Source organism: Veillonella sp., from assembly GCF_032470285.1.
GTDB lineage: Bacteria > Bacillota > Negativicutes > Veillonellales > Veillonellaceae > Veillonella.
Genome location: NZ_JAWEKP010000006.1, coordinates 1 through 57671, shown reverse-complemented (window position 1 = coordinate 57671; position 57671 = coordinate 1). Strand labels below are relative to the sequence as shown.

Here is a 57671-nt window from a genome sequence, read left to right as displayed (position 1 = left end):
GTTGGCAGAGGTAGAACGAGAAGCTTGCCCATTAGGTTTAGCACCTACTACAAGTACTACTGTTGCCCTAGCACTAGGTGATGCGTTAGCAGTATGTTTATTGGAACGCCATCATTTTACTCCAGAAAACTTTGCTGTATTCCATCCAGGTGGTTCCTTAGGCCGCAAATTATTGTTGACTGTAGAAAATATCATGCATGGTGGCGAGGATAATCCAACAGTATTTAGAGGGGCTACCGTTCGTGATGCACTCTTTGTAATGACAGAAAAAGGGTTAGGTGCTACAAATGTTATTGATGAAGAAGGACATTTGTTAGGTCTAGTGACTGATGGTGATGTGCGTCGTGGACTTGATTCTGGCAGCAATTTTTTAGAATGGCCCGTAGAGGATATGATGACGTCTATGCCGCGTACGATTACAAAGGATAAATTGGCCGCAGAAGCGCTTCATTTGATGGAGAAAAATCAACCTCGCCCTATCACCGTATTACCTGTGGTTGATACTAATAATGTATGTCTTGGCATTGTTCACATTACGGATTTATTGCGTAGAGGCATTGTATAATGAATATTCAATGGATTGTTCTCGATGTTGATGGAGTTTTATCAGATGGCACTCTAATTTATACATCGACTGGAGAAGAGCTCAAAGCCTTTTCTGTAAAAGATGGTTTAGGCTTGACTGCGGCTCGTAAATCAGGGATAAAGTTAGCAATTATTACGGCTCGTGTATCTCCTATGGTAGAGCGCCGTGCAAAGGAGTTGCATTTTGATGAACTTCTTATGGGGCATGCTAATAAAACTGAAGCATTAAGAGCTCTTTGTAAAAAACATCAAATCGACTTAGCTTCGGTTGCTTACATGGGTGATGATCTTAATGATTTAGGAGCTCTTCAACTCGTAGGTTTGCCGATGGCACCAAATAATGCGGTATTAGAGGTTAAATCAATAGCTAAATTTATTTCTACCGTCAATGGTGGACATGGTGCTGTTAGAGAGGCTGTAGAATATATCCTGAAGAATCAAGGTTTATGGGATTCTGTTGTTGCAGATTATGCGCGAGAGGCCCATGCTCATGGACAATAAAGGAGGTGGGCAGAATGAATAACGAATGGCAATACCATTTAGTTAAAGGCATTAGTTGGCTTGTTTGTCGACTACCATACAAGCTCATTTTGCTCATAGGCGCTTGTTTAGGTCCTGTATATGGGCTAATAGCGAAGAAGCAAAAGCTTAGAGGCATAAATAATATTAAAATTGGCATGAATATGAACGATCAAGAGGCGGAACAATTAATTAATAAGTTGTTCAAAAATCTTGGTCGCAGTGTTATGGAAGTATTATACATGCCAAACCTGACGAAATCCTTTATCAATAAACACATAGAGATGCGTGGTGTTGAACATTTAGAAAAGGCCATTGCTGAAGATAAGGGAGTTATCGTTCTTACCGGCCATGTAGGCAACTGGGAATGGATGGGGGCTGCTATGGCGGCTCATGGATATCCTTCCACTACAATTGTTAAGAAACAACCTAATGCTCAATTCACACGCCTTATGAATGAATATCGTGAGATGGTGGGGCTTGACGTATTTGCTAGTGGTGGCAACGAAATCGTTTCTGCTGCTAAGGCTTTAAAAAAGAAAAAACTTCTTGGATTCTTAGCTGACCAAGATGGATATATAAATGGTTTACCAGTTCCGTTTTTGGGACAAGATTCATCAGCTGTTATGGGACCAGCAACATTTGCAAAGAAATTTGGCTCTCCTGTAGTACCTATTTTTGCATCTCGTAAGCCTGAAGGAGGACATATCGTTCATATCTTGCCGGCATTACATTATGAGGAAACTGGCGATGAAGATGTTGATATGTATCGTCTAACTGAAGCCTGTGTACGTGTTACGGAAGAATTTATTCGTGAACATCCAGATGAGTGGCTTTGGTTCCAACATCGTTGGATGACTAAGATGGATCAAATTATTGATTACGATAAGAAGATAGCTATACGGGAGAGAGCGCATGAAAAACAATAAAAAGTTAATTGCCATTGTGGTCGCTATAGTATTAGCTCTAATCGGTCTTATTGTATTTATTATGAAAGACTCTAATGAGGCTAATTCCACTCAAAATCAAAGTGGACAACTCGTTAATTTCCAAGGTGCGGACTTGCAAGAGGAAAAGGATGGCAAGTTAGTATGGGCATTATCGGCTGAGAAGATTGAATATGACCCGCGTACAAAAGCTATCGTTCTGACCAATTTGAAAGGTCTGTTCTATCAAGATGATGTGACTACTACGATTACAGCTCCTCATGCTGTACTGACGGGGGATCGAAACTCTCTTGATATTGATCAAGGCGTTACTGCTACTAATACGGAGGGTGCAGAATTTAAAACTGAGGCCCTTCATTTTGATAACAAAACGAAAACATTGACATCTAAAACGGCTTTCACTTATAACAGCAAGGATGTAACCCTTACAGGTGACAAACTTGAGGGCAATATGTCCTTAAAAATTATTAAAGCCATTGGACATGCGAAATTAACAAAGAAGTAATTGAGAGGAAATATGATGAATAAGAAAAAACAGATTGGTATGGCTATATTAGCTGTACTCATGACCGCATCTGTTACAGTTTGGGCAGCAAATGATCCGTTGACTATCAGTGCTGATACATTGTCTTATGATGGCAATTCAGGTCGTGCAGATGCAACAGGTAATGTTGTTATTACCCAAGCGGATAAAACTATGACTGGTGCCAAGGGTTGGTACAATACAAAAACTCAAGAAGCAAATCTTGATGGTGGTGTATCTATGATTGGTTCTGATATGGCCATGTCTGCTCAAACGGTTCACAGTTACAATAATAATAAATTCACTGCTAATGGTAGCGTTCATTTACAACGTGCTGATCGCCAAATCTTTGGTGACAGTGTTGAGTATAGTACTGACTCTGAATACGGTCTTGTAACAGGTAATGCCCGTTTGATTGCTGAAGGGACAACCTTGACCGGTGATAAGGTAGAAGGCTGGATGAAGGAAGTTCGTGCTGTAGCGCAAGGTAATGTTACTTTCTCTAATCCTGAACGAAACGTATCTGGTTCTGCTGACCGAGCTACATATACGCAAACACCAAACCAAAATGATGGGGTTGTACTCTTATCTGGTTCTGCGCATGCCGTTCAAAATGGTAATGTACTGAATGCACCGGAACTGAAAATTCGTTTAGCTGATGATTCTGCTGAAACATTAGGTGGACGTAGCACACTTGTCATTGTTCCGAATAAATAAGGATAATATATGTATATTGAAACCAAAAACTTAGTTAAAACCTTTAGCGGACGCAATGTAGTAGATGGGGTGAGTCTTCGCGTTGATAAAGGCCAAGTTGTAGGTCTATTGGGTCCTAATGGGGCTGGTAAAACTACGTCATTTTATATGATTGTAGGCATTGAAAGACCGAGCTCTGGCATCATTACCGTTGATGGCAAGGATATTACAAATATTCCTATGTATAAACGGGCTGCTGAAGGGATTGGATACCTACCACAAGAGGCATCAATCTTTCGTTCCATGTCTGTAGAAGATAACATTCGTGCCATGCTACAGATTACGGCAAAAAAGCCTGATGAGATTGAAGCTATCGTTGAATCATTGATTGAAGAATTTCATATTGGACATGTCCGTGACCGTATGGGGATGCAATTATCTGGTGGTGAACGACGTCGAGTAGAAATTGCGCGTTGCCTCGCCTTAGAGCCTAATTTCATCCTTCTTGATGAACCTTTTGCAGGTGTCGATCCAATTGCGGTTGCTGACATTCAACAAATTATCTTGCACGTCAAGAATCGAGGTATTGGTATCTTGATTACAGACCATAATGTTCGTGAAACATTGGGGATTGTAGATAAGGCTTATATTTTGAGTAGTGGTAAAATCCTCCTAGAGGGTACCCCTGATGAAATTGCGAATGATCCAATCGCTCGTGAACATTATTTAGGGGATAACTTTAAATTATAGGAGGGGCTATGCGATTATTAGATAAATATATTTTAAAAGCCTTTGTAGGCCCATTCCTATTTGGGGTTTTTGCTTTTACTAGTATTTTTATTGGTACAGGCACATTGTTTAGGATTGCTCAATATATTACTGAATATGGAGCGCCATTGTTGCTTGTTATGCAAGCATTTGTCTTGGCTTTACCAAGTATTGTTATCTTGACATTCCCAATGTCGGTTTTGTTGGCTTCTCTTATGACTTTTAGTCGTTTGAGTAGCACTAGTGAAATCGTTGTTATGCGTGCTGGAGGTCTAAGCTTTTTACGCTTGGCCATGCCCGTATATATCATTGCACTCATCATTTCCATTGGGGCTGTAGCATTTAATGAATTTGTTGTGCCTCGTACAAATCATATGTATCAAACGATTGTGCGCGAACAAATTATGAAAAATGCATCACCTCAAACACAAAATCATATTGTATTAAAAACGATGAATGGTGATGAGCTAGGCACATTGATGTATGCTAAGAGCTATGATGCTGAAACCAAACAGTTGTCCATGATTACGGTTCAACAATTTGGGGAGGGTGGCAAGTTACAACAAGTTGAAAATGCAGATACAGCTATCTGGAATGGTCAATATTGGGTGATGCAAAATGGTATCATTTACGATTTATCAGCTGGTAATGGTGTTGAACGTACCATGAAATTTAAGGAGCAATCCTTACCGATTAAGTCTGCCCCAAAAGATATTCAACAAGATCAACGTAAACCTGAGGAATTGACGATTAAGGAATTACGTCACCAAATCAGAGCTTATAAGGCTGCTTATACTAATGCTAATAAACTTGAAATGGAAATGTACCAACGCTTCACAATTCCATTGGCAAGCTTTGTGTTTGCTCTCGTAGGTGCACCTTTAGGCCTTCAAAAACAACGCTCTAGTTCATCTATCGGCTTTGGTATTAGTATTCTCATCATCTTTATTTATTATGGGGTGATGACCTTTGCTGGTGCATTAGGGAAAGGTGGAGCATTGCCAACCATATTGGCTGCATTAATACCGGATACATTAGGTATTATTGCAGGATTGTATTTGAATTGGCGCGTATCGAAATAACAGATTGTATTCTTAGGAGAAAGGAGGGACATGATGTTAGTAGGTGTCAAAATCTTAATAATTATCGCTCTTATGGGTGGTCTCATTGCTTACATGGGGGATAAGCTGGGCACTAAAATTGGTAAACGTCGTATGTCCCTCTTTGGATTACGACCTAAGCACACATCTATTATAGTCACTATTGTGACAGGCCTTTTAGTTGCAGCAGCTACGGTTGGAGTATTAACCTTTACGTCTCAAAGTGTAAGAACCGCATTGTTCGGTATGGATCAGTTGCGAGCTGATATGAAGCAGTTGAATAATGAGGTCGCTGCAAAGACGCAAGAACTGATTCGTGGACAGGCTTTGTTAGAACAAAATAAACAAGAGCTTGAAGAGCGGATGGCCGAGATTGAACAAATTCGCCGTGAAGTAGAGGCTACAAAAACCGAATTGGCGAGTGCACAAGCTGCTAAAGACGCAACAGAAGCCGAATTGGCATCTTTACAAGCCTCTTATGCTGAGGTGTCTCAAAAGGTAGCTGAGCTTGAAGCAACACGTGCTAAGATGGAAGCGCATATTAAGAATCTACAAAATACACAAGAACAATTGCAGAATGGCATCATTCATTTACGGGAAGGAACCATTCTCTTCCAAGTAGATCAGTTATTAGCACAAGCTGTTGTACGACCTGGTTTAAGTGAAGAAGATAGTAATAATGCTATTAAACATATTATCGATGATACAAATAAACTTGTTTTACGTCGCTTAGGTATAGAAGATAATGGTCAATCCGTTGTGTATGTAGATCGTCAGAATATTGAGGTAGCTACACAAAAGCTTAATAGAGCAAAGACTCCAATGGTGGTTCAAGTGGTTGCTGCTGGAAATATTATTGCTGGTGAACCAGCGGTAGCAGTTATCCAAGTTTACCCACAACAATTTATTTATAAAAATGGAGAAGTAATCCATTCTGCTATAATGGATGGTGACCCTAACGCTCAATCTGCTATGCTTCAATTCTTAAAGCAAGTAAATGAAAAGGCAAGAGAGAAAGGGATTATTCCGGATTCCTTATCTGGTGATATCGGAACGATACCAGGGGATGATTTGTTTACTGCTATTCGTCGTATTGCTACAATGCATGGCAAGGTTCATGTGGAAGCGTATGTTGATGGTGATACATATTCATCTGGTCCTGTGCATCTTAAGTTACGTATTACTCAAATGCCTGTTTTTAATGATAAGGCTAAAATGCCAGCTTATTAAATTGAATAGTATTTTGGTTTATATACTTTAAACGAAGGTCTTATGTAAATTTTTACATAAGACCTTCGTTTTGTGTTAAAATATAAATGCTGTATTAGAAATGAGGATAGTAATATGACTGATACTACGTACATTTTGGCTGTAGATCCAGGCAATGAAAAAACAGGTGTAGCAATTGTGACACCTTCTGGTACTATGGTATGTCGTAAAATTATTATGACAAAACAGTTCAATGGTGAAATTGAACGTATATTAACTGAATATTATGGTATTGTTCATATGGTATGTGGAAATGGTACAAATCATAAATATTTATATCCATCTCTCCAACAAATTGGACGAAATCACAGAATTACTACTAGTTTAATTGATGAATCGCATAGTACTGAGGAGGCTCGAAAATTATATTGGCAATATAATTCACCTACAGGGTGGCGTAAGATTATCCCTACGTCTATGCAATTTCCACCAGAGCCTGTAGATGATTTAACTGCTTTTATTATTGGTTTACGTTATACAAAACAGTTAAACCAAACTGCTAATGATATACAAAGTAATATGATGGACTCTGGTGAGTTAGAAGAAAAGAGACTACATGCTATGGAGCAGTTGTACGGTAAAGGAGAAGTGCATGAAAAATGAAGCTTCAACGCATAAGTGGTCAAATTTTATTATGCGTTGCTTAATGATGATCTTAGGGGCTCTAATTTATACTATAGGCTTAGATTTATTTTTAGTACCGAATAATATCATCGATGGTGGTGTAGTTGGTATTTCCTTGATGGCTGCAGAGCTTTCCGGAATTTCTTTTAGTATTTTCGTCGTACTCTTTAACTTGCCTTTCTTATATATTGGCTATAGAGCTAATGGCAAAAACTTTACTTTCTCTACACTATTTTCTATCGTATGGATGGCAATTTTCTCTACCTTTGCTCATAATTTTACACCTATTACGACAGATCCATTTTTAGGATCTATCTTTGGTGGTATCATTTTAGGTATTGGGGTAGGCCTCATTATACGTAATGGTGGTTCTTTAGATGGCTCTGAAATTGTGGCAATCATCTTTGATAGACGTTCCACTTTCTCCGTTGGTGAAATCGTAATGGCTATGAATCTCATTATTCTTGGTGCCGCAGGTTTTGTATATAGTTGGAATAGTGCTATGTATTCCTTAATTGCTTATTTCATTGCTTATAAGATGATCGATATTACAATTACAGGCCTTGATGAATCTAAAGGGGTAATGATTATTACAGATGCAGAGAACTCTAAGAATCTTGCAGATGCATTAAATGCGAACCTTAATCGTGGTGTTACAATTATGTATGGTGAAGGGGGCTATTTAAAGCAACCTAAGCATGTTTTATATTCTGTAGTAACAAGACTTGAAATTATGAGGTTAAAAAATACTGTTTATGAAGTAGATCCATCGGCATTTATTACGATTCAAGATGTACATGATGTATTTGGTGGTAGATTTACAAAGAACGGTCATTAAGGGGTTAATATGAGTAATAAAATAGTAAAAGAAATATTAGATTGGATTTATGCCATTGTATTGGCATTAATTATTGCCATGGTAATTCATATTTTCTTGATTCAACCAACACGTGTATCTGGTGAATCAATGGAGGATACATTACACAATGGTCAATATTTAATTGTAACGAAATGGCATCATATTATGAATGAAATGCCAAATTATGGTCAAATTGTAATCATTGATAGTCGTGTTAATCGCGCACGTACTTGGGTAGATGATGTAGAAGAACCATTGATGAACTATGCATCAGTCTTTAATAAAGCTGCTCAAACAAATGATGTATGGGTTAAGCGCGTTATCGGTCGTCCTGGTGATGTATTAGAGTTTAAAGATGGTTATGTATGGCGTAATGGTGAACAATTACAAGAACCATATACAAAAGATACAAAAATGAATTATACCCGGTCTACACCTGTAACAGTTCCTGAAGGTCATGTATTTGTAATGGGGGATAATCGCAATCACTCTAGTGATAGTCGTTTTATCGGCCCAGTTCCTGTTGATCATATTCTAGGATTTGTTTCTTACGCAATTTAATAATCGTGAAAGCCTATCTACGATAAATTTCATCGTAGATAGGCTTTTTATAAGTTAAGAAGGATTAAGTTATGTTGTATCTTGTGAAATGTATACTAAATAAAATTTAGCAAGACGGCTAGGTCGAATCTAAATATATCACTTATCAATCTTATAGAAAATAAATAATTCAAACAAATGAATTAATATAAATTATAAGTATATCTAAATTTAATAAGTGATAATTATTAAAATTGTGGTTATAGATAATAAAATTATCTATTTTTTTAGACTATAAAATGAAATTTTGTAAAATTAAATTTTTAAAAATGCAGTAATAATCTATGTTTTTGGTATAATTTTTATTCATGAAAGAAATTTCATAAAATTTAGTTGTGTAAAATGCTTTACAAAGTTTTGGGGTGGTGGTATATTCACATCAACAGAAAGGCTACGCTACAAAGAAGTGGAGCTAAGATAGATAATTTAGTTGAGGAAACATGGACACTCCTAATACATCTTTCATAGTGATACTACTTATGTAGTGAATGTCTTCTGCAAATATAAATTCTTATTTATAAGAAAGAAGGAATTCATTATGAAAAAACAATTCGCAACAATGTTAGCAGCAACAGCAGTGTTAGGTGTAACAACAGCATTTGCTGCAAATCCATTCTCCGATGTAACTCCAGATAGTTGGGCATACCAAGCAGTATCCCAATTAGCACAAGCTGGTATCGTTAATGGTTATCCAGATGGCACTTTCAAAGGCCAAAACAATATCACTCGTTATGAAATGGCTCAAATGGTAGCTAAAGCTATGGCTAACCAAGATCGTGCTAACGCTGAACAACAAGCTATGATTAACCGCTTGGCAGATGAGTTCTCTAACGAGTTGAACAACCTCGGCGTTCGAGTATCTCGCTTAGAAGACCGTGTAGGTAATGTAAAGGTAACTGGTGATGCCCGTATCCGTTACCAAGGTTCTGAAGACAAAGGTGTTTACAAAGCTAATAGTAAATCTTTAACTGACGGCCGTGCACGTGTACAATTCAATGCTAATGTAAATGATAAAACACAAGCAGTTGTTCGTGTAAAAGGTAATTACGAATTTGGTGACTCTACTAAAGGTTCTCAAGCAACAATCGATCGTGCATACGTAGATCACAAATTTGGTAGCAACGTATCTGCTAAAGCTGGTCGTTTCCAACAAACAATTGGTGGCGGTTTGATGTACGATGATACATTTGATGGTGCACAATTGAACGTAGGTAATGATAAAGTTCAAGTACAGGGTGCATATGGTTATATGATTGATGGTGCTGCTGATGGCAACTCCAAATCTGATAACCCATCTGTATCCTATGTAGGCTTAAAAGGTAAAGTTGGTAAAGAATCCTCCGTTGGTGGTTTCTATTCCAGATTATCTAGCGGCAACTTGAACCACAATGGTGTAACAGTTAATTCCGATAAACAAGATGTTTACGGTTTCAATGCGGACTTCCGTAAAAATAAATTGTGGGCTGGCGGTGAATGGTTGAAAGCTTCCAATGTAGATAATTCTCAAGCTTGGACAGCAGGTCTTGGTTATGGTAACTACGACATCGCTAAAAAAGGTACATGGGATGTGAAAGGTCAATACTTCAACCAAAAAGCTAATGCACCAATCGTAAGTTCCACTTGGGATCAAGCATATGATTTAACAAATACATCTAATGGTTACAAAGGTTACATGGCTAGCGTAGACTACGCAGTACAAGATAACGTAGGTTTATCCGCAGGTTATGGTTTCAACTCTAAAGACCAAAGCGGTAATGATCTTTCCGATTTCTATCGTGCAGAATTAAATTACAAATTCTAATTCCCTCACAAACAAAAAAAGACTTCTTCGGAAGTCTTTTTTTTGTTGCATAAAAGTATTATGAATTATTTTATATATAATAGTATATATATAGTAAAATGTTTTATAAATACATAATATTAAAAGTAATCGAATGATTTAGTGGTTATCAAGAATTATATCCATTATATTGTAGGATATATTTATAAAATCTTTCTGTATAGAAAGATAAATTTCTTATTAATTATATATATATTAATAAGTTTAACTTAATGAAAAATATAATAAAAATTCTCAATTAATAGAAAGGGATATAAAATTAAATTTTTTTATGAAAAAAGTTATACCTTATAAAACTAGATAAAATCTAATCTTGAAGATATTTTAAGTTATAAAAATAAGATGTTGAGAATACAATTGAGAAAAAAGGGTTTACATGAAAAAATGGTTGTGCTAATATCACCGTACAAGAAGTAGCAAACATATGAAACGAAGAACTTCGATGAAGAATGTGGCGAGGAAACGTGGACACTCCCAAAGATTCTTAATCTGAAGAACTGAGTAGAATGTGAATGTTATGACTTGAACATTTTATTTTCTATTTTTTTCAGAAAGAAGGAATTCAACTATGAAAAAACAATTCGCAGCAATCTTTGCAGCAACAGCAGTTTTGGGTGTAACTACTGCATTCGCAGCTAACCCATTCTCCGATGTAACTCCAGATTCTTGGGCATACCAAGCAGTTTCTCAATTGGCTAACGCTGGTGTTATCAATGGTTACCCAGATGGTACTTTCAAAGGCCAAAACAACATCACTCGTTACGAAATGGCTCAAATGGTAGCTAAAGCTATGGCTAACCAAGACCGCGCTAACGCAGAACAACAAGCTATGATCAACCGTTTGGCTGATGAATTCTCTAACGAATTGAACAACTTGGGCGTTCGTGTAGCTCGTTTGGAAGACCGCGTTGGTAACGTAAAAGTTACTGGTGATGCTCGTCTTCGTTATAAAGATGCTGAACATGCTAAATCCAAATTCGACGCTCGTGCACGTGTACAATTCAACGCAAAAGTAAACGATCGCACTGATGCAGTTGTTCGTATGACTTCCGGTAGCTTCGAATTGGGCAACTCTGAAAATGAAGATAAAGCAGATGCTACAATTGATCGCGCTTATGTAAACCATAAATTCGGCGAACATGTATCCGCTAAAGCTGGTCGTTTTAACCAAGTTCTTGGTGGCGGTTTAGCATTCGATGGTACATTCGATGGTGCACAATTCAACGCTGGTAACGATAAAGTAAACTTACAAGCAGCTTATGGTTACATGGTATCTGGTAATATCGGCTTGCTTACTGGTACTCCAAAACTTGATGCTAATGGTAATCCTCAAATTGATCCTAATGGCACTGTTGTTTGGGATAATTCCTTATCTAAAATGAGTAATGTAACTCATACATATGTAGGCTTGAATGGTAAAGTAGGTAAACACACTATGGTTGGTGGTTTCTACGATCGCGTTAACCAATCCTCTGGTTACAAAAACATCTACGGCTTCAACGCTGACGCTAACTTTGACAAAGTTTGGGTAGGTGGCGAATGGTTGAAAGCTTCCAACGTTGACGAATCTCAAGCTTGGACTGCAGGCGTTGGTTTCGGTAACTACGACATCAAAAAACAAGGTACTTGGGGTGTAAAAGGTCAATACTTCGATGCAAAAGTTAATGCTCCAATCGTAGATACAACTTACAACCACATCTACACTACAAATGCTAAAGGTTGGATGGCTTCCGTTGACTATGCATTGCAAAACAATGTTGGTTTGTCTGCTAACTACGGCTTCGACTGGAAAGACCAAAACGGTAACGACAAATCTGACTTCTACCGTGCAGACCTTAACTACAAATTCTAATTTGATAGTTAATTATATGAAAGAGACTTCTTCGGGAGTCTCTTTTTTGTGTTGTACGCCGAATAGGCATATGACTAAACCCCCAGTTAAACTGGGGGTCAGTAAAAATTCTTAGAGAAAAGAAACGAACCTCCTAGTGCTAGAATGGAGTTGATCTGGCAACCACAACATTTCAACATAGGAGGTTCAATGTCAATGAATGACGTAAAAAGCTTATCACATAGTAAATGGAGATGTAAATATCATATTGTTTTTGCTCCAAAATATAGAAGACAAATAATTTATGGGTGGATAAAAGCTGATGTAGGTAAAATTCTAAGAGATTTATATAAGAGAAAAAATGTAGAAATTATCGAGGCGGAATGCTGTCCGGATCATATCCATATGCTAGTAACGATTCCACTACATTTAAGTGTATCGAGTTTTATGGGGTATTTAAAAAGCAAAAGTAGCCTCATGATATTCGATAAACACGCAAATTTAAAATATAAGTATGGAAATAGATATTTCTGGTGTAGAGGAGGATATTATGTGGATACGGTGGGACAATATGAAGGGGCGATAAAAGAGTATATTCGCAATCAACTACAAGAAGATATAGCACAAGATACATTAAACTTTAAAGAGTATACCGACCCGTTTACGGGTGAGCCGGTAAAATAGGCAAAAGAAAAGCCCCCGAGTAGGGGGGGGGAGCCAGTGGTAATAGAGTGGTTGTCAGATCATTCAATGCCCTCTTTAGAGGGCCACCACTAGAGAAAGACCCTTATAGGGTCAGAGCAAACCACCCGTTTTACGGGTGGTTATGATTTAATATAAAATTAAATGAAAATTATATGAATTATTTATTATGTTGACTTATTAATAATATATAATTGATTAATAATAGAGGATTTTTATTTCATGAAAATTTCATGAGTAAATTTTCTTGTCATTATTAGGTTATTACCGCTAATTTCTATCTATATAGCCACTATTAATGGTATAATAAAGAGTATTTAAAATTTCTATAAAGGCGGCGAATATGAATCCTTTTTTTTCTCATATTAAAATGGTTGCCATCGATTGTGACGAAACTTTGGTGCGTAGCGATAATACTATATCTGACTATACAGTAGATGTATTACATCGGTTGCAGCAAAGGGGTGTTGCTATTACGATTGCTACGGGGCGTATGTACCAAACGGCTAAGCCCATTGGGCAGGCATTAAAGCTTGGTAATGTGTCGATGATTTTATTTTCTGGTGGCCTCATTCAAGAGTTGGAAACAGGATGTAAACTGTTTGAACAGACTGTTTCTATTGAAGTGGTACGTCGTATTTATGAATTAGCAAAACAATATGATTGGCATATTCAATCCTATATAGATGATCATTTGCTATGTCATCATAAAACGTGGCAGTCCGCTCTCTATGAAAAACAGACTGGTGCTACGGCAGAATTTTTAGGTGATACGTTATATAGTTTAAACTCTGAACCGAATAAGCTAATTGCCATAGATACAGTAGAAGGAATTAACAGAATTATTGAAATTTTAACTCCTAGAGTTGGTGATATGGTGACTCTAGTTCGTAGCCAAAAAGACTTTTTAGAAATCGTTGCCCTTAATGTGTCAAAGGGGCGTGCTTTGACACAACTAGCTTTAGATAATCATATTAGTTTAGAACATATCGTTTCTTTTGGTAATGCAGAAAATGATATTTCTATGCTACGTAAAACAGGTTACTCTGTAGCTGTTGAAAACGCTACAGATCATGTAAAATCTGTGGCTCATACAATTTGTGGCCACCATAATGACGATGGCGTAGCCCATTGGATTGAAGATAATCTTTTATAATGGAGTAAAACTATGGAAGCATTTCGTTTGTTAATAGTTACAGGTATGTCAGGTGCCGGCAAAACTCAGGTATTGCAAGCTTTAGAAGATATGGGGTATTTATGTATTGATAATATTCCCCCTGTGCTGATCCCTAAATTAAGTGAAATTTGCCGACAAGGTGGAGAACGGACTAATCGCGTTGCTCTTGTTGTAGATATTCGGGGTGGCGAATTTTTTGAAGCTCTTTCTTCATCTTTAGATACATTAAAAGATATGAAGGTAGATTTTGAAATTGTATTTATGGATGCTACAGATGAGACTTTGATTCGTCGATATAAGGAAAGTCGACGGAGTCATCCATTGGCTCCTAATGGGCTGATTACAACAGGGCTAAAGAAGGAACGCCAAATTCTTAACTCTGTGCGCCATAAAGCAGATTTTATTATTGATACCACTAATATGAAAACAGCCAGCTTGAAAGAGTATTTAAAAACGCGTTTTGCTCAAGTTGATGAAGCTCATGGTATGGCTATTACTGTAGTGAGCTTTGGTTTTAAATATGGTATTCCTCTCGATGCAGATATGGTATGGGATGTTCGTTTTCTACCAAATCCATTTTATATTCCTGAGTTTCGTCATAAAACAGGTCGTGTAAAAGCAGTGAATGAATATATCCATTCCTTTGAAGTAACCGAGGAATTTAAAAAACGTTACTTTGATACCATGGATTTCCTTGTACCAAATTATGAACAAGAAGGGAAATCTCAGTTTATTGTGGCAGTAGGTTGCACAGGTGGTATGCATAGATCTGTAGCTATGGCAGAGGCTCTATATTCCCACTTGTTAGAAAAAGGATATCGTGTCACTGTTGAACATAGAGATATGATGAAAAATAATGTAGAAGAAGATTATAATCCTCATGAAATTATAACACTTGATAAATAGATAGGGGGGATTATGTTGCGAAAAGGATGGTTCCGGTGGCTAATTCCGGGTCTAAATATAAAACGTTGGCTTGCCCTATTTAGTTGTGGTGTAGGTCTTTTAATTATTGGCATTTCCTTGATGTTTAACTATCAATGGCTTGCGGTTCTTGAAGATATTGTACTTGCCTTTTCTTATAATATGACGGGCTTTTACAATTATAATGTACTCATTGCTGTAGGGGCTGTAGTATTATCGATTGGCGCTGTATTAATGCTCATCGGTACAAGTAAAGTTATAAAAACGATTATTCGTGCGGTACTACCTAATCCTGACAGCAAGGTATCGGATATTATCTTTCAAAATATCCGACTCGATAAGGGCCCTAAAATTGTAGTAATCGGTGGGGGTACAGGCTTATCAAATTTATTGCGTGGTTTGAAATCACATACATCAAACCTATCTGCGATTGTAACAGTTGCTGATGATGGAGGTTCTTCTGGCCGCTTGCGAGAAGATTTTCAAATGATAGCACCTGGTGATTTAAGAAACTGTTTAGTATCACTAGCTGAACAAGAAGGGGTAATGGAGAACTTATTCCGTTACCGCTTCGAAGGGGAAAATGAGCTTTCTGGACACAGCTTTGGTAATCTCTTTATCACTGCGCTTGCTCAAGTTTACGATGGAGATATTGAAGAAGCTCTTGAAGCGGCTAGTAAATTGTTGCGTGTCCGTGGTCGTGTAATTCCTTCCTCTACAGAGTTCATTAAATTGCGTGCAGAGATGACAGATGGCACTATTGTAGAAGGTGAAAGTAATATACCACACTCGGGTAAACGGATTCGTCATATCTATAGTGATCCAGCATTGCCTAAGCCAGAGGGGGCTGCATTACGTGCCATTGATGAAGCCGATGTGATTATTTTAGGTCCTGGTAGTTTATATACTAGCATTATCCCAAATTTACTAACTGATAAATTGGCCTCTCATGTACGTGCCAGTAAGGCTAATAAAATCTATATTGCTAATGTTATGACACAACCGGGTGAAACCACAGGCTACACATTAAATGACCATGTAGAGGCTTTAATTGCTCATGGCGGAGAAGGAATTATAGATACTGTTCTTGCCAATGATGGGCCGTTGCCAATTCAAATGGTTGAACAATATAGTGCTGTAGGATCTGAACCATTGGTATTAGATACTAAAAAGTTACAAGACAAAGGAATCCGCACTATACGAGCTACCTTAATTAATCCTCAAAAACCAGCTGTTCACGATCCTGAACGGTTAGGTAAAGTTATTATGGATATCATTCATGCTATGCAATCTAACACTGAACCGCATATCTTAGAATATTATCTTCAACGAGATGATCATTAATGAGAAGGGATGTCCATGTCATTTGCAGAAGATGTAAAAAATGAATTATGCCAATATGAAGCCTCTAGTGATGCGGATGTGGCCATGAAAATTGAAGCGTCTTGCTTATTGCGTATGAGCGGATCTATCATTTTGGGGATGAAAGGTGCCGTTGGCATTCGTTTGGCTACGGCTAATAATGCAGTAGCTCGTCGGTTGCTTGGTATTTTGAAAAAGCAATACGAATTACCTACAAATGTATTAGTACGACAAGGTTTAAACCTGCGTAAAAAAAATATGTATACGCTCTCTGTGGAACCTTCTACAGAGGGGAGACAGGCTTTAGAGGATCTCGCTTTATGGCCTGTAACCGAACAAATCCCTCGCAGTTGGCTCAAATCAATGGAAGCACGACGTGCCTTTTTAAGGGGAGCTTTTTTAGGGGGAGGCTCTGTTAATAAACCACAAAGTGATTACCATCTTGAGTTTATGACGGGGAATGAGACTTTTGCGAGGGAAATTATTCATGTATTACGACTCTTTCACATTCACGCTGGTCTAACGGAGCGGAAGGACGAGTATGTAGTATATCTTAAAGAAGGGGATGCAGTAACAAATTGTTTGCAAATCATGGGTGCTCAATCGGCGCTTATGGAATTTGAAAACGTGCGGATTATGAAAACCGTACGGAATCAAATTAATCGTCAAGTCAACTGTGAGACGGCAAATTTACAGAAGGTTGTGGATGCAGCAGTTCGTCAGGTAAAAGCAATCCGTATTATTGATAGAGAAATCGGTATTGAAGAATTACCTGAAAAGTTGCGCGTCGTTGCAAGACTTCGGTGGGAGAATCCTGAAGCGAGTTTAAAAGAGCTTGAAGAGTTGATGGAGGGGGAACTATCTAAATCTGGAATTGGCCATCGACTAAAGAAGATTGAAGCATTAGCACTTACGTATGACCCGTTGGGGCTCGAAGAAGTATAGAGGTAATAATATATGTTTTCCTATAAATCAAGATATTGTGTAGCTGCGGCTATGGCTGCCATGGCTGCCCTTACAGGCCATGTAGAAGCTCGTGATATAGATTTACAATCAATTGGATATTTTCAGTTTTCTCCGTTGCCACCATCGTTGGTGTCTCAAACGGATACATTGCTCCTATCGGATAGTCCTGAATATGTAGGACCTGTAGGAGGTACGTTAAGTGCAGGTACAATTAATGGCAATGGTCGTATCTATTTCTATCATGTAAATGAAATGGATTTACCTCACAAGATTGCTATCGTCTTAGAAAACCAAACGGCTTATCCAACTTCAGTACATGTCATGAGACAATTAAAATCTGTAGCTACACCTGATTATTTTGCAGCAGGTCGTGATTTGTCTCGAAAGGATTTGGAGCAACCTCTTAATGAAAGCCCAGATGCAAGACCATTATATACTCTTAGCATCCCACCACAAGGGCGCCAATTAATCTTTAGTGACTTAGAAAATACACCGGTAAATCGAGATGCATTATTTACGGGTATTGTAGATATTAAAACAGAAGGGCCTATATTTGCGCGTGTCATGATGTTGCCTATGGGGATGGACCCTGTAGATGCATCACATTGGGTGAAAAACCTTCCTATTGATGAAATACAATTACGCGGTACTTATACTGGTGCTAAGCGTAATATGGAGGTTACTACACCATTCGATACCTCTTTAGGTGGTGCCTTTGTAGAAATTGGTAATGACCGAGAAGATACGTTTATTAATGGTGTAGACGAAATGCAAAATAAAGCATTTGTTCGAGATCGTGGTAACTATGGCGTATCGTATACGTTAAAAATTCCTACAAAGGGGAATGAACCGTTTAGACTGTATTTTAATCCTCTTGGGGGACCTTATTCTGGTTCCTTTACGGTAAAAACATTGCATCAACAAGGTGCTAGAAGGGGGCAGACAGATACACGGACTTACCACATTGGTGGTGCAGATGGTATTTCCGCATTAGGGGAAGGTACTATATTAGATAGCCGTCTTTTAGGGAACTATAATGCGGGCGATTTATTAACATTAAACTTTATGCCAGCCGGTGCATCGAATTTGCCAATTCGTTTCTTGTTGATTCCTGAATCTCTTGCAAATCCACAAAAACATCAAACTATTGCTGTTAATGTACCAAAAGATGTTAAAGATATTTTAGGGAACCCAACTCAAGGGGGAACACAAATACCTGTAGGACCTGTAGGTGGTAAAGATGGAGATAAAGGGTCCGTAGATACTAAAAAATCTACTGTTGAAAGTCCAGCTAAACGGGCAGAAACAATTGCTCATGAAGAAACTAAAAAGTTAAGCGATAAAGCTGCAGCAGATGTAAAAAAAGAAGCACAACTTAAAAAGGCAAAAGATGAGAAAGAAGCATTAGCTCGTAAAAAAGCTGAAGAGGCTCGACTAGCTGCAGAAAAAGCCGAAATGTTGCGAAAGGCTGCAGAAGCCAAGCATGCTGAAATTGAGCGCAAGATGGCTGAAAAAGCCGAAGCAGAGCGTAAAGCAGAGGAAGCTCGCAAGGCGGAAGCGGCTCGTAAAGCTGAAATGGCACGTATCGAGGCAGCGAGAAAAGCGGAAGCAGATCGGCTAGAGGCGGCTCGTAAAGCAGAAGAAGCTCGACTAGCAGCGGAAGCAAAACGTCTTGAAGAAGAACGTAGAATTGAAGCTGCTCGTATTGAGGCCGCACGCAAAGCGGAGGAAGAAAGAAAAGCGGCCGAAGCTAAGGCACGCTTTGAAGCGCAAAGAGCAGCAGAAAAAGCTGCTTTAGAGGCCAAAAAGGCCGAAGAGGAACGCTTGGCTGCTGAGGCTAGAGCTCGTTTAGAAGCACAACGTAAAGCCGAGCAGGAAGCATTGGAAGCAAGACGTGCCGAAGAAGCTCGTAAAGCAGCAGAAGCGAAAGCTGCTTTAGAAGCACAACGTGCTGCTGAGCAAGCCGCTCTTGAAGCGAAGCGTCAAGAAGATGCTCGTAGAGCGGCAGAGGCTAAGGCTGCTTTGGAAGCACAACAAATAGAAGCAGCAAGAAAAGCAGAAGAGGCTCGTCGTGCGGAGGAAGCTCGTAAAGCAGAGGCGGCTCGCATAGCGGCGGAAGCTCGTAAGGCAGAGCAAGAGCGACTTGCTGCAGAACGAGCTGAAGCAGAACGTCAAGCAGCCGAGGCACGACGCCTTGCTGAGGAACGATATAAAGCGCAACTAGAGGCAGAACGTAAAGCTGAAGCTGCCCGTCAACAAGCGTTGGCTCAAGCTGAAATAGAGCGTAAAGCAAAAGAGCGTGCTGAAGCGATTCAACGTGTTCGAGATCAACAAGAAAGCGCTCGTCGTCGTGCAGAACTTGCCCGTCAACAACTTGAAGCCGAACGTAAGGCTGCTCAAGCATCTAAGAGGACTCCTTCCTTCAGTGAACTTGATGATATTCATGGGGATACATCAAATGTAACTATTCCAAATGCTGTATCCATTGATGAGTTGACAAAACCTAGACCGACTGCATCTCAAAATACACGTCGTCGTGAGCAACGTCAACCTCAATTGTCGCCAAATCAGCAATATGTGCAGATAAATCCTGTAGCGAATGAGCCGCAACAAGATCAAATGCCATATACTCCACAAAATGAACAGCAAAATGATGAAGAAAACCCACCAAAATTATATCCATTAGATTAAGACCCTTAATTTCTAAAAAAGAAATTTTAGATTAAAGTTTAAGATATAGAAGTGGATTAATAGTTGTTTAAATATAGAGAGGACAAGCAATTTTATATGCTTGTCCTCTTTTTAAAATACATATGAATTTTGTGTTTTACATTGACTTTCAAAGGTGGATTCAGTACAATAAATAAAGAAAATGCATATATGGTACGAGAGACCATTGCATAATACAATACCTTTTAATTTAGTCCAGAGAGGCTGAGAAAGGAATATAGTTGAAGTGCCCATAGGGGCTTCTTTGTGCAAACTATTTGACCTTTTGCCCTGGGCAAAAGGTTTTTTTGTTACGTGAGTTAGGAGGAAATCATGGGACAAGTTAGCCTAAAAGGCAAAGATTTATTGGGTTTGCAAAATGTGTCACCTGAAGAAATCAAATTGATTTTAGATGTGGCAAAGAAAATGAAGAAAATCGTTCTTTCTGATGACAAGAAGGTTCCACTATTAAAGGGGAAATCCATTATTAACCTTTTTATGGAACCAAGTACTCGTACTCGTAGTTCCTTTGAGTTAGCCGGAAAATATTTAGGGGCTGACGTAATCAATCTTTCTCCTAGTGGATCTTCCATGGGTAAAGGTGAAAGCTTCCGCGATACATTATTAACTATGTCCTACATGGGTACAGATGCTATCGTAATGCGCCACAGCGCAGAAGGTGCACCTTTATACGCTACGAAAGCCGTAGATCCGATTATCATTAACGCAGGTGATGGCGCTCATGAGCATCCAACACAAGCATTACTAGACATGTATTCTATCTTAGAGAAAAAGGAGTCTATTGAAGGATTAAAGGTGGTTATCCTTGGCGATATAATGCATAGTCGCGTAGCACGCTCCAACATTTATGGACTTACAAAAATGGGGGCTGATGTACATCTGGCTGGTCCTCGTACAATGGTATATCCAGAACTTGAAAAATTAGGTGTTACCGTACACCACGATATTCGTGAAGCCGTTGTTGATGCAGATGTTGTAAACGTACTTCGCATTCAATTAGAACGCATTCACTCTGCACTATATCCTACAAACAGAGAATATGCACGTATCTTTGGTATTAATAACGATGTATTGAAATTAGCTAAAGACGATGTAATGGTCATGCATCCAGGTCCAATGAACCGTGGTCTAGAAATCGCACCAGATGTGGCGTATTCTGATCAATCAGTAATTCAAGAACAAGTGCGTAATGGCGTAGCTATACGTATGGCTGTATTGTACTTAACTATTATCGGAGGTGACGGTAGTGAGCTTGCTTATTAAAAATGGTACGGTAGTAAATCCGGCGAAAAAACAAAACGAAGTAGCAGACATTCTCGTAAAAGATGGTAAAATTGCAGCCATCGGTCAAAACTTAAATGCTGAAGGTGCTGAGATATATGATGCAACAGGTCTTATTGTAGCACCAGGCCTTATCGATATTCACACACATTTGCGTGAGCCAGGTCAAGAAGCGAAAGAAGATTTCCACTCCGGTACACAAGCTGCTGCTGCAGGTGGTTTCACACGTGTTGTAACTATGGCTAATACAAATCCTGTGGTAGATAATGCTGCGCTCGTAAGAGGGTTGCAAAAGCAAGCCGAACTTACTGGTGTTGTTAAGGTAGAATTTATTGGTGCTGTATCAAAAGGTCTTGAAGGTAAGGAACTTGCTGAAATGGGGGATATGGCAGAAGCTGGTGTAGTAGCTTTCTCCGATGATGGCCACTATGTAGAAAATGCTGCATTTATGCGTCGTGCTTTAGAATACTCGTCCATGTTTAATAAGATGGTTATCGACCATGCAGAAGATATTACATTGACTAAAAATGGCCATATGCATGAAGGTATTGTTTCTTATGAATTAGGTGTTATTGGTCGCCCTGCAGTAGCTGAAGATTTGGCTGTTGCTCGTGATATCTTGTTATCTGAAATGACAGGTGGTCATATCCATATTGCTCACGTAAGTAGTAAAAATACTGTAGATATGGTGCGCCGTGCGAAGGCTAAAGGCCTTAATGTAACCTGTGAAGTTACAAGCCAACATTTGTCTTTCACAGATGAATACCTACGCGAATATAATCCAGCATTTAAAATGGCTCCTCCAATTCGCTCAGAAGATCATCGCCAAGCATTATTAGAAGGCTTGAAAGATGGCACAATCGATGCGATTATTACAGACCATGCACCACATGCATACGAAGAAAAAGACCATGAATTCTGCTGTGCACCAAATGGTTTCAGTGGCCTCGAAACATCTTTGGCAGCGGTTATTACAAATGCATATGGTCCTGATAAACTTAGCATTGATCAAGTTGTGTACTATATGAGTACTCGACCAGCTGAGTTGATGCACCTTGATGCAGGTGTTCTTGAAGTTGGTAAGCCAGCGGATATTACTGTATTCTCTACAACTGAAAAGTGGACAGTAGATAGAAATAAATTTTATACAAAAGGTAAAGTTAGCCCATTTGATGGTATGACTGTTACAGGTAAAGCTAAACTTACAGTAGTTGATGGCAAAATTGTTATGAAGGAGGGCGTAGTCTTATAATGAAAGGCAAGTTAGTTCTTGAAGATGGTTCCGTGTTTGAAGGTTCCTTATTAGGTGGCGCCCCAACGGTAGGTGAAGTTGTATTTAACACAGGTATGACCGGGTATCAAGAAATCTTGACTGACCCATCCTATGCGGATCAAATTATTACATTAACCTATCCTTTAATTGGTAATTATGGTACTTTAAATTCTATCACTCAAGGTCCTAAGCCATATTGTAAAGGTTTTATTGTAGGTGAACTATGTGACTTTCCATCTAACTGGCAAAATGAGGGGTTATTTAGTGAGTATCTTCGTTTGCACGGCATCCCTTGCCTTTATGATGTAGATACACGTGCGATTACACGTGTTCTTCGTAACCATGGTGTAATGAAGGGCGTACTCGTACGCTCTGATTACCCTATGGAGGATATTCAAAAATTGTTTAAACAAGACTTGCCAACAGATCAAGTTATGCGTGTAACTACAAAATGGCAAGGTATGCGTGGCGATAAAAATGCTGAATTCCACGTAGCGGTACTGGATTATGGTGTAAAGGAAAATATCCTTCGCTCTCTAGAAGCTGCAGGCTGTCGTCTTACTGTATTTCCTGCAGATGCTAAGGCTGAAGATGTATTGGCAGCAAATCCAGATGGTATTTTTTTATCTAATGGCCCTGGAGACCCTCAAGATCTTGGCTATGCAGTAGAAGAAGTAAAGAAAATGTTTGGTAAGAAACCAATCTTTGGCATCTGTATGGGGCATCAAGTATTGGCACAAGCTTATGGTGGTACCACATTCAAATTGAAATTTGGTCACCGTGGTTCTAACCATCCTGTACAAGATTTACGTACTGGTCGGGTATATATTACATCTCAAAACCATGGTTATGCGGTAGATGATACTTCTTTGCCAGATTTCGTAGAAATTACACATCGTAGTGTAAATGATGGTACCGTAGAAGGTATGCGTCATAAAGAATTGCCAATCTTCTCCGTACAATACCATCCAGAAGCATCCCCAGGACCTACTGATAACCTATATTTATTTGACGAATTTGAAGACTTAATGAGAAAGGGAAAATAATATGACCTCAGAAGCAAAAAAAGTACTTGTAATTGGTTCTGGTCCAATTATTATCGGTCAAGCTGCAGAGTTTGATTATGCTGGTACACAAGCATGCCGTTCCCTTCGAGAAGAGGGTTATAAAGTAGTATTAGTTAACTCCAACCCTGCTACTATTATGACTGATACAGATATTGCAGACCGCGTATATGTAGAACCTATTAGTCTTGAATTCGTAACAGAAGTTATAAAAAAAGAACGCCCTTGGGGCTTGTTGGCTACATTAGGTGGTCAAGTAGGTCTTAATATGGCGGTACAATTGTCTGAAGCTGGCGTATTAGAAGAATATGGTGTAAAACTTCTTGGTACAACTCTTGAAGCTATTAAACAAGCCGAAGACCGTGAACTCTTCAAAGAAGCGATGAAGGAAATTAATCAACCAGTTCCTGAATCCGATATCTTTAACGATCTTGAAGAAGCAGTAACCTTTGCTAATCGCATTGGGTATCCTATTATCATCCGCCCTGCATACACGTTAGGCGGTACAGGTGGCGGTATTGCCCATAACGAAGATGAAATGTATGAAATCACACGTCGTGGTTTGAAACTTTCACCAATTCACCAAATTCTAGCAGAACGTTCCGTTGCAGGCTGGAAAGAAATTGAATACGAAGTAATGCGCGATAGTGCAGATAATTGCATCATCGTATGTAACATGGAGAATATTGACCCTGTTGGTGTGCATACTGGGGACTCTATCGTTGTGGCACCAAGCCAAACCTTGAATGATATTCAATACCAAATGCTGCGTACCGCATCCGTTGAGATTATCCGTTATTTAAAAATCGAAGGTGGTTGTAACGTACAATACGCTTTGAATCCAAATAGCAACGAATATATTGTTATCGAAGTAAACCCTCGCGTATCTCGTTCCTCTGCATTGGCATCTAAAGCAACAGGTTATCCAATTGCGAAGGTAGCCGCAAAAATTGCAGTAGGCATGACATTGGATCAAATTACAAATGCTGTAACAGGCGAAACAAAAGCATGCTTCGAGCCTACACTCGACTATGTAGTAACGAAGTTCCCACGTTGGCCATTTGAAAAATTCAATTTGGCGGACCGCACATTGGGCACTCAAATGAAGGCTACTGGCGAAGTTATGGCTATCGACCGCTCTTTAGAAGGGTCTTTGTTAAAAGCAATTCGTTCCTTGGAGATCGGTTTAGACCATATTGAGCTTAAGAAAATCGCCCATGAATCCATGGAACAGCTTATCGAACGTTTACACTTAGTAGATGATGAACGTATCTATGTTGTGGCAGAAGCTCTTCGCAAGGGGATTAGTGTAGAAAAAATCCACTATATTACAAAAATTGATACATTCTTTATTGAAAAAATCAAAAACATTGTTAATGTAGAAAAAGCATTGGCTGAACAGGGCTTAACAGAAGATGTATTGCGCAAAGCAAAACGCTATTCCTTCACCGATTCTGTTATTGCTCGCTATGCTAATACAACTGTAGAAGAAGTTCGCGCAAAACGTAAAGAATGGAACATTCTACCAACATATAAATACGTAGATACCTGTGCGGCAGAATTTGAATCTAAAACGCCGTACTATTATAGTGCCTATGCGCAAGAAGATGAAGTTAAACCACTAGGTGAAAAATCTGTAGTAGTACTTGGTTCTGGGCCAATTCGCATTGGTCAAGGCGTAGAGTTTGACTATTGTTCCGTACACTCATCTTGGGCACTCCGTAAAGCGGGTTACCAATCCATTATGATTAATAACAACCCAGAAACAGTTTCTACAGACTTTGATATTTCTGATTCTTTATACTTTGAGCCATTGACTGTGGACGATGTTATGGAAATCATTGATAAAGAACAGCCAGTTGGCGTTATCGCTCAATTCGGTGGACAAACAGCGATTAACTTGGCAGGCCCATTGGCTAAGCGCGGTGTAAAAATTCTTGGTACATCCGTGGATAGCATCGATATGGCAGAAGACCGTGAACGCTTTGATGAATTGTTGGCGAAACTTGGCATTCCTCGTCCAGTAGGTGCTCTGGTAACCTCTGATGAAGAAGCACAAGAAGCAGCTAAAAAGTTAAAATACCCATTAATCGTTCGTCCTTCCTATGTATTGGGGGGGCGTGCGATGGAAATCGTATACAATGATAAAGAGCTTGATGTATACATGAAGGAAGCCGTAGTAGCATCTAAGGAGCATCCTGTTCTTATCGACCGTTACATGGTTGGTATGGAGGTAGAGGTTGATGCTATTTCCGACGGTACTGATGTATGTATCCCTGGTATTATGGAACAAATCGAACGTGCCGGTGTTCACTCTGGTGACTCCATGGCCGTTTACCCAGCTCAACACTTGAGTCAAGAATTGATTGATCAAATTGTTGACTATACACGTCGTATTGCAGTAGGTCTTAATGTTAAAGGTGTGCTTAACATTCAATACATCGTGGCTGATGGTGAACTTAATGTAATCGAAGTTAACCCTCGTTCTAGCCGTACTGTACCATTCATATCTAAGGTTACAGGTATCAATATGGTAGAATGTGCAACACGCATTGCTCTTGGTGAAAGCTTAAAAGACTTAGGCTTACCACATGGTCTTGTACCTAATAAACCATATGTAGCTGTAAAAGCACCTGTATTCTCCTTCTCTAAAATGGGTCTTGTAGAAATCGCTCTTGGACCTGAAATGAAATCTACTGGTGAGGTTATGGGGATTGGTCGCACATATTCTGAAGCTTTATTCAAAGCTATCAATGGTGCCAACATGCGTATCCCAGAGGATGGTACAATCCTTATGACTGTTGCAGACCGCGATAAAGAGGAGGCTAGTCAATTAGCAAAAGGCTTTATTGATTTGGGCTATCATATTGAAGCAACTGGTGGTACTGGTAAATACTTCAAGGAACATGGCGTTGACTGCAAGGTAGTTAACAAAATCTCTGAAGGTGATGATAACTGTGCTGACCACATTCGTCAAGACAAAGTCGATCTTGTACTTAATACATTGACTGCAGGTAAACGACCTGAACGCGAAGGCTTCCAATTGCGTCGTCTTGCTGTAGAAATGGGTACACCATGCTTAACAAGTCTCGATACAGCACGGGAAGTATTGCGTGTTGTGGCGAATCGTAAAGATGATGCGAACTACACTGTAGAAGCATTACAAGATTTTGAATTGGAGTAAAACCATGAGTGGCTATGTAGAACAGGGCGAAGTCGTTCGCAATGAGCAAATAGGCTCTGATGTGTGGATTATGGATATTCACGCACCAAAACAGGCAGCAGAAGCAAATATAGGACAGTTTTGTAATGTTCGCGTAGCGGACTCTACGGCGCCATTATTGCGCCGTCCTATTAGCTATGCTGGATTTGATGCCCGAAAGGGTACGATTACCCTTTTGTATCGCGTTGTAGGCAAGGGGACTGAAATTATGACACGTCTCGTGCCTGGTGATACATTAGATTGTTTAGGTCCTTTGGGCGAACCGTTTGTAACATCTAATAATATGCTTCTCGTTGGCGGTGGCGTTGGTATTGCACCGATGCTATGTATCGCATCCCATTTGCAAAAAGATGAAGAAGCACAAGTTATTCTTGGTTTTAGAAATGAAAGCGAAACCTTCTGGGCTGATTTATTTAAAGATACGCCTGTTCAAGTCCACATCACTACTGATGATGGTAGCCTAGGTACAAAAGGCTTCCCTACAGCAATCATGCCTGACCTAATTAATGCTAATTCGTTTACCTCTGTTATGACTTGTGGTCCTATGCCTATGATGAAAGGCGTAGCACAAGTGGCTAAAGAACTCAATGTGCCATGCCAAGTATCTTTAGAAGAGCGCATGGGATGTGGTACGGGCGGTTGCTTAGGTTGCGCTTGTGATGGTGCCGGTGGCAAACGTTATAAAGTTTGTAAAGATGGTCCTGTATTCCCAGCTGAGGAGGTGTTCTTTTAATGCGTGAACGCGATTTAAATAACACCGTTACGCCTAATCCAAAGCTCGCCATCGATTACTGCGGGATTAAGATGAAAAATCCTATTATCGCTGCATCTGGTACCTTTGGTAATGGCCCTGAGTATGCTGGTTATTTAGACCTTAGTAATGAAGTAGGTGCTATTTCTGTAAAAGGATTAACACCTAAAGGTCGTCATGGCAATCATGGTACTCGCATTGCAGAAACACCATCTGGCGTATTGAACTGTATTGGCCTTGAAAATCCTGGGGCTGAACATTTTGTTAAAGAAATTCTGCCGGATATTAAGAAATATGATGTACCTTTATTAGCCAATATGTCTGCGGGCACAATTGATGAGTTTACTTGGATGGCAGAGACGTTATCTGTAGATGGTATTGCAGGATTAGAAGTAAACGTATCTTGCCCAAATGTAGAATGTGAAGGCATGGCATTTGGTGTAGATCCAAAGGTCGTTGAATCAGTAACTAAAGCGGTTCGTAAGGTAACGGATAAACCTGTTATCGTTAAGCTTTCACCAAATGTAACAGACATTGTAGAAATCGCAAAAGCCGTTGAAGCAGGCGGTGGCAATGGGGTAAGTCTAATTAATACCTTGTTGGGCATGGCTATAGATATTCACCGTCGTAAGCCTGTATTGGGTAATACTTACGGTGGATTATCAGGCCCAGCCGTAAAGCCTGTGGCTCTTCGCATGGTTCATCAAGTTTATAAAGGGGTAACTATTCCTATTATTGGTCTTGGTGGTATCATGACTGGCACAGATGCTATCGAATTTATGATGGCAGGGGCGCAAGCTGTTCAAGTTGGTACAGCTACGATGGTAGATCCAACAGCAATTTCACGTATTGCCCGTGAAATAAGCGAATATGTAGAACAATATAATCTTAACAGCATCACTGATATTGTAGGTGCTGTTCATCAAGCTTAATAAAATCATATCTACGGTGAACTTAAGCAACCATAAGCATTGCCGTAATGTAAGATCTGATACAAAAAGACCTAGTACAATTTGTACTAGGTCTTTTCTTATGTATTGTATTGGCATCTATAATCAAATAGGTACCAATCATATGAGCTGTTAATGTCATAGTATGGTAATAGTATGTACAAATATGATTATACATAGGCTTTGTAAAAGTCAATAAATTGCTGTGCTACTGGGGAAAGTGCATGGCCTTTAAGTGTGATAAAAGCTTTTTTGAAATCTCCCGAGAATTCTGGCAATTTGATGCGGGCCATTTTGCGATGATTGATAAGTTCCTTAGCGTCCATTGGGACTAAAGAAACTGTACGACCAGAAGAGGCCCACTCAATAGCTGAGCTTTTTGTTGTAGTTATAGCTACCGCATTAAGTTGCTCCATATCTGTTAAGCTAGACTGCATAATCATTCGAACAGAGCCACCAGAAAGGGATAGAGGACATTTTTTTATGTCTTCCCACGTGATGGTATCATGCTCACGATCTGTCCAGAATACATCACGACGGAAAATAGCGTATAAATGCTCTTCTTGGGTAAGCAGGATATCGAATTTATCGACATCTACCATTTGAATATTGGCGATACCTAATTCGGCGCTACCGTTGATGAGTTGGGTCACTACATTTGTCATAAGTCCTTCATAAATTTCAAAATGGACAGATGGATATTTCATGGAAAAAGCTGGTAAATATTGCTGTACGATTGGCGTTGAACGAGATGCAGACGTCGCAATACGTAAAGTACCTTCAATGCGTGAATTCAATTGTTGTACAGCATTATATGTAGATTCTTCAATAGAGCAGAGTTGTTGCGCTTTTTCGTAGAAGATTTTACCAGCATCTGTTAATTGCAAGTTTGATCCTCGTTGGCCGCGTTTAATGTTGATTAATTGAGCCCCAAATTCAGCCTCTAAATATTTCAACTGCTTACTTAACGCTGGTTGTGTAATATGAAGAATCTCTGCGGCCTGTGTCATATTGCCCGTTTGAACAAGGGTAATAAAATTGTGGTAGTAAGATGTATCCATAGAATCTCCCTATTATACACATAATATGATAAATAAAAATTATAACGAACTAAGTAACGGTCATTTCACATTTAATAAAATGCTATATATACTAAATTCAACAAAGTAATAGAAAGTAAATTGAGTTTTAAATTATCTTTCTATACTTATCACAAATTTTGATATACAACAAGAGTTAAGAAAGTAGGTACTACTATGGGCGTGGTAAAAAGAACCTTAGGTCAAGCAATTCGTAATTGGGAAGCACGTAGATTAATGACGGCTCGTAATAAAATTAGCCGGAAAAAACAATTAGAACGAGTATGGCCTTATCCTATGACTAAGGAAAAACGTCGTGAACTCGGTCAAGGCATAGCCGGTTTAGTTAATAACGGCAATTAAAAGTTTGGAATCTACTAACTAGATTAGTTATCTAGTGGTAGTACCACCTCAATAGAATCTAATACAGTACAAGTAGCAGCTCCATGACTTATGTCTTGGAGCTCTTTTTGTATGCGCTCTACATCAGTAGGTGGTATTAGAATTGTAATGTCTACATATTCACCAAAGCTTGCTTCATAATGTAAATTTTCGTCCTGTAAATATCTTTCTACTGCTCCATACAGCGAATAGTCAATCTTTGCTTGTACTCGGGTTCGTGTTGTATGTAGTTCTTTAGGGGCAAGACGTAAGGTTTCCGCAACAGAGTGTGAATAGGCCCGAATCAAGCCACCAGCGCCCAATTTAATACCTCCAAAATAACGCGTTACGACGACGGCTACATTGGTAATGCCAGTCTTTTTGAGTACTTCTAGCATTGGTTTACCTGCTGTACCTGATGGTTCTCCATTATCGGAAGATCGTTGTTGTTCTTGCTGTGGGCCTAATGCATAGGCTGTACAGTTATGGCGCGCATCCCAGAATTCTTTATTGATGCGGCTTATAAAGGTTTGGGCTTCCTCTTCAGTCTTGCAAGGATATACAGTTGTTATAAACCGTGATTTTTCAACAACATATTCATGGCGAAATTCTTTTGCTAGAGAAATAAATTCCACCGTAGGGCTTATTGATTCAGACATATATTCACCTCCTTTGGAATCAAAGTTTATGTTTATTCATCATCACTTTATTATAATCTATTTATGAAGGCTATGTATAGGTAAAAGAGGTTAATTCCCTTGTAAAAATGAAATAACCCTCTATATTTGGTAGGATATTGACGTAATGAGAATTTATGTTATTATTAAATATAGATATATGAGTAGTTACTCATGAAATATGTTCAATATTGAAGTTTTAGAGTATATTAAACATTCTTAGTGAACCTGTTTATGGCTATTTTATTTACAATAAGGTATATATCATTTTTATAGACCGATGTTTAGACGTATATTTAAGTATATAGATACAAAATATAGTACGGATTTGTAATAATATAGTAAGTTGTAAGATAAGATATATGTATCTACAGAGTAGAAAGGCCTGTGAATATGAGCGTAAAAAAACAAGAATTTGATATTACAGGTATGCACTGTGCAGCCTGTGTAAAACGTGTTGAAAATGTTGTTTCTAAACTTGATGGCGTAGAATCTGTTAAGGTTAACCTCTTAACTCGAAAGGGGAGCGTTGAATATAAAGACGGGGCTGCTGTAGATTCACAACAGATTATTGATGCCATTACGAATATCGGCTTTGGTGCTGCAGAAGCAGACGAAACAAAGCAAGAAATAGAAAAGGTTAACTTAAAACCTCATATTATACGACTTATTATTGCTGCTTGTATGGCGGTACCGATGATGATTAATATGACCTTACATCGATTTGGTATTCAGGCATTGCCTGTATGGGTAGAGTTTGTTCTTGCTACTATTGCTCAGTTCGGTCCTGGTCTCATGTTCTATAAGAGCGCCTGGAGTGCAGTGAAAAATGGGGCGCTTACGATGGATGTGCTCGTTGTAATGGGCACGACGGTAGCTTATCTATTCAGTATCTATAACTGGCAATTTCACCCTGAATTAGGCCCTCATGGAATATATTTTGAAACCTCTGCGTGGCTCATTACTTTTATCCTTCTTGGTAAACTCTTAGAAGAGATTGCAAAAGGGCGTACCTCCGAAGCACTTCAAAAATTGATTGCCTTACAACCTGCAACGGCTCATGTGTTGCGTGATGGAGAATTTATTGATATCCCTACATCTAAGGTGGTAGCCGGTGATATTTTACAAGTTCGTGCAGGTGAAAAGATCCCTGTTGATGGCACGATTACTGAGGGATATTCCACAGTAGATGAGGCTATGCTGACCGGTGAAAGCTTACCGGTAGAAAAACAAGTTGGTTCTGAAGTTATTGGTGCTACTATAAACCTAAGTGGTGCTTTTACCATGGAAGCCAAGCGTATCGGTTCCGATACGATGTTGTCTCAAATTATCAAGGTTGTAGAAGAGGCACAAACCTCCAAGGCTAGTATTCAACGTATTGCAGATATCGTGGCTCAATATTTTGTACCGACCGTTATTGGCCTTGCTGTTTTGACAGGTCTTGTGTGGTACTTCATTATGGGAGATTCTATTAACGTTGCTCTCATTAATGCAACAGCGGTACTGGTTATCGCATGTCCTTGTGCGCTTGGCCTTGCTACACCAACATCTATCATGGTTGGGTCTGGACTTGGTGCGGAACACGGTGTGCTCATCAAGAGTGCAGAATATCTTGAAAAAGCGGGTAAACTCGATGCCATTGTTATGGATAAAACCGGTACCCTTACACAGGGTGTATTGGATGTGACGGCTTTTAAAAATTACAATGGTGATGAAAGTACGAATATGTCTATTATGATGGCTCTTGAAAGTGGCACATCTCATCCGATTGCAAAGGCTATGGTTTACTACGGTGAAGATCAGGGCTACAAAGGTAAAGCTGTTGAACTTGAAAGTTTCGCTGATGTACCAGGTAAAGGGTTACAAGGTGCCTACCAAGGCGTATCCGTACAACTTGGGCACAGTCGTTGGATGAACGAACTAGGTTATGATTTAACTGCGGTTCAAGAAGATATTTTACAATTTGAAGAACAAGGTGCTTCTGTATCTGTTCTAGCTGTAGATGGAGTTGTTAGTGCTTTGTGGGCTGTAGAAGATGAATTACGTCCAGAAACTATTGAGGTTGTAAAAGAGTTACATGCTCAAGGTATTGATGTATGGATGCTTACTGGTGATAATCGTCGAACTGCTCAATATATTGCTAAACAAGCGGGTATCTCTCATGTTATAGCTGAAGTATTGCCTCAAGACAAGGCTAGCAAGGTAAAAGAATTGCAAGATAAAGGTCTTGTAGTGGGGATGGTTGGTGACGGTATCAATGATGCTCCGGCGCTTGTTACGGCAGATATTGGTTTTGCCATCGGTAGTGGTACAGATATTGCGGTAGAAGCAGCCGATATCGTCCTCGTACGTAATGATTTGCATACACTGGTACAAGCTGTACGCCTCAGCCGTAAGACAATGACCAACATTAAACAAAACCTATTCTGGGCATTGATCTTTAACTGTATTGGCATTCCTTTGGCCGCTATCGGTGCGTTAAATCCTATGATTGCTGGTACAGCGATGGCATTTAGCTCTGTTACAGTCGTAAGTAATTCACTTCGTTTGAAACGAGCTAAAATTTAAGATTATACATATAATTGAATACTATAAAGCACCTATACAGAGGTATAGGTGCTTTATTATATCTACAGACATATAGTTAAGTATATATTTATATCTTGTATTGAGACGTGAAATGGATATTTAATTCCTACGATAATGGTGTTTTTAGACGGCTTATGATTTGTTATACTGAATATAGTGATTGATTTAAAAGAGAGGTTCATGATTATGAAATTAAGTACTCGAGACATTGTCTATATTGGCTTTATTGCCGCGTTATGTGCAGTGGCTACTACAATTCGCATTGAAATACCAGGTGGCGCTATGGTTCATTTAGGATCTGCTGCACTCTTTACAACATCTATCCTCTTTGGTGGATTATATGGCGGCTTAGGTGCGGCAATTGGATCTGCACTATTTGATCTCTTTGGTGGTCATACGCAGTATATCGTATTCTCTTTCTTTATTAAAGGCATTGCAGGACTTATCGTAGGTGGTATGACTGCAGGCTATTTGCCACCCTCTATTACAAAACCAACGGCATCCTTTGGTCGTATTTTAGTAGCCCTTATTATTGGTGCTATTTGGACAGCTTTAGGCTACTTCCTTGCGTGGTGGTTTGTTCTTGAAAGTGCGGTCGTTGCGGCTAGCAAAATTCAATACTCCTTGATTACAAGTGCCGCAGGCATTGTAGTAGCAATTATATTAACACCTAAATTACAAACGATAGTACGCAGATTGTTTACTAAAAATTAATTTATATAATGTTTTAGGCAGATAATGGTAAAATATCTATAATAATCTAATATATTTATAATGACCTAATACACTTATATATAACTGCCTTTTCATTACATACAAAAGCCTTTAGATGCTAAATTAGTTTAGTGTCTAAAGGCTTTTGTGTTAGGTTATTAATTTAGACTAGTGTTTGTATTAGCTATTAAGCTATTAGAAATTACACAAGTCATTTAGGTTTTCTGCCATTGTAGGGTGTGTGAAGATTTGATTTTTGAAATATGTATATGGAATGTTGTTATCCATAGCCATTTTAATCAAGTTAATCAATTCTTCAGCACCTTGGGAATAGAGTGTAGCACCGAGGATTAAATCGTTTTCTGCATCTACAACGATTTTAAAAGCACCTTTTAAATAGTCGTTTACGTGGGCTCTTGGCATGGTAGCTACGAGCATTTCCTTGGTTTTAATCGTATATCCTTGGTTGATTGCATCTTCTTCTGTAAGACCTACCCGAGAAAGTGGAGGTGTTAGGAAGGTAGTATAAGGTATATTTTTACGATCTTTTAAGGTATAGTGGCCGCTGCCTGTAAGTGCACCAAATACGATACGGAAGTCATCAAGAGATATATATGTGAATTGAGGACCACCGTTTACATCGCCGACTGCGTATACACCAGGAACGGAGCTTTCACAAGTATCATTAACTACAATAGCACCGCGTTCGTTAGTAGCGATATCAGTATGTTCTAAACCGATATTAGCTGTATTGGCTTTGCGACCTGTAGCGTATAGAACCGCATCAAATGTATAGTTTTGATTATTAGCCTTGATAACTGGTTTGTTAACATCATTGGATACAGAGTCTAATGTTACATTATTAAGAATGGTAATACCTTGTTCAGTTAAGTACTCAGTAGCTAGTTCCTGAATGATAGGTTCTTCGCGTTTTAAGATGCTAGATTCGATATTAAAAACTGTAACCTTTGTACCTAGCTTAGCATATAGACTTGCAAATTCTAGGCCGATAGGTCCGGCACCGATAACACCTAATGTACTAGGTTGAGTAGGTAATTGTTGAATTTCAGTACTATTATAGAAACCTGTAGCTGTATCAATGCCAGAAATATTAGGCTTAATGGCCACAGCTCCGGTATTAATAATGATCGTGTCAGCAGATAAGATAATCTTATCTTCACCAGCAGTAACAGCGACTTCTTTATTGCTAATAAATGCACCATGTCCAGTATAGACATCGACATGTTCATTTGTATCTAACATACCGAAGTTTTTATTGCGTAAGCGAGATGTAACAACTTCACGTTGGTTTAATACTTGATCGTATGATAAGCCTTTTGACGCGGCAATGATCATCGTCTTAGTAGGGATACATGCGATATTAATACATGTACCACCGTACATTAGTGGATTTTCTTCAATCATGGCTACGGATTTGCCCATAGAGCCAAATTTTGCGGCTAATGTTTTGCCAGCCTTGCCGAAACCTAAGACGATAATGTCATATTGTTTGGTATTCATATAATACCTCCTGTTTTTTATATTGAAAATATTAGATATTGATATTATAGCATATTATTATAGATATAAAAGTAGAAATTAGAAATAATTATCATTGATTATGAATTAAATTTGTCTAGAATGATTATGTTAAGGTAGTCAATTAGTTTATTGGTTTTTTGTTAAAGGGGATGAGATAGCTTGTATATCTGTGATTATATCAATAAATTAAGTGTGTTAAGTATTTCTACTTGACACATTTCTTTATGTACGGTAGTATATGTAAAGTAATATGACTTGACAGTGATGGAGGTGGCGAAATGGAAGAACGAGTGCTCATAAGTTTGCTCTTAGATTTCTATGGGCCATTGTTGACAGATAAGCAACGGATGTCCTTGCAACTTCACCACGAAGATGATATGTCCCTTGGCGAGATTGCTGAGGAATTAGGTGTATCACGACAGGCTGTACACGATAATTTACAGCGTGCTCGACACATTTTAAATGATTACGAATCAAAATTGCACTTGGTGGCACAATATGAACAACGGGAAGGCTTGCTTTCACAGTTGAAAGCAACATTGCCTAAAGAGGTGTTGTCCGAAACTAAGGTGCAACAAGTATTGGCGCAAATGGAGGGATATTATGGCATTTGATAGCTTGTCAGAAAAACTGCAAGAAGCCTTTCAATCCTTAAAGGGGAAGGGCAAAATTACAGAAGATGATGTCAATCTTGCGTTGCGTCAGGTACGTACGGCTCTATTAGAAGCGGACGTTAATTTTATGGTAGCGAAGGACTTTGTTAAGTCCATTAAGGAAAAGGCCCTCGGTGAAGAGGTGTTCGGTTCCTTGAATCCAGCTCAAACGGTTATTAAAATCGTAAATGATGAGTTAACGGCTCTCTTAGGTGGTACACAAAGTCGTATCATGATTTCTAGCAAGCCACCAACAATTATTATGCTCGTTGGTTTGCAAGGTGCTGGTAAAACCACAACAGCTGGTAAACTAGCTGTATACTTACGCAAACAAGGTAAACGTCCGATGCTTGTCGCTGCCGACGTATATCGTCCAGCTGCGATTACTCAGTTGCAAGTTGTAGGTAAGCAAATTGATATTCCAGTATTTTCGGATGAAACACCTGGTGCAAATCCAGTAGATATTGCGCGTCGTGCCGTAGAGCAAAGCACGCATATGTTGAAAGATGTTGTTATTATCGATACAGCAGGTCGTTTGGCAATTGATGAAGTCCTCATGGATGAGTTGTCCAATATCAAAGCTGCTGTTCGACCTCATGAAATTCTACTCGTTGTAGATTCTATGATCGGTCAAGATGCGGTAACAACAGCGCAAACATTTAATGAAAAATTAGGTGTTGATGGTGTTATCCTTACTAAACTTGATGGTGATGCGCGCGGTGGTGCTGCATTATCTATCAAAGCTGTAACAGGCTTGCCAATCAAGTTCACTGGTGTGAGCGAAAAAATGGATGGTTTCGATGTATTCTATCCAGATCGCATGGCTTCTCGTATCCTAGATTTGGGCGACTTTAAAACGTTGATTGAAAATGTTCAAGGTGCCATCGATGAAGAAGAAGCTCGTGAAATGGCAAAGAAAATGGCGAAAAACAATTTCACCTTGGATGACTTCTTAAAACAGATGAACCAGGTGAGAAAGTTAGGGCCATTACAAAATATTATTGGCATGTTGCCAGGTATGGGGCAAATTAAGGACCAATTAAAGGACCTTGATTTGAATAGTAAAGAGGTGCGTCGTATTGAGGCTATCATTACATCCATGACGGCGGCAGAGCGAGAAAATCCAAGTATTCTTAATGGTTCCCGCCGCAAGCGTATTGCATTAGGTTCTGGTACACAGGTTCAAGATGTAAATCGCTTGTTGAAACAATTTGAAGAAGCGCGGAAGATGATGAAGCGCATGCAAGGTTTACGTGGCGGTAAGGGCGGCTTCCCTGGAATGCCTAAATTGCCGTTTATGTAATACATGGGCAGGGGCGCTGAACTTGTCCATCCACATCAGTATAAGGAGGTGAATTTCACAATGTTAAAAATTCGTTTGACTCGTTTAGGTGCTAAAAAAGCTCCTTTCTACCGTATCGTAGTTGCTGACGCACGTGCTCCACGTGAAGGTCGTCCTGTTGACACAATTGGTCAATATGATGCTACTAAACAACCAGCTATCGTTAATGTAGACGAAGAAAAAGCTTTGGCTTGGTTAGCTAAAGGTGCTCAGCCTACTGACACTGTTCGCTCCTTGTTCAAAAAACAAGGCGTTATGCAAAAATTTGCAGACGCTAAAAAGTAATTAATAGAGAGGCATACTGTGATGATAGAATTAATTTCATTAATTGCGAAATCATTAGTGAAGCAGCCTGATGCCGTTTCTGTTACCATGGTCCAAAAGGGGAATGTGGAAGTTTATGAACTTCATGTAGCCCCAGAGGATATGGGTAAAGTCATCGGAAAGCAAGGTAGAATTGCTAAAGCGATTCGCTCTGTGGTGAAAGCGGCGGCTATTAAAGAGAACAAAAAGATATCTGTTGATATTGTCTAAAAGGGAGTATTCCAATGGAAGAAATGACATTACGTGTCCCTGTAGCAGTAAAAGCAAAAGTAACAGACGACTTGAAAGCGAAAATTGTATCCGATCTTGAAACTCGCCTTGATATGGTAAATAAAGATTTGGAAGCAATTGAGTTTCAAGCCCAACGTATTTTGGCTGATGCAGCTAAAGTTGATGCTACAAGTCTTACTGCTATTCGTCAACAAATCGACGAAGAAAAAAATAAACGCTTGGCTTTCAAAGAAGAAGTAACAGCTAAATTGAAGGATGCTAAGGAGTTGTCTTTAGGAACTGAAATTCCTCAAGGTACATTAGAGCAAACAGTTACCGTTAAAATCGGGGATAATTTGGATGCCTTGATGGGCGCTGAAATCCTATTAGAAGACGGTAAGATCGTTGCGTTTCGTCAATAATGAAGCATAACGATTTCATCACAATAGGTGTTATCATCGCCCCGCACGGTGTGCGGGGTGATCTTCGTATTATGCCTCAAACCGATTTTCCAGAACGGTTTATGCATATGGATGCCTGTTACATCGATGGTAAAGAATACCACGTTGCATCCGCACGATTTCACAAGCAATTTGTTTTAGCATCTTTTAAGGAAATTCCTGATCGCAATACGGCTGAACTATTCAGTAAGAAAGCAATTCAAGTTCGTCGTGAAGATTTAGTGGAATTGCCAGAAGGCCGTTACTATATTTTTGATATCATTGGTCTTGAGGTACAAGATACTATGGGTAACGTGCTTGGCACAGTTACTGATGTATTACAACCTGGTGCTAATGATGTATATGTGGTCTCCAAAGATGGGGAACCAGATCAATTATTTGCAGCCATTGAAGAGGTCGTTAAAGACATCGATGTGGAAAATAAATTGATGATCGTAGATCCGCCTGAATGGATATAATCCTTTGGGCGGTTTTGTTTTATCTACATATAGGTATATTAGCGTAAAAGTTATATAATATAGCTATATATAGATAATACTAATGGGTTAATGTGAGTTAATAAGTACAGGGGACGGTTTATGCGTATTGATATTGTATCTTTATTTCCAGATTTTTTTGATGCGTTTTTTAATCATTCCATCATAAAACGAGCTATTGAGACAGAACGTCTATCTGTGGGTGTAACGAATCCTCGAGATTTTAGCCATAATAAGCATGGCCAAGTAGATGATACACCATATGGTGGTGGGGCTGGTATGCTCATGATGGCACCTCCTATTTTTGAAGCCGTAGAATCCGTTATTGCTCAATATGATAGTGATATTAATGATACTTATACCACAGATGAGATGTGTGATGAAATGAGTCTTATTGGTAATCCTAATGAAAGTATACGACGTCATATTATCTTTATGGGACCTACAGGACAGCCTTTCACACAGGAGAAGGCTCGTGAATTGGCTAGCTATGATCAAGTGGTCCTTATTTGTGGTCATTATGAAGGTGTAGATTATCGCGTAGAGAAACATCTTGTAGATGAAACGATTTCTATTGGTGATTATGTATTGACCGGTGGTGAGTTGCCAGCTATGGTAGTTACTGATGCAGTGGCTCGCATGATTCCCGGTGTATTAGGCGCAGCTAGTGGGGCCCAAGAGGATTCTTTTTATGAGCCCCTTTTAGAATGCCCACAATATACAAAACCACCAGAATTTAGAGGTTGGACTGTTCCAGATGTATTGCGTAGTGGTCATCATAAAAATATTGCCGCATGGCGTCAAAAGGAAGCACTAAAAAGAACACGATTATTACGGCCTGATTTATTGGAACGACCATTAACAAAAGAGGAAGTTAAACTGTTAAAAGAAATTATTGCAGAAGAGTCTAGGCTATGAATTTTAAGTGTTATGATGTTGTAGAGATTCAGGGAAAACGATATGTAGTCGGGGAGGTCATTTCTTATCAAGAGTTTATCGTTGATAAAACAATACGTTATGATCTTAATGATGAAAATTATAAAAAAGAACTAGGTGTTTCCAAAGGAGCTCAGTCTTGGACCGAATATGGTCTTATGCCCGTTAATGGGATGGATAAAAAATGGCTTACCATTGTAAACGGTGAAAAAGAATATTGCACTTTTTCTGAAACAGTTTTACGTTCAACCCCTCCTGCAGGATATAGACTACATGATAAAGGTATAGAACGTGTCGTAGCTGTGGAGGGGCAATCGAAGGCTAGAAGTGGCGACGAAGCAGATTATAAAGAATATAGATCAATTAAAAAGGATAAAACCTATGTATTCTTTATTGAGGACTGGCATGGTGGTTTGACGGATCAGGCTCAAGGTGAGCGGATTCGTTTGTCTGATGTACATCGACGGCGAGATCAGGCTGCTCAAGCAGTGAGTAAAAAGATTCGTAATGCAGCGAGGAGAAAAGAATGGACACAATTGGGTCTGAGTTGGGGAATCATTTTATTCTTTTTTGGATATTTGTTTATAGGAGATATGTCTTGGCATGAATTGCGTGATGAAGTAGGCTTCCCATATACCATGGAAGAGCACATTAAAGATTCCTATTATTATGAACCGCAAGGTACAAAAGACGGTTTGATGGTATATACGTCAAAGCAAGATCCAAATGCAACGGCTATCGATCTTATCGATGCTGTGTATGGCAAGGTTTATACCATTAAACAAGATACTAAGTCCCCTGAGCAGTGGATTGTCATTTATACGACTAAAGATGTATCTGTTATTAGTGTGGTTAATGGCACTACGTATGTTGAAGTGGGGCAATTAAAAAACTTGTCAGATTCGGAGGATACACGATTAGCGACTATTAGAAATGACAGTGAAATATTGTTACGATATGCGTATATGGTGGAGTTAAAGAATAAGCAGGGTCGTAAGACGTTATCAAATATAATAAAAGATTGATATAGTATTGATTTCAGTTACGAAATCAAACGAAGGAATATTATATGTATGAACCAAGTAAGAATACTGTTTACATAGCCATAGCCTTTACATCTATAGCAGCTTTAGTAGGCGCTTATTCGTATTGGGACGATGTTAGCTATGCTCTATGTGATGTGGTCAAACCAGAATTAAATAATGGTGAAGTACGGCTCATTGATGATGAAGGTAAAAGCTATACCTTGATTAATCACGGTGATGGAAAAGAAACTGCGCTCTATGATGATGCAGAAAAATCTGTTACCTTTCATCGTGATGAGAAAGGAAATATTATATGGGATGCAGGCTTAGCCAGTTTGATTCCAACTTTGGCGGTAGGTTACTATGCGTTCCATGGCTTTTCAGCTCCAACGGCGTATATGGATGCACCCAGTATGACCTATCGTGCTACATCGTCACTTACACCTTTTGATGCAAATACAGACGCTAGTAAATCTAATAGTGCAAGAGTAGCTAGAACTATTAATGAAATGACTAGAAATCGTTACAATACTAAAACGAGTAATCGAGCACATAGAATTGGTGAAAAGTATGGCTTTGGTAGTGTAGGGGCTCGAACTTCGAGCGGTGCCTCTTAATGAAAGGATGAACAATGAAATCCTATATTGATGAGCTTGATAGAAATATATTTAATTTCGTGGAATATGAAGGGTATGATGATCGTTATCCGTCATTATCTATGCAGGCCTTTTCATCCGACTTTTACGATGAAATTCGTCATGTTTCACGTAGATTATTTCAAATATTTTGTAAAGCTGCAAAAGTATTTCAAATGGCCCCAGATGATTTTGCACGAAACATGGATATGCCAGACAATTTAATTCCTTATTTACATAAGTCGAATGCCTTAGGGTTACCGACGTGGTTATCTCGCTTTGATTTTGTTCTCGATGTAAATGGCAATTTGCGCATGGTAGAACTTAATGCAGATACGCCGTGTTTTCTTATTGAGAGCTATTATGCCAATGAAGTTGCAGCTAATTATGTAGGACGAAAACATCCTAATAAAGAATGCCGAAAAGAATTACATACATTTTTTAAGCGCATGTATGATGCTGTTTTATCAGCTAAGTATGGTAGAAATCAATATAAGTCTATGCTGGCAAATAGAGAAAGACTACCTAAGGATCCCTTTGTATTCTCCTGCTTTCATGATTATTTTGAAGACTACGGTACAACACAATTCCTTATGAAGGAATTAAAAACAGCCTGTCCTGAGGCAGACACGCGATTCATATCCTTTTATGATATGAAGATTGATGATGAGGGCATTCCTTTAGCTGATTGTAGTCATGCGACTCTATTGTATCGATTGCATCCTATGGAACTTTTAATTGATGAACAAACACCAGATAATGAACCTTTGGGTGAGATGTTTTTAGATCTTTACGAGGAGAATAGATTTGCTCTTTTTAATCCGCCAGAGGCAATTATTTTACAAAACAAATCATTTATGTCTTTAGTGTATGCGTTGTATTTAACAGATCAATTTTTTACGAAACCAGATCGAGATATAATCGAACGATATTTGGCACCATCCTATTTTGAAAATGATTTTTCCTCTCTTGATGATGGCCTTTATATTCAAAAGGAGATTTGGGGGCGTGAAGGAAAGCATGTACAAGTTGTTCAAAAGCGTGGTGATACATCTGAGCTTTACATGGAAAAGCTAGTTGATAACTATGATGATATTATTTGTCGCGATAGTAAAAAGGTCATGTATCAAGATTTTATACAGCAGAAACGTTTTACTCATACAGTGGATTGTGGAGTGAAAGATGGATTTTTAACCTTATCCTGTTTTATGCTTGGTGATCAAGCTTCCGCGGTAGGATGCCGTTTTTCTCCGGAAGAGATAGCTGGTACAGAAGCATACTTTGTACCATTATTAATAGAGTAAGCGAAATACTATGAAATTTGTGACCATATAGTATGGGCAAACGAATGATAATAGGTGTATTTAGCAGCAGTCGTGCTTATGTCTACTTTAGCGAGGGTGTGTATGGAGTTTAATTGTTATGATGTCTTAGAGGTTCATGGCAGCCGCTATGTAATCACTGAGAAAATTAAATACATAGAGATTATTCCAAAAGCAGATAAGGAACAATCCTATAGGGGCCAGCCGTCTATGACAAAATCACCAGGTGATTATTGGCATGAATATGGACTGGAGGCTGTTGAGGGAATTGATAAGATATGGTTAACCATTGAGTATAATGATAATGAATGGTGTACCGTATCTAGAACATCCTATCATACACGGCCAGGTAAGGGTTTTACATTACATCAAATCGGATTAGAAAAGGTTGTCGATGTCGATGGTGAAAGTGGTGCCTCCGTAGGGGACCGCGCAGGATATCGAGAATATCAGCTGCCTTGTGAAGGTGGTGCTAGTGTATTCTTTGAAGAAGAGTGGTTTGAAGGTAAAAAAATGTTTGCCGAAGGGTCACGAGTGCCTTTAGTGAATATTCGCCTTTGTAATGATGCAGCCGCTCAAGCCATTAAGCAAAAGATGCGTAACAAATTTATGAAAAAGAGGTTTGGATCTATTGCTGTTGGTGTGGGGTATACTGTACTATTTTTACTATTTCTGTTTTGGTCGGATAATGATTTGTCTTGGCATAGTATACGCGCTATGTTTGGAGTGCCTTATACGGCAAAAGAACATATGCATGACACATCTGCATATTATACAAAAACAGATTCGGATAGTGACTATGTATACACGTCTACACTAGATCCTGTTAGCACCGCATTAGACTTGATTGATTCTGTGAATGGTGATATTAAGAATGAGCGGGATAACTTAGAAGAGGGACATGAAGTTATTGTATTTTATTCTGGGGACTTGGTGTATATCATTACCAATACGGATGGACAAACTAAGGTTAAGGTATGTGAACAATCAAAATTGACACAAGAGGATTGGAAAATTATTGATCGTACATTAATCAGCTCTCATATACTCGATAACTATGCGACCATGGTTCGCCTAGGGGATAATACGGGACGCGAACGATTGTATCCTACTACCAATTCTGGCAACACATCCAATACAAAATTATATTATTAGGAGGCTTATTATGATTTATATACCAGATGTATTATTGACAATTTTTTATGCTTGCTTTGGCATTATACTGATGTTAACGGCGAATACGGTTATCGATTTCTTCGTACCTGGTAAATTTAGTGAAGAAATTAAGCGTGGTAATTGTGCTGTGGCGTGGCTTTCAGCGGGATCATTTATCGGTATCGGTGAAATTTTGCGCGCTGTTATCATGTCACCAGCCGTGACTACAGCTGATACTTCCTTGTTACATGGTATCGTAGCCAGTGTTATATATGCTGTGCTTGGTATTATATTATTTGTGACAGGCTATATGTTTATCAATATTTGGCATCGTAAATATAAATTGTCCGAAGAAATTATACGCGGTAATACAGCGGCAGGCATTCTTGTGTTTGGTATCTTCGTAGGTCTTGCCCTTGTTATTAGCGGTGCTGTGCACTAAGGGAGTGTTCTATGTATAAGCCAAGTAAGAAAACCATATACCTTACAGGTGCTTTTGCTGCCGTTGCTGGTCTTGTAGGTGTGTATTCCTACTGGAATGATATCTCCTATGCTGTGTGCGACAAGGTTTACCCAGAAGCAAATGAAGGGGAGGTTCGATTAAAGGATAACCAAGGAAACCGATATTCTTTATTAAATCATGGTGATGGTAAAGAAACAGCCTTATACGACGATAATCGATCCGTTACCTTTCACCGAGATAATAGTGGAAACTTAGTGTGGGATGCGGGGCTAGCAGGGCTCTTACCAAGTATTGCTGCAGGATATTATATATTTCACGGTTTTAATCCACCTACTGCACGCATGGATGGACGAACCATGACATATCGCATAGCAGCACCATTACAAACGTATGAGGAGCCCTATGTATATACCGCATCAGGGTCGAATGTACATAGCGCTATGGGGCGGAGCTTTTATAGAACTTATGAACGCAATAGAAGTAAAAAGGCGTCTTCCATAGGACAGAAGTCTGGATTTGGTAGTGCTGGCGCACGGTCTAGTGCTTCGTAATGGATATGATGGCAATGTATGTTAATGAAGGTTAGTTTAGAATTTAGGAGATATAGTATTGGCTAATTTATATATTGGACTTGTTCATTATCCGATTATGAATAAGCATAAAGATGTGATAACGACGGCCATTACCAATTATGATATTCACGATATTGCACGCGCATCTATCACCTATGATGTATCTAAATATTTTGTGATTCATAATATACCGGCTCAACGAGAATTAGCAGCTACCATTATGGAACATTGGAAGTCAGGCTTTGGTAGTACCTATAATCCGGACAGAAAAGATGCTTTCACAGGCGTTGAACTCGTTAATTCTATCGCTGTTGCGGTGCGTACTATCGAGGAATTGGAAGGGGTAAAACCTATCGTAGCAACTACCGATGCTAGAACTTATGATAATACAATTTCCTATGCACGGATGCGCGAACATCTTGAAAATGAGGGGCGCCCTGTGTTAGTATTATTTGGTACCGGTTATGGTATGACAAAAGAAACGATGGAAAGCTTTGACTATATTTTAGAACCTATATATGGCCATGGTGAATACAATCATTTATCCGTGCGTAGTGCCGTATCAATCATCTTAGATCGGCTGCGGGGCGAAGCATGGTGGAATAAATAGGAGGCGTCTATGTCAGGACATTCTAAATGGGCAAATATTAAACATAAAAAAGGTAAAACCGATGCATTAAAAGCTAAATTGGCTACAAAAATCGGTCGTGAAATTACCGTTGCAGCACGCATGGGTGGTGCAGATCCAACTGGTAATATGCGTTTGAAATTGGCTTTACAAAAAGCTCGTGAAAACAATATTCCTAAGGATAATATTCAACGTGCTATCGACAAGGGCGTTGGCGCTACCGATATGAACGCATATGAAGAAATCGTATATGAAGGTTATGGCCCTGCCGGTGTTGCCGTTACTGTAGAGGTTATGACGGATAATCGTAATCGCGCGGCTGCTGATGTGCGTCATGCCTTCTCTAAACAAGGTGGCAACCTTGGTGAAAGCGGTTGTGTAGGCTGGATGTTTAAATCTAAAGGTGTATTCGTTATCGATAAAGAGGGTCATGATGAAGACGAAGTAACAATGCTCGCTCTCGAAGCTGGTGCAGAAGATCTTAAGTCTGAAGATGATGTGTTTGAAATTTATACAACACCAGAGGATTTTGATGCTGTAGAAGCAGCGCTTGCTGATGCGGGTATCGAAACTGTAGTAGCTAAAATTACAATGGTTCCAGATACAACGATTGAGTTAGCTGGTGATGATGCTGTAAAAATGCAGAAAATGCTCGACGTATTGGATGATCTTGATGATGTACAAAACGTATATCACAACGGTATTTTGCCAGACGATGAAGAATAAATAAACAGGGGCACTCTATGGGTGCTCCTTTTCTATTGATGAATTAAATTAGAAAGATATGTAAAAGTTAAGAAAAGTAATAGATTTCTTATATTAAATATACGGGAATTCATGAATTTCGATGTGATATTGTGCTATAATGAAATAGATTATGTAATGGAGGTAGGCGATAGCTTATCTCATTTTTAAACTAAGGGGGTTGGGGTGCGCATTATAGGAATTGACCCAGGCACGGCTATATGCGGATACGGCATTATTGACGTGAAGGGCAGCAAACTAACACCAGTAGCCTATGGGGCTATTACAACTCCTAAGGAATTAACTGATTCACAGCGATTGGAAATTCTATTTAATGATCTTAGCGATCTTTTAGAGGAATACAAGCCAGATAAGTTTGGAGTAGAGGAATTATTCTTTAACCGCAATGTAACGACAGCCATTAAGGTTGGACAAGCACGAGGTGTCATCTTATTGGCCGCCGAGCAACAGCGTATTCCACTCTATGAATATACGCCGCTACAAATCAAGCAAGCGGTCACTGGTTATGGCAAGGCTGATAAGAATCAGGTCATTTATATGACGATGAATATTTTGGGGATTCGTGAGAAAATCAAGCCCGATGATACAGCAGATGCATTGGCAGTTGCTATCTGTACGGCTCATAGTTCTCACAATGATAGATTGAAGAGGTTGGTATAATGATAGGGTATGTACGGGGCATCGTAACACATCTCTTTAAAGAGTCTTGTTATGTAGATGTACATGGCGTAGGGTATCGCGTATATGTGCCGACCACTACGCGTCAACAATTGATAGAAGGTCGTGAGGTGACGCTATTCACGTATCTTAATGTACGAGAAGATGCGATGCAACTCTACGGCTTTTGGACGGAAGAGGAATATGAGTTGTTTATACTGCTCATTTCTGTTTCCGGTATCGGTCCCAAGGTGGGGCTTGGCATTTTGTCAGGCATGACACCAGAGGCTTTTAAATTAGCGGTTATCAATGGACAGGTGCAACAATTAACTAAGTTACCTGGCATTGGTAAGAAGTCTGCGGAGCGACTTGTTTTAGAACTGAAGGATAAGATTGCTAAGATGACACATATTTCTGCAGAATCACCTGCGGCTATTCAGCCTATTGATGTCACTGCTAGTGGTGCCGTAGGGGAGGCTATTGAAGCTCTCGTATCATTAGGATACTCCGAGCGAGATGTGGCTGATATTGTTGAGTCTTTAGATGATGGTAAGCGCGATGTATCTGAGTTGATTAAAGTCAGTTTGATTGAGCTTGGGAAAGGACGATAAGGATGAATGAAGAAGTACGCCTTGTCGGCAATGGCGAGCACGAAGAGGATATATGGCAATATAGCCTTCGACCTAAGTTCTTTAATGAGTATGTAGGGCAAGAAGAGGCTAAAGGCAATCTAAATGTGTATATTCAGGCTGCAAAGCAACGTGGTGAAGCATTGGATCACGTGCTGCTCTATGGGCCTCCAGGCCTTGGCAAGACAACATTAGCAGGGATTATTGCAAATGAATTGGGTGTTAATTTTCGTATAACTTCTGGTCCGGCTATTGAAAAGTCTGGTGACTTAGCTGCAATATTAACAAATTTGGACGACCATGATGTATTATTTATCGATGAAATTCATCGCTTGTCTCGTAGTGTAGAGGAAGTGTTGTACTCTGCTATGGAAGACTATGCTATTGATATTATCATCGGTAAGGGCCCAAGTGCTCGAACTGTGCGTATTGACTTGCCAAAATTTACTTTGGTAGGTGCCACGACTCGAGCGGGTGCTTTGGCAGCACCATTACGGGATCGATTTGGTATTATTAATCGGTTGGAATATTATAAACAACCAGAGTTAGAATTTATTGTGACTCGAGCCGCAGAAATACTTAATATTGGTATTGTGTCGACTGGGGCAAGCGAAATTGCACGTCGTTCACGAGGAACACCGCGTATCGCAAACCGTCTGCTTAAACGGGTACGCGATTTTGCACAAGTCATTGGTGATGGGGTTATCACTCAAGAAATTGCAGATGAAGCATTACAACGTTTATATGTAGACAAAATGGGACTTGATCGAATTGATCGACGTGTGTTGGAATGTATTATTGAAAAATATGATGGCGGCCCTGTAGGGATTGATACCATTGCGGCGGCTATCAGCGAAGAGAGAGATACCATCGAAGATGTGTATGAACCATATTTGATGCAATTAGGATTTTTAGGACGTACACCGCGTGGGAGGGTGGCTACTAAATTGGCCTATGAGCATTTAGGTATTTCACAGACAGGGAAATAACAATGAAAACGAAACGATTACAATTGATGATAATGGCCACTTTATTTTTAGGTGTAAACATTGGCGGTGCTTCTGTAGCACATGGAGCGACGCTGCAAAATAAAAGTGCAGTGGTAACGAAAAAGCCAACGCCAAAATCAACAGTATCTAATACAACTGTATCGAAAGTAAATACGACGAAGAAATCTAGTTTTCGTCCACTTGCTACTAAATCAGCTGCAAAGCCGGTTACAATAACTAAAACGGTTTCTAAGTCAACTGCTACATCTACGGTGGTTAAACCTAGTGCAAAACCGGTTAATGTAGCAAAGCCTGCTACAGCTACAAAGCCGGTAACGATGGCTAAACCAGTTAGTGCAACAAAATCAACTAGTACTGCGAAATCTAGTACTAATGCAACAGCTACGAAATCAGCTGCTACAGGTAAAGCTACAACGGCTACAAAACCTGCGGCTTCTGCTACTGCAAAGCCAGCTACTAAACCTGCAGTTACTGGTGATAAACCTGTAGCACAAAAAAGAGCTACTGAAAAAACAGCTACTAAAAAGGTAGTAAAAACAACGGATGTGAATAGCATTCAAGCCAATACAGCAGTTATTACTCGCAACAAAGTGGGCTCCGTAGTGACGCCTGCTACAGAACGTAAAGAAAACATGCCAAATGTACGTGTTCTACTAGGTAGTCGTAGCTCCGATGCTACTGTTACATCTACAGCTAATATGGTTGTATTGAACAGCGGTAATGGTCAAGTTAGCACAATCAGTGCTAATCGTGGTACATCTATTGGCGTTCGCGGCGGCAAGATTGCTGTAAATGGAAAGGCTATTGATAGTGTGGTTACATTGAAGCCTGCGAATGGTGATGCACCATTCTTGTTCGAAGGTAAAGGTTATCGTGGCGGTTTAACATTACGTGCCAATAATGGAACCATGATGGTCATTAATTCTGTGCCCCTTGAGGATTACCTGTATGGTGTTGTCCCACAAGAGGTAGTACCGTCTTGGCCGGCTGCTGCATTAGAGGCACAAGCCGTAGCAGCTCGTACTTATGCTCTTCATACGATGGAACAAAATAAAGGTAAATTCTACGATGTGAGTAATTCCACGGATCATCAAGTTTATAGTGGTGTGAGTGGTGAATCTCAAGCTACCACAAATGCAGTAAATAAAACTAAAGGCGTAGTTATGCTTTATGATCAACGTCCTATTAATGCCTTATTCCATTCTGATGGCGGTGGCTATACAGAGGATAGTGTAAATGTTTGGGGAAGTGATGTGCCATACTTGAAAGGGGTAAAAGACTTTAGTACTGGTACATCTACATCGAATTGGACTGTTACTACCTCTCGTCAAGCTCTTGAAAGTAAACTTAATGCGGCAAGTAAAGGGGTAGGTAAATTGAAGAGCATTCAGTTGACTCCTCTTGGTAAGCCTGGGCAACAAACATCGGACCGCGGTGTATCAGGTCGTATAAAGAGTGCTACTTTCATAGGTACCTCTGGAAAAACTACTGTAGATGGCGATGCATTGCGTAGTATTTTAGGTTTAAAATCTACACTATTTGATTTCTATGTAAATCACAACCCTGCTAAAGGCACGGGAAAGGCATATCATAGCTTTACTGGCAAGAATGATACTGTTTATATTAAAGGCCACGGTTGGGGTCATGGCCTTGGTATGTCTCAATGGGGCGCTGCGGAAATGGCAAAGCGTGCTAATCCTGGAGATATAAATTATTACCAAACTATTTTGCGTCACTACTATAGTGGCATTACATTGAAGAAAATGTACTAATAAGGATTACGATGAAAGTTACAGATTTTGATTATGAATTGCCAGAGGAACTGATTGCTCAGCATCCTGTAGAACCTCGTGATACAGCACGGCTTTTAACCTTAGATAAGGTAAGTGGTGAAGTTAAACATAAAGGACATTTTCATGATTTACTAGAAGAGCTTCATGAAGGAGATGTGCTTGTATTTAATAATACAAAGGTTATCCCTGCAAGATTATATGGACATCGTCAAGGTTCTGGTGGCAAGGTGGAGGTACTTCTACTCACACCATGTGGTGAAAATCGATGGGAATGCCTTGTTAAACCGGGGAAAAAATGTCCTATCGGGCAAGTTATAGAGTTTGATGACCGCCTAAGTGGAGTTATTATAGATAAAACAGATTTTGGAGGCCGTATCATTCAGTTCACATGCAACGGTGTGTTTGATGATGTGATTCAAGAAATTGGTGAAATGCCATTACCTCCATACATTCATGAAAAGTTAGAAGATAAAGATCGTTATCAAACGGTATATGCTAAGGAGAAAGGCTCTGCTGCGGCACCAACTGCAGGACTTCACTTTACACCTGACCTCTTAGAAAAGATTAAAGCTAAAGGTGTAGAGCTTGAGTTTGTAACCTTACATGTTGGACTTGGCACCTTTAGACCTGTATCGGCAGAGACTATTGAAGACCACGAAATGCATAGTGAGTTCTTTGTTGTACCTCAAGATACGGCGGATCGAATCAATGCAGCTAAACAAAAAGGGTCTCGTATCATTGCCGTAGGTACTACATCGGTGCGTACTCTTGAGTCTGCTACGAATGATGATGGTGTATTACAAGGTATGAGTGGTTGGACTCAAATTTTTATCTATCCTGGCTATAAATTTAAGATGATTGATGCGTTGGTAACGAATTTTCACTTGCCTCAATCTACATTGTTAATGTTGATTAGTGCACTAGCTGGTCGTGAACACTGTTTGGCGGCCTACGAAGAAGCTGTACGTGAACGTTATCGTTTCTTTAGCTTCGGAGATGCTATGTTTATACGTTAGGAGGGACTATGCCGAGTATTACTTATGAATTACAAAAGACATGTCCTCATACGGGGGCACGGGCAGGTTTATTGCATACGCCACATGGTACCTTCCAAACACCGATGTTTATGCCTGTAGGCACGCAAGCGACAGTTAAAACTATGACACCAGAAGAACTAAAGGCTATGGGTTCTCAAGTTATTTTGAGTAATACCTATCATTTATTTCTTCGCCCAGGGCCGGAGCTTATAGAAGAGGCTGGGGGCCTACATAAATTTATGAATTGGGATCAAGCGATTCTTACTGATAGTGGTGGATTCCAAGTATTTAGTTTAGGCGATATGCGCAAAATTACTGAGGATGGTGTTACATTTAGATCCCACATTGATGGATCAAAACAGTTTCTATCTCCTGAAGTGGCTACAAAGGTACAAGAACAATTAGGTTCTGATATTGCGATGGCTTTTGACGAATGTATTCCGTATCCCGCGGATCATGATTATGCGAAACGCTCTACGGCGCGTACCACGCGTTGGGCGCATCGTTGCCAAGAGGCTCGTAAAGCTCATGACCGCCAAGGCATGTTTGGTATCGTTCAAGGTGGCATGTACAAAGACTTGCGCAAACAAAGTGCGGAAGAACTTGTAGCTATGGATTTTGAAGGTTATAGCATCGGCGGTTTATCCGTTGGGGAACCTCATGATTTAATGAATGAAATCTTAGAATATACTACGCCATTATTGCCAACTAACAAGGCTCGTTATTTGATGGGCGTTGGCACCGCAGATTGTCTGGTAGAAGGTGTAGCACGTGGAGTTGATATGTTTGATTGTGTATATCCAACTCGTGTTGCTCGAAATGGGATGGCCATGACCTGGAATGGTCGCCTTAATATTCGAAATGCTCAATTTGCTCATGATTGGGGCCCTTTAGAAGAAGGTTGCCAATGTTATACATGTAAAAATTATTCCCGTGCATATATTCGTCACTTATATAAGGCAGAAGAGATTTTGGCATTACGCCTTGTAACGTATCATAATCTCTATTTCTTATTAGAGTTTATGCGTCAAATGAGACAAGCTATCTTAGAAGATCGGTTCCCGCAATTTAGAATGCAATTTTGGGATAGCTTTAAAAAATAGTAATTAAGTCTAGTCAAATTTATATTAGGTGGCTATACTAGAAAAGAAATACATATTTATTAACCTAGGAGGATAACATGGGAGATATTCAACAAATCTTGCAAACTAGCTGGCCTATTTTGTTAATGGTAGTAATTTTTTACTTTTTATTGTGGCGTCCACAAAAGAAACAACAAAAAGAGCGTGCTAGTTTGTTAGGTAGCTTAAAAAAAGGCCAAAAAATCGTTACTATTGGTGGTATTTATGGTGAAATTGTTGAACTTGATGATGAAAAAGTCAAGGTACAGGTATCTGAAAAAGTTGAATTAACATTTGCTCGTACAGCAGTTGCTAACGTACTGTCTAAGAAAAACAAGGAAGAAAAATAATGAATACAAAGGAAGCAGTGCGCCAGGCGTGTAAGTCTCAGCGCGCTGCTTTATCCGTTGCTGATTGTAGGCAGTGGACGTCGATATTGACGAATCAAATCGTCAATAGTCCTGAGTATATATCGGCAAAAAATATTATGGCCTATTTGGCGATGCCTAAAGAGGCCAATTTAGACGATGTGATTCGTCATGCTTTAGAACATGATAAATCTGTATACGTTCCAGTATGTACTGATAAGACGACTATGATTGCAGTTCGTCTTAAGTCTCTAGAATCTATCACTCAGGGTGTGTTAAATATACGTATTCCTGCTGAGCCATACGATATTATTGATCCGTGTGATTTGGATTTGATTTTAGTGCCTGGTGCTGGCTTTGACCGTCAAGGTGGTCGCATGGGAATGGGGAATGGGTATTATGATCGATTTCTCAAGGAACTTTCACCAAGTACATTTATGGGCGTTTGTTGGACTGTACAATTATGGGAAACACCAATCCCAATGGAAGCATTAGACCAACGAATGAGTAAAATTGTGACAGAGCAAGGCATTATACATTGTGTATAGCAGAAGGGAGCAACTATTTTGAACGGTAAAGCTATTATCAAGTTTTTAGTAGTCATTGCTGCCATCATTGGATTATTTGCGTATTTTATTCAACCATTAGCAGGCTCTTTGAAACAAGGCCTAGACTTGCAAGGTGGTACGCATATCGTATTGGAAGCAGAGGACTCTGCGACTGGTACAGCTGACAATGATGCAGTGGAACGGGCGAAGCAAATCTTAGAACGTCGTATTAATGAAATGGGTTTATCTGAACCATTGGTACAACGTGAAGGTGCTCGTCGTATTATCATTGAATTGCCAGGTGTAAAAGATCCTGACGAAGCGATTAAACGTATCGGTAAAACTGCGGTCTTGGAATTTAAAAACGACCAAGGTCAAACCGTTATGACTGGTGATGACTTAAAAGATGCGAAAGAAGAGTTAGGTCAAAATAAACAACCACTCGTTGCTATTGAATTAAGTGATGAAGGGGCTAAGAAGTTTGCTGATTTAACATCTAAAAATATTGGTCGTCGTATTGCCATTACATTGGATGGTAAAGAATTGACTAATCCTGTAGTACAACAAGCAATTACAGGTGGTAAAGCCACTATCTCTGGTAGTCAAAGTTTAGAAGAAGCTAAAGACTTAGCTATTTTATTACGTTCCGGTGCATTACCTGTTAAAATTAATGTATTAGAAGTGCGTACAGTTGGTCCTTCTTTGGGTCAAGACTCCAAGGATAAATCTGTTGTAGCCTTCAGTGCTGGTATTGCAATGATCATGATTTTCTTGGTTATTTTATATCGTTTTTCTGGTATCGTAGCTAATATTGCATTACTTGTATATGTTATGCTCTTATTGCTCGTATTAGGCAAAGGCTTTAATGCGACTATGACATTGCCAGGTATCGCGGGTATTATCTTGTCTATGGGTGTTGCTGTAGATGCGAACATTCTTATCTTTGAACGTTTTAAGGAAGAGGTATTTTCCGGCAAATCTATGCGTGTTGCTATGGAAGCAGGCTTTAGCCGTGCGTTAGCCACAATTACTGATGCAAACGTATCCGTTATCATTACAGCTGGTATCTTAACTATTTTAGGCTCTGGTCCTGTAAAAGGCTTCGCTATCAGCTTAGGCGTAGGTGTTGTGGTGAGTATGTTCACTGCGATTACTGTGAGTCATTTCTTATTGCGCTTATTAATCGATTGTAACTTTACAAACCATCCATTCTGGTTTGGTGCGAATATTTCTCCGAGCACAAGTGCTGACGCATTTGCACCTAAATCTTTGAAAGGAGGTAAACGCAAATGACATTAGACGTAATTAAACATCATCGTTGGTGGTTTGCTATTTCCTCCACACTCGTTATAATCAGCTTAATTTCCATATTTACTAAAGGGTTTAACTTTGGTATTGATTATACTGGTGGTACGATTGTTGAAGTTGTATTTGATCAACCTGTAGAGGTTAGTCAAGTTCGTGACGTTCTAAAAGAATATAATCTTGAAAATGCACAAATTCAGCTTTCCGGTGATACTACTGGTGATACAGCGGGCGAAGACGTAATGATTCGTACACGTAATCTCGAGTCTAGTGAAAGTGCCGCTGTTGTTGATTCTTTGACTAAATCTATTGGTAATAATACAGTTAAACGTATTGAAACTGTAGGAGCTGTAATTGGTTCTGAAGTTACAGAACATGCGTTATTGAATCTTGTTATAGCATTTGCAGCATTAGCTCTATATATTTCTTATCGTTTTGAATATAAGGTTGCCATTTCTGCGTTAGTTGCCATTTTCCATGACTTGATTATGGTTCTTGGTGTTTTCTCTTATTTCCAACTAGAAATTGATGCATCCTTCTTAGCTGCCATTCTTACGGTTGTAGGTTACTCCATGAATGAATCTGTAGTTATCTTTGACCGTGTTCGTGAAAATACGCATACACATAAACGTTCTGATACATTTGCAGATTTGGCGAATGCGTCTATTACACAAAGTATTCACCGTAGTTTCTATACATTGGCTACCGTTATGTTTGCTTGTGTATCCCTTTATCTATTCGGTGGGGACACTACAAAGAACTTTGCCCTTTGTATGATCATCGGTTTTGCTAGTGGTGCGTACTCCTCTATCTGTGTAGCTACATCCTTGTGGGTTATGTGGAAGAGCCGTAATAAAAATGACGTACGTAATCAATAATAAGTTATAAATTATTATTATTGTGTTAATGATTAAAGTATAAGAACCTCTCTGGATTTATTTTTAGAGAGGTTCTTTTATTTTGCTATCTTTTATTATGTAAAATGGTATAGGTATTTTACAGATAACAGTCATTTTTAACTATATAAAATTTAAAAAGGCTTGTTCTTGAATTCTATAAGATAGAGGCGTAAAATGGCTAGGTGACACGATACAAAAGGAGATACAAATATGGATTCAAATAGATTATGGAGCCCTGCTTTTACTAATTATGGTATTAGTAGTGGTATTTTATATATGACTCAATATGTTCTCGTAGCGGCATTGCCAATCGTAATCACGTCTGAGCTGGCTGGCAGTGATCTTGATGCGGGTTTAGCGATGACATATTTCCAAATTGGTACAATTTTATGTAGGATTTTTGCAGGACGATTAATAGATGGTTTTAATAAGCGTATTGTTCTATTAATATCAACAGCCTTGTTTTTCATTATTATGGGATTATTTAATTTTACTACATCCTTAGAGGCTGTTTTCGTACTACGTGGGTTACATGGTGTTGTGTTTGTCCTTGGAACAACTGTAATGGCTACTCTAGCAGTATTAGTATTACCTCCTAGTCGAAAAGGTGAGGGAGTTAATATGTTTGCTATCTTTTCAAATATAGCAATGGTATTAGGACCTGCTATCGGCTTATATGCTTTATCGTCATACGGTAGTATGGCATTGTACATATTTTTAACGATTATGACTGGATTGGCTATGGTCTTAAGTAATATTATTCCCCTATCAAAGGAGTTAGCAGTACCTAAACAATCAAAATATAAAGGTTGGCATATTTCCCAGTTTATAGAAAATAAAAGTTTACCTTGGGCTTTAATGGGCTTATTTATTGGTTTTACTTATTCTGGTGTTTTAGTTTTTATACCCATAGAACTTAATAGCATGGGGGCAGGAATATGGGGAAGTGCTTTCTTTGCTATTTTTGCGTTGATGATTATTATTAGTCGACCTATAGTAGGAAAAATATATGCTCGATATGGTTCAAAAATTATTATCTATACAGGATTAGGATTATTTATACTAGGCTTATTTGTATTGGGATTAGCTATAACCCCATTAGCTATTCTATTCACCGCTCCGTTGTTGGGGTTAGGCTATGGTGCAGCACAACCTGCATTCCAAGCACTGGCTATACAATCAGCTCCTATTGAGCGTGCGGGTGTATCAACAGCAACATATTTTTTAGCATTAGATATAAGTGTTGGTGCTGGATCAGTTATACTTGCAGTATTAGCTAGTGCGTGGGGTTATCAATATTTGTATATGTTCACTGCATTAGTTATGGTGATAGCACTTGCTTTGTATCATATGTGGGTAAAAAGATATACTCCTTTAGAACTATAGTTGGTTAAGGTAAAAATTGGGTAAATAAATATTTAACAAGTTAAAATGGCTTCTAATGAGATATTATGTATAGGATGCAATAAAAATAATGAAAGCAAGATGAAATTTTTGGGATAACAATTTTATATATTGACGTTTATTATATTTATGCTATACTTATACAAGTCATTAGGACACAGCTCAAATGATAAGTATGAAAAACTTCTTAGAAGTTAAAAAAAGCACTTGACGGAATGAGCTGGACTTGATAGAATAATCAAGTCGCCAGTTGATGAAACACTTCGATGAAAGAGTGTGTAGACTGGTACAGATCTTTGAAAACTGAACAATGATAGGTAATCAATCATATGATTGAACATATGCCAGAGTGCGGGTTTTGACATAGTCAAAACCAACCATAATTCA

57 protein-coding genes (1 of these 57 running past the window's edge) are annotated in these 57671 nt (G+C 39.1%); 54 read left to right on the top strand and 3 right to left on the bottom strand.

Translation table 11 applies throughout. The features are described from left to right. The 25 genes from E7B10_RS07950 to E7B10_RS07830 form a co-directional block, all read left to right on the top strand. Positions 1 to 565: the 3' portion of an SIS domain-containing protein gene (locus E7B10_RS07950; protein WP_287531421.1), read on the top strand. 407 nt of this gene lie to the left of the window's left edge; the window shows 565 of its 972 coding nt (coding positions 408-972); the start codon falls outside the window, past its left edge; its stop codon occupies positions 563 to 565. After that, positions 565 to 1086 carry an HAD family hydrolase gene (locus E7B10_RS07945; protein WP_024061567.1) on the top strand — a complete coding sequence of 174 codons (522 nt, stop codon included), beginning with the start codon at positions 565 to 567 and terminating at the stop codon, positions 1084 to 1086. Before E7B10_RS07950 ends, E7B10_RS07945 begins: the two co-directional genes overlap by 1 nt. Positions 1087 to 1100: 14 nt before the next feature. Next, on the top strand, positions 1101 to 2033 hold the full coding sequence (locus E7B10_RS07940) for a lysophospholipid acyltransferase family protein (RefSeq protein WP_004698446.1): 933 nt from the start codon (positions 1101 to 1103) through the stop codon (positions 2031 to 2033). Continuing rightward, positions 2020 to 2556: an LPS export ABC transporter periplasmic protein LptC gene (gene lptC / locus E7B10_RS07935; RefSeq protein ID WP_004698432.1), complete on the top strand. Its 537-nt coding sequence runs from the start codon at positions 2020 to 2022 to the stop codon at positions 2554 to 2556. The genes E7B10_RS07940 and lptC overlap by 14 nt, the downstream gene beginning before the upstream one ends. Before the next feature lie 12 nt (positions 2557 to 2568). Then, entirely contained in the window at positions 2569 to 3291 is a 723-nt protein-coding gene (locus E7B10_RS07930) for an LptA/OstA family protein (protein ID WP_004695505.1), read from the top strand. Between the two features lie 9 nt (positions 3292 to 3300). Then, positions 3301 to 4020, top strand: coding sequence for an LPS export ABC transporter ATP-binding protein (lptB, locus tag E7B10_RS07925; RefSeq protein ID WP_004695507.1), 720 nt, complete (start codon positions 3301 to 3303; stop codon positions 4018 to 4020). 8 nt (positions 4021 to 4028) lie between these two features. Further along, positions 4029 to 5120 (top strand): LptF/LptG family permease, encoded by a 1092-nt coding sequence (locus tag E7B10_RS07920; RefSeq protein WP_105087056.1) that lies wholly within the window; start codon positions 4029 to 4031, stop codon positions 5118 to 5120. A gap of 33 nt (positions 5121 to 5153) precedes the next feature. Then, positions 5154 to 6368, top strand: coding sequence for a DUF3084 domain-containing protein (locus tag E7B10_RS07915; protein WP_316055562.1), 1215 nt, complete (start codon positions 5154 to 5156; stop codon positions 6366 to 6368). Between the two features lie 114 nt (positions 6369 to 6482). After that, positions 6483 to 7010, top strand: coding sequence for a hypothetical protein (locus E7B10_RS07910; RefSeq protein ID WP_024066127.1), 528 nt, complete (start codon positions 6483 to 6485; stop codon positions 7008 to 7010). Then, positions 7000 to 7869, top strand: a complete 870-nt coding sequence (locus E7B10_RS07905; protein ID WP_227283374.1) for a YitT family protein — start codon at positions 7000 to 7002, stop codon at positions 7867 to 7869. The genes E7B10_RS07910 and E7B10_RS07905 overlap by 11 nt, the downstream gene beginning before the upstream one ends. A gap of 9 nt (positions 7870 to 7878) precedes the next feature. Then, entirely contained in the window at positions 7879 to 8451 is a 573-nt protein-coding gene (gene lepB, locus E7B10_RS07900) for a signal peptidase I (protein WP_316055561.1), read from the top strand. Between the two features lie 577 nt (positions 8452 to 9028). Beyond that, positions 9029 to 10291: an S-layer homology domain-containing protein gene (locus E7B10_RS07895; protein ID WP_004695518.1), complete on the top strand. Its 1263-nt coding sequence runs from the start codon at positions 9029 to 9031 to the stop codon at positions 10289 to 10291. Positions 10292 to 10898: 607 nt separating this feature from the next. Then, complete coding sequence (locus E7B10_RS07890) at positions 10899 to 12182, top strand: putative porin (protein ID WP_101929016.1); 1284 nt, start codon at positions 10899 to 10901, stop codon at positions 12180 to 12182. 195 nt (positions 12183 to 12377) lie between these two features. Then, on the top strand, positions 12378 to 12845 hold the full coding sequence (gene tnpA, locus E7B10_RS07885) for an IS200/IS605 family transposase (protein ID WP_101929021.1): 468 nt from the start codon (positions 12378 to 12380) through the stop codon (positions 12843 to 12845). 361 nt (positions 12846 to 13206) lie between these two features. Beyond that, the gene (locus E7B10_RS07880) at positions 13207 to 14019 is read left to right on the top strand and encodes a Cof-type HAD-IIB family hydrolase (RefSeq protein ID WP_287501660.1); all 813 of its coding nucleotides are present in this window, start codon (positions 13207 to 13209) and stop codon (positions 14017 to 14019) included. 12 nt (positions 14020 to 14031) lie between these two features. Then, entirely contained in the window at positions 14032 to 14946 is a 915-nt protein-coding gene (gene rapZ / locus E7B10_RS07875; protein ID WP_101929018.1) for an RNase adapter RapZ, read from the top strand. Positions 14947 to 14958: 12 nt separating this feature from the next. After that, positions 14959 to 16308: a gluconeogenesis factor YvcK family protein gene (yvcK, locus tag E7B10_RS07870; protein WP_021147900.1), complete on the top strand. Its 1350-nt coding sequence runs from the start codon at positions 14959 to 14961 to the stop codon at positions 16306 to 16308. 15 nt (positions 16309 to 16323) lie between these two features. Then, on the top strand, positions 16324 to 17271 hold the full coding sequence (whiA, locus tag E7B10_RS07865) for a DNA-binding protein WhiA (RefSeq protein ID WP_123138506.1): 948 nt from the start codon (positions 16324 to 16326) through the stop codon (positions 17269 to 17271). Between the two features lie 12 nt (positions 17272 to 17283). After that, positions 17284 to 19983, top strand: coding sequence for an ATPase (locus E7B10_RS07860; protein WP_316055560.1), 2700 nt, complete (start codon positions 17284 to 17286; stop codon positions 19981 to 19983). Between the two features lie 351 nt (positions 19984 to 20334). Then, positions 20335 to 21285, top strand: coding sequence for an aspartate carbamoyltransferase catalytic subunit (locus tag E7B10_RS07855; protein ID WP_012864090.1), 951 nt, complete (start codon positions 20335 to 20337; stop codon positions 21283 to 21285). Next, positions 21269 to 22555: a dihydroorotase gene (locus E7B10_RS07850; protein ID WP_123138508.1), complete on the top strand. Its 1287-nt coding sequence runs from the start codon at positions 21269 to 21271 to the stop codon at positions 22553 to 22555. The genes E7B10_RS07855 and E7B10_RS07850 overlap by 17 nt, the downstream gene beginning before the upstream one ends. Beyond that, the gene (carA, locus tag E7B10_RS07845; protein WP_316055559.1) at positions 22555 to 23622 is read left to right on the top strand and encodes a glutamine-hydrolyzing carbamoyl-phosphate synthase small subunit; all 1068 of its coding nucleotides are present in this window, start codon (positions 22555 to 22557) and stop codon (positions 23620 to 23622) included. Before E7B10_RS07850 ends, carA begins: the two co-directional genes overlap by 1 nt. Position 23623: 1 nt before the next feature. Next, positions 23624 to 26824 (top strand): carbamoyl-phosphate synthase large subunit, encoded by a 3201-nt coding sequence (gene carB, locus E7B10_RS07840; protein ID WP_316055558.1) that lies wholly within the window; start codon positions 23624 to 23626, stop codon positions 26822 to 26824. A gap of 4 nt (positions 26825 to 26828) precedes the next feature. Then, positions 26829 to 27596, top strand: a complete 768-nt coding sequence (locus E7B10_RS07835) for a dihydroorotate dehydrogenase electron transfer subunit (RefSeq protein ID WP_278467766.1) — start codon at positions 26829 to 26831, stop codon at positions 27594 to 27596. Further along, entirely contained in the window at positions 27596 to 28546 is a 951-nt protein-coding gene (locus E7B10_RS07830; RefSeq protein WP_278467764.1) for a dihydroorotate dehydrogenase, read from the top strand. Before E7B10_RS07835 ends, E7B10_RS07830 begins: the two co-directional genes overlap by 1 nt. A gap of 188 nt (positions 28547 to 28734) precedes the next feature. Here the strand turns inward: E7B10_RS07830 and E7B10_RS07825 are convergent, their stop codons facing one another. Continuing rightward, a complete protein-coding gene (locus E7B10_RS07825; protein ID WP_012864095.1) occupies positions 28735 to 29625 on the bottom strand; it encodes a LysR family transcriptional regulator in 891 nt (296 codons plus the stop codon). 195 nt (positions 29626 to 29820) lie between these two features. Here E7B10_RS07825 and E7B10_RS07820 point away from each other — a divergent pair, with 195 nt between their 5' ends. Beyond that, positions 29821 to 30006, top strand: a complete 186-nt coding sequence (locus tag E7B10_RS07820) for a hypothetical protein (RefSeq protein ID WP_004695548.1) — start codon at positions 29821 to 29823, stop codon at positions 30004 to 30006. Between the two features lie 23 nt (positions 30007 to 30029). On the opposite strand, the gene E7B10_RS07815 is transcribed toward E7B10_RS07820, so the two are convergent. Next, positions 30030 to 30683 carry a YigZ family protein gene (locus E7B10_RS07815; RefSeq protein ID WP_195213618.1) on the bottom strand — a complete coding sequence of 218 codons (654 nt, stop codon included), beginning with the start codon at positions 30681 to 30683 and terminating at the stop codon, positions 30030 to 30032. Positions 30684 to 31094: 411 nt separating this feature from the next. Here E7B10_RS07815 and E7B10_RS07810 point away from each other — a divergent pair, with 411 nt between their 5' ends. Next, the gene (locus E7B10_RS07810; RefSeq protein WP_316055557.1) at positions 31095 to 33269 is read left to right on the top strand and encodes a heavy metal translocating P-type ATPase; all 2175 of its coding nucleotides are present in this window, start codon (positions 31095 to 31097) and stop codon (positions 33267 to 33269) included. A gap of 207 nt (positions 33270 to 33476) precedes the next feature. After that, a complete protein-coding gene (locus tag E7B10_RS07805) occupies positions 33477 to 34004 on the top strand; it encodes an ECF transporter S component (RefSeq protein ID WP_024060993.1) in 528 nt (175 codons plus the stop codon). A gap of 195 nt (positions 34005 to 34199) precedes the next feature. On the opposite strand, the gene E7B10_RS07800 is transcribed toward E7B10_RS07805, so the two are convergent. Next, positions 34200 to 35525, bottom strand: a complete 1326-nt coding sequence (locus E7B10_RS07800) for an FAD-containing oxidoreductase (RefSeq protein WP_316055556.1) — start codon at positions 35523 to 35525, stop codon at positions 34200 to 34202. A gap of 299 nt (positions 35526 to 35824) precedes the next feature. Here E7B10_RS07800 and ylxM point away from each other — a divergent pair, with 299 nt between their 5' ends. From ylxM to E7B10_RS07670, 26 genes are all read left to right on the top strand, one after another. After that, positions 35825 to 36160, top strand: a complete 336-nt coding sequence (gene ylxM, locus E7B10_RS07795) for a YlxM family DNA-binding protein (protein ID WP_004698456.1) — start codon at positions 35825 to 35827, stop codon at positions 36158 to 36160. Next, positions 36150 to 37502 (top strand): signal recognition particle protein, encoded by a 1353-nt coding sequence (gene ffh, locus E7B10_RS07790; RefSeq protein WP_012864101.1) that lies wholly within the window; start codon positions 36150 to 36152, stop codon positions 37500 to 37502. The genes ylxM and ffh overlap by 11 nt, the downstream gene beginning before the upstream one ends. Before the next feature lie 60 nt (positions 37503 to 37562). After that, positions 37563 to 37826, top strand: coding sequence for a 30S ribosomal protein S16 (rpsP, locus tag E7B10_RS07785; RefSeq protein WP_004695565.1), 264 nt, complete (start codon positions 37563 to 37565; stop codon positions 37824 to 37826). 21 nt (positions 37827 to 37847) lie between these two features. After that, complete coding sequence (locus E7B10_RS07780; protein WP_004695567.1) at positions 37848 to 38075, top strand: KH domain-containing protein; 228 nt, start codon at positions 37848 to 37850, stop codon at positions 38073 to 38075. 14 nt (positions 38076 to 38089) lie between these two features. Continuing rightward, on the top strand, positions 38090 to 38497 hold the full coding sequence (locus tag E7B10_RS07775; RefSeq protein WP_004695569.1) for a YlqD family protein: 408 nt from the start codon (positions 38090 to 38092) through the stop codon (positions 38495 to 38497). Next, positions 38497 to 38994, top strand: a complete 498-nt coding sequence (gene rimM / locus E7B10_RS07770) for a ribosome maturation factor RimM (RefSeq protein ID WP_004698509.1) — start codon at positions 38497 to 38499, stop codon at positions 38992 to 38994. The genes E7B10_RS07775 and rimM overlap by 1 nt, the downstream gene beginning before the upstream one ends. Positions 38995 to 39114: 120 nt before the next feature. After that, the gene (gene trmD, locus E7B10_RS07765; RefSeq protein WP_287511369.1) at positions 39115 to 39930 is read left to right on the top strand and encodes a tRNA (guanosine(37)-N1)-methyltransferase TrmD; all 816 of its coding nucleotides are present in this window, start codon (positions 39115 to 39117) and stop codon (positions 39928 to 39930) included. Beyond that, complete coding sequence (locus tag E7B10_RS07760) at positions 39927 to 40973, top strand: DUF4178 domain-containing protein (protein WP_287511370.1); 1047 nt, start codon at positions 39927 to 39929, stop codon at positions 40971 to 40973. The genes trmD and E7B10_RS07760 overlap by 4 nt, the downstream gene beginning before the upstream one ends. A 44-nt stretch (positions 40974 to 41017) precedes the next feature. Continuing rightward, positions 41018 to 41590 carry a hypothetical protein gene (locus tag E7B10_RS07755; RefSeq protein ID WP_287511371.1) on the top strand — a complete coding sequence of 191 codons (573 nt, stop codon included), beginning with the start codon at positions 41018 to 41020 and terminating at the stop codon, positions 41588 to 41590. A 14-nt stretch (positions 41591 to 41604) separates the two neighbouring features. Beyond that, entirely contained in the window at positions 41605 to 42912 is a 1308-nt protein-coding gene (locus E7B10_RS07750) for a glutathionylspermidine synthase family protein (RefSeq protein ID WP_287511372.1), read from the top strand. Between the two features lie 102 nt (positions 42913 to 43014). Then, the gene (locus E7B10_RS07745; RefSeq protein ID WP_012864107.1) at positions 43015 to 44085 is read left to right on the top strand and encodes a hypothetical protein; all 1071 of its coding nucleotides are present in this window, start codon (positions 43015 to 43017) and stop codon (positions 44083 to 44085) included. A 10-nt stretch (positions 44086 to 44095) separates the two neighbouring features. Beyond that, positions 44096 to 44527: a DUF350 domain-containing protein gene (locus E7B10_RS07740; RefSeq protein WP_227037957.1), complete on the top strand. Its 432-nt coding sequence runs from the start codon at positions 44096 to 44098 to the stop codon at positions 44525 to 44527. Between the two features lie 11 nt (positions 44528 to 44538). After that, the gene (locus E7B10_RS07735) at positions 44539 to 45099 is read left to right on the top strand and encodes a hypothetical protein (RefSeq protein WP_008603403.1); all 561 of its coding nucleotides are present in this window, start codon (positions 44539 to 44541) and stop codon (positions 45097 to 45099) included. Positions 45100 to 45157: 58 nt separating this feature from the next. Beyond that, entirely contained in the window at positions 45158 to 45730 is a 573-nt protein-coding gene (locus E7B10_RS07730; protein WP_005377916.1) for an RNA methyltransferase, read from the top strand. 9 nt (positions 45731 to 45739) lie between these two features. Further along, entirely contained in the window at positions 45740 to 46474 is a 735-nt protein-coding gene (locus E7B10_RS07725) for a YebC/PmpR family DNA-binding transcriptional regulator (protein ID WP_221741834.1), read from the top strand. Positions 46475 to 46678: 204 nt separating this feature from the next. Continuing rightward, positions 46679 to 47173, top strand: a complete 495-nt coding sequence (gene ruvC / locus E7B10_RS07720) for a crossover junction endodeoxyribonuclease RuvC (protein WP_221741836.1) — start codon at positions 46679 to 46681, stop codon at positions 47171 to 47173. After that, entirely contained in the window at positions 47173 to 47781 is a 609-nt protein-coding gene (ruvA, locus tag E7B10_RS07715) for a Holliday junction branch migration protein RuvA (RefSeq protein ID WP_221741838.1), read from the top strand. Before ruvC ends, ruvA begins: the two co-directional genes overlap by 1 nt. Before the next feature lie 2 nt (positions 47782 to 47783). Beyond that, positions 47784 to 48788 carry a Holliday junction branch migration DNA helicase RuvB gene (gene ruvB / locus E7B10_RS07710; RefSeq protein ID WP_038125893.1) on the top strand — a complete coding sequence of 335 codons (1005 nt, stop codon included), beginning with the start codon at positions 47784 to 47786 and terminating at the stop codon, positions 48786 to 48788. A gap of 2 nt (positions 48789 to 48790) precedes the next feature. Beyond that, on the top strand, positions 48791 to 50581 hold the full coding sequence (locus E7B10_RS07705; protein WP_227065720.1) for a SpoIID/LytB domain-containing protein: 1791 nt from the start codon (positions 48791 to 48793) through the stop codon (positions 50579 to 50581). A gap of 11 nt (positions 50582 to 50592) precedes the next feature. After that, on the top strand, positions 50593 to 51618 hold the full coding sequence (gene queA / locus E7B10_RS07700; protein WP_287512331.1) for a tRNA preQ1(34) S-adenosylmethionine ribosyltransferase-isomerase QueA: 1026 nt from the start codon (positions 50593 to 50595) through the stop codon (positions 51616 to 51618). An 8-nt stretch (positions 51619 to 51626) separates the two neighbouring features. Continuing rightward, a complete protein-coding gene (gene tgt / locus E7B10_RS07695) occupies positions 51627 to 52742 on the top strand; it encodes a tRNA guanosine(34) transglycosylase Tgt (protein ID WP_287552358.1) in 1116 nt (371 codons plus the stop codon). 77 nt (positions 52743 to 52819) lie between these two features. Further along, positions 52820 to 53110 carry a preprotein translocase subunit YajC gene (gene yajC, locus E7B10_RS07690; RefSeq protein ID WP_004695596.1) on the top strand — a complete coding sequence of 97 codons (291 nt, stop codon included), beginning with the start codon at positions 52820 to 52822 and terminating at the stop codon, positions 53108 to 53110. After that, positions 53110 to 53676 carry a 5-formyltetrahydrofolate cyclo-ligase gene (locus E7B10_RS07685; protein ID WP_012864116.1) on the top strand — a complete coding sequence of 189 codons (567 nt, stop codon included), beginning with the start codon at positions 53110 to 53112 and terminating at the stop codon, positions 53674 to 53676. The genes yajC and E7B10_RS07685 overlap by 1 nt, the downstream gene beginning before the upstream one ends. A gap of 18 nt (positions 53677 to 53694) precedes the next feature. Next, positions 53695 to 54969 carry a protein translocase subunit SecD gene (secD, locus tag E7B10_RS07680; protein ID WP_004695600.1) on the top strand — a complete coding sequence of 425 codons (1275 nt, stop codon included), beginning with the start codon at positions 53695 to 53697 and terminating at the stop codon, positions 54967 to 54969. Then, entirely contained in the window at positions 54966 to 55859 is an 894-nt protein-coding gene (secF, locus tag E7B10_RS07675) for a protein translocase subunit SecF (RefSeq protein WP_004695602.1), read from the top strand. The genes secD and secF overlap by 4 nt, the downstream gene beginning before the upstream one ends. Positions 55860 to 56090: 231 nt before the next feature. Beyond that, positions 56091 to 57266 carry an MFS transporter gene (locus tag E7B10_RS07670; RefSeq protein ID WP_287511381.1) on the top strand — a complete coding sequence of 392 codons (1176 nt, stop codon included), beginning with the start codon at positions 56091 to 56093 and terminating at the stop codon, positions 57264 to 57266. The last annotated feature ends 405 nt before the right edge of the window (positions 57267 to 57671 follow it).

Excerpts from the sequence above, each read along its gene's own strand:
- E7B10_RS07895 (WP_004695518.1), top strand. The coding sequence starts at position 9,029 with ATGAAAAAACAATTCGCAACAATGTTAGCAGCAACAGCAGTGTTAGGT.
- E7B10_RS07835 (WP_278467766.1), top strand. The coding sequence starts at position 26,829 with ATGAGTGGCTATGTAGAACAGGGCGAAGTCGTTCGCAATGAGCAAATA.
- tgt (WP_287552358.1), top strand. The coding sequence starts at position 51,627 with ATGCCGAGTATTACTTATGAATTACAAAAGACATGTCCTCATACGGGG.
- carA (WP_316055559.1), top strand. The coding sequence starts at position 22,555 with ATGAAAGGCAAGTTAGTTCTTGAAGATGGTTCCGTGTTTGAAGGTTCC.
- whiA (WP_123138506.1), top strand. The coding sequence starts at position 16,324 with ATGTCATTTGCAGAAGATGTAAAAAATGAATTATGCCAATATGAAGCC.
- E7B10_RS07760 (WP_287511370.1), top strand. The coding sequence starts at position 39,927 with ATGAATTTTAAGTGTTATGATGTTGTAGAGATTCAGGGAAAACGATAT.
- E7B10_RS07890 (WP_101929016.1), top strand. The coding sequence starts at position 10,899 with ATGAAAAAACAATTCGCAGCAATCTTTGCAGCAACAGCAGTTTTGGGT.
- ruvA (WP_221741838.1), top strand. The coding sequence starts at position 47,173 with ATGATAGGGTATGTACGGGGCATCGTAACACATCTCTTTAAAGAGTCT.
- yajC (WP_004695596.1), top strand. The coding sequence starts at position 52,820 with ATGGGAGATATTCAACAAATCTTGCAAACTAGCTGGCCTATTTTGTTA.
- E7B10_RS07735 (WP_008603403.1), top strand. The coding sequence starts at position 44,539 with ATGTATAAGCCAAGTAAGAAAACCATATACCTTACAGGTGCTTTTGCT.
- queA (WP_287512331.1), top strand. The coding sequence starts at position 50,593 with ATGAAAGTTACAGATTTTGATTATGAATTGCCAGAGGAACTGATTGCT.
- lptB (WP_004695507.1), top strand. The coding sequence starts at position 3,301 with ATGTATATTGAAACCAAAAACTTAGTTAAAACCTTTAGCGGACGCAAT.
- trmD (WP_287511369.1), top strand. The coding sequence starts at position 39,115 with ATGCGTATTGATATTGTATCTTTATTTCCAGATTTTTTTGATGCGTTT.
- E7B10_RS07750 (WP_287511372.1), top strand. The coding sequence starts at position 41,605 with ATGAAATCCTATATTGATGAGCTTGATAGAAATATATTTAATTTCGTG.
- E7B10_RS07855 (WP_012864090.1), top strand. The coding sequence starts at position 20,335 with ATGGGACAAGTTAGCCTAAAAGGCAAAGATTTATTGGGTTTGCAAAAT.
- E7B10_RS07820 (WP_004695548.1), top strand. The coding sequence starts at position 29,821 with ATGGGCGTGGTAAAAAGAACCTTAGGTCAAGCAATTCGTAATTGGGAA.
- E7B10_RS07705 (WP_227065720.1), top strand. The coding sequence starts at position 48,791 with ATGAAAACGAAACGATTACAATTGATGATAATGGCCACTTTATTTTTA.
- E7B10_RS07945 (WP_024061567.1), top strand. The coding sequence starts at position 565 with ATGAATATTCAATGGATTGTTCTCGATGTTGATGGAGTTTTATCAGAT.
- E7B10_RS07920 (WP_105087056.1), top strand. The coding sequence starts at position 4,029 with ATGCGATTATTAGATAAATATATTTTAAAAGCCTTTGTAGGCCCATTC.
- yvcK (WP_021147900.1), top strand. The coding sequence starts at position 14,959 with ATGTTGCGAAAAGGATGGTTCCGGTGGCTAATTCCGGGTCTAAATATA.
- E7B10_RS07930 (WP_004695505.1), top strand. The coding sequence starts at position 2,569 with ATGATGAATAAGAAAAAACAGATTGGTATGGCTATATTAGCTGTACTC.
- ylxM (WP_004698456.1), top strand. The coding sequence starts at position 35,825 with ATGGAAGAACGAGTGCTCATAAGTTTGCTCTTAGATTTCTATGGGCCA.
- E7B10_RS07775 (WP_004695569.1), top strand. The coding sequence starts at position 38,090 with ATGGAAGAAATGACATTACGTGTCCCTGTAGCAGTAAAAGCAAAAGTA.
- E7B10_RS07740 (WP_227037957.1), top strand. The coding sequence starts at position 44,096 with ATGATTTATATACCAGATGTATTATTGACAATTTTTTATGCTTGCTTT.
- E7B10_RS07880 (WP_287501660.1), top strand. The coding sequence starts at position 13,207 with ATGAATCCTTTTTTTTCTCATATTAAAATGGTTGCCATCGATTGTGAC.
- E7B10_RS07725 (WP_221741834.1), top strand. The coding sequence starts at position 45,740 with ATGTCAGGACATTCTAAATGGGCAAATATTAAACATAAAAAAGGTAAA.
- E7B10_RS07825 (WP_012864095.1), bottom strand. The coding sequence starts at position 29,625 with ATGGATACATCTTACTACCACAATTTTATTACCCTTGTTCAAACGGGC.
- secF (WP_004695602.1), top strand. The coding sequence starts at position 54,966 with ATGACATTAGACGTAATTAAACATCATCGTTGGTGGTTTGCTATTTCC.
- E7B10_RS07915 (WP_316055562.1), top strand. The coding sequence starts at position 5,154 with ATGTTAGTAGGTGTCAAAATCTTAATAATTATCGCTCTTATGGGTGGT.
- E7B10_RS07780 (WP_004695567.1), top strand. The coding sequence starts at position 37,848 with ATGATAGAATTAATTTCATTAATTGCGAAATCATTAGTGAAGCAGCCT.
- E7B10_RS07905 (WP_227283374.1), top strand. The coding sequence starts at position 7,000 with ATGAAAAATGAAGCTTCAACGCATAAGTGGTCAAATTTTATTATGCGT.
- E7B10_RS07805 (WP_024060993.1), top strand. The coding sequence starts at position 33,477 with ATGAAATTAAGTACTCGAGACATTGTCTATATTGGCTTTATTGCCGCG.
- rapZ (WP_101929018.1), top strand. The coding sequence starts at position 14,032 with ATGGAAGCATTTCGTTTGTTAATAGTTACAGGTATGTCAGGTGCCGGC.
- lepB (WP_316055561.1), top strand. The coding sequence starts at position 7,879 with ATGAGTAATAAAATAGTAAAAGAAATATTAGATTGGATTTATGCCATT.
- E7B10_RS07910 (WP_024066127.1), top strand. The coding sequence starts at position 6,483 with ATGACTGATACTACGTACATTTTGGCTGTAGATCCAGGCAATGAAAAA.
- E7B10_RS07830 (WP_278467764.1), top strand. The coding sequence starts at position 27,596 with ATGCGTGAACGCGATTTAAATAACACCGTTACGCCTAATCCAAAGCTC.
- E7B10_RS07755 (WP_287511371.1), top strand. The coding sequence starts at position 41,018 with ATGTATGAACCAAGTAAGAATACTGTTTACATAGCCATAGCCTTTACA.
- rimM (WP_004698509.1), top strand. The coding sequence starts at position 38,497 with ATGAAGCATAACGATTTCATCACAATAGGTGTTATCATCGCCCCGCAC.
- E7B10_RS07745 (WP_012864107.1), top strand. The coding sequence starts at position 43,015 with ATGGAGTTTAATTGTTATGATGTCTTAGAGGTTCATGGCAGCCGCTAT.
- E7B10_RS07860 (WP_316055560.1), top strand. The coding sequence starts at position 17,284 with ATGTTTTCCTATAAATCAAGATATTGTGTAGCTGCGGCTATGGCTGCC.
- E7B10_RS07800 (WP_316055556.1), bottom strand. The coding sequence starts at position 35,525 with ATGAATACCAAACAATATGACATTATCGTCTTAGGTTTCGGCAAGGCT.
- E7B10_RS07940 (WP_004698446.1), top strand. The coding sequence starts at position 1,101 with ATGAATAACGAATGGCAATACCATTTAGTTAAAGGCATTAGTTGGCTT.
- carB (WP_316055558.1), top strand. The coding sequence starts at position 23,624 with ATGACCTCAGAAGCAAAAAAAGTACTTGTAATTGGTTCTGGTCCAATT.
- ffh (WP_012864101.1), top strand. The coding sequence starts at position 36,150 with ATGGCATTTGATAGCTTGTCAGAAAAACTGCAAGAAGCCTTTCAATCC.
- E7B10_RS07670 (WP_287511381.1), top strand. The coding sequence starts at position 56,091 with ATGGATTCAAATAGATTATGGAGCCCTGCTTTTACTAATTATGGTATT.
- E7B10_RS07815 (WP_195213618.1), bottom strand. The coding sequence starts at position 30,683 with ATGTCTGAATCAATAAGCCCTACGGTGGAATTTATTTCTCTAGCAAAA.
- lptC (WP_004698432.1), top strand. The coding sequence starts at position 2,020 with ATGAAAAACAATAAAAAGTTAATTGCCATTGTGGTCGCTATAGTATTA.
- rpsP (WP_004695565.1), top strand. The coding sequence starts at position 37,563 with ATGTTAAAAATTCGTTTGACTCGTTTAGGTGCTAAAAAAGCTCCTTTC.
- ruvB (WP_038125893.1), top strand. The coding sequence starts at position 47,784 with ATGAATGAAGAAGTACGCCTTGTCGGCAATGGCGAGCACGAAGAGGAT.
- E7B10_RS07685 (WP_012864116.1), top strand. The coding sequence starts at position 53,110 with ATGAATACAAAGGAAGCAGTGCGCCAGGCGTGTAAGTCTCAGCGCGCT.
- E7B10_RS07810 (WP_316055557.1), top strand. The coding sequence starts at position 31,095 with ATGAGCGTAAAAAAACAAGAATTTGATATTACAGGTATGCACTGTGCA.
- tnpA (WP_101929021.1), top strand. The coding sequence starts at position 12,378 with ATGAATGACGTAAAAAGCTTATCACATAGTAAATGGAGATGTAAATAT.